Annotated in this window: 56 protein-coding genes (1 of these 56 cut by a window edge); 49 read left to right on the plus strand and 7 right to left on the minus strand. The window is 60.6% G+C overall.

Annotation, left to right across the window (positions count from 1 at the left end; genetic code table 11):
• Positions 1–463: 463 nt before the first annotated feature.
• The gene (locus tag KGB24_RS19475) at positions 464–982 is read right to left on the minus strand and encodes a DUF2062 domain-containing protein (protein ID WP_008031552.1); all 519 of its coding nucleotides are present in this window, start codon (positions 980–982) and stop codon (positions 464–466) included.
• Positions 983–1,117: 135 nt separating this feature from the next.
• Here KGB24_RS19475 and KGB24_RS19480 point away from each other — a divergent pair, with 135 nt between their 5' ends.
• The 12 genes from KGB24_RS19480 to KGB24_RS19535 all read left to right on the plus strand — a co-directional run bounded on the left by KGB24_RS19480 (position 1,118) and on the right by KGB24_RS19535 (position 12,572).
• Entirely contained in the window at positions 1,118–3,340 is a 2,223-nt protein-coding gene (locus KGB24_RS19480; RefSeq protein ID WP_223415236.1) for a DNA internalization-related competence protein ComEC/Rec2, read from the plus strand.
• Positions 3,341–3,438: 98 nt separating this feature from the next.
• A complete protein-coding gene (locus KGB24_RS19485; RefSeq protein WP_008045105.1) occupies positions 3,439–4,077 on the plus strand; it encodes a MotA/TolQ/ExbB proton channel family protein in 639 nt (212 codons plus the stop codon).
• Positions 4,074–4,505 carry an ExbD/TolR family protein gene (locus tag KGB24_RS19490; RefSeq protein WP_008031559.1) on the plus strand — a complete coding sequence of 144 codons (432 nt, stop codon included), beginning with the start codon at positions 4,074–4,076 and terminating at the stop codon, positions 4,503–4,505. The genes KGB24_RS19485 and KGB24_RS19490 overlap by 4 nt, the downstream gene beginning before the upstream one ends.
• Positions 4,505–5,515 (plus strand): tetraacyldisaccharide 4'-kinase, encoded by a 1,011-nt coding sequence (gene lpxK / locus KGB24_RS19495; protein ID WP_008031560.1) that lies wholly within the window; start codon positions 4,505–4,507, stop codon positions 5,513–5,515. The genes KGB24_RS19490 and lpxK overlap by 1 nt, the downstream gene beginning before the upstream one ends.
• Positions 5,516–5,539: 24 nt before the next feature.
• Entirely contained in the window at positions 5,540–5,725 is a 186-nt protein-coding gene (locus tag KGB24_RS19500) for a Trm112 family protein (RefSeq protein WP_007945752.1), read from the plus strand.
• A complete protein-coding gene (kdsB, locus tag KGB24_RS19505; RefSeq protein ID WP_008031563.1) occupies positions 5,722–6,486 on the plus strand; it encodes a 3-deoxy-manno-octulosonate cytidylyltransferase in 765 nt (254 codons plus the stop codon). Before KGB24_RS19500 ends, kdsB begins: the two co-directional genes overlap by 4 nt.
• On the plus strand, positions 6,486–6,950 hold the full coding sequence (locus tag KGB24_RS19510) for a low molecular weight protein-tyrosine-phosphatase (protein ID WP_223415235.1): 465 nt from the start codon (positions 6,486–6,488) through the stop codon (positions 6,948–6,950). Before kdsB ends, KGB24_RS19510 begins: the two co-directional genes overlap by 1 nt.
• Entirely contained in the window at positions 6,947–7,966 is a 1,020-nt protein-coding gene (gene murB, locus KGB24_RS19515; RefSeq protein ID WP_008031565.1) for a UDP-N-acetylmuramate dehydrogenase, read from the plus strand. Before KGB24_RS19510 ends, murB begins: the two co-directional genes overlap by 4 nt.
• A 247-nt stretch (positions 7,967–8,213) precedes the next feature.
• On the plus strand, positions 8,214–8,684 hold the full coding sequence (locus KGB24_RS19520) for a (2Fe-2S)-binding protein (protein ID WP_008031566.1): 471 nt from the start codon (positions 8,214–8,216) through the stop codon (positions 8,682–8,684).
• A complete protein-coding gene (locus tag KGB24_RS19525) occupies positions 8,681–11,002 on the plus strand; it encodes a xanthine dehydrogenase family protein molybdopterin-binding subunit (RefSeq protein WP_223415234.1) in 2,322 nt (773 codons plus the stop codon). The genes KGB24_RS19520 and KGB24_RS19525 overlap by 4 nt, the downstream gene beginning before the upstream one ends.
• Entirely contained in the window at positions 11,002–11,985 is a 984-nt protein-coding gene (locus tag KGB24_RS19530; protein WP_223415233.1) for an XdhC family protein, read from the plus strand. The genes KGB24_RS19525 and KGB24_RS19530 overlap by 1 nt, the downstream gene beginning before the upstream one ends.
• Entirely contained in the window at positions 11,982–12,572 is a 591-nt protein-coding gene (locus KGB24_RS19535; RefSeq protein ID WP_223415232.1) for an NTP transferase domain-containing protein, read from the plus strand. Before KGB24_RS19530 ends, KGB24_RS19535 begins: the two co-directional genes overlap by 4 nt.
• Positions 12,573–12,736: 164 nt before the next feature.
• Here KGB24_RS19535 and rne read toward each other — a convergent pair whose 3' ends face one another.
• On the minus strand, positions 12,737–15,949 hold the full coding sequence (rne, locus tag KGB24_RS19540; RefSeq protein WP_223415231.1) for a ribonuclease E: 3,213 nt from the start codon (positions 15,947–15,949) through the stop codon (positions 12,737–12,739).
• Between the two features lie 701 nt (positions 15,950–16,650).
• Between rne and rluC the strand changes: the two genes are divergently transcribed.
• The 3 genes from rluC to sppA are packed head-to-tail and all read left to right on the plus strand — an operon-like array spanning position 16,651 to position 19,277.
• Entirely contained in the window at positions 16,651–17,613 is a 963-nt protein-coding gene (gene rluC / locus KGB24_RS19545) for a 23S rRNA pseudouridine(955/2504/2580) synthase RluC (protein WP_008031576.1), read from the plus strand.
• Positions 17,600–18,262, plus strand: a complete 663-nt coding sequence (locus KGB24_RS19550; RefSeq protein ID WP_223415230.1) for an HAD-IA family hydrolase — start codon at positions 17,600–17,602, stop codon at positions 18,260–18,262. The genes rluC and KGB24_RS19550 overlap by 14 nt, the downstream gene beginning before the upstream one ends.
• Before the next feature lie 25 nt (positions 18,263–18,287).
• Positions 18,288–19,277, plus strand: coding sequence for a signal peptide peptidase SppA (gene sppA, locus KGB24_RS19555; RefSeq protein ID WP_008031583.1), 990 nt, complete (start codon positions 18,288–18,290; stop codon positions 19,275–19,277).
• A 119-nt stretch (positions 19,278–19,396) separates the two neighbouring features.
• On the opposite strand, the gene KGB24_RS19560 is transcribed toward sppA, so the two are convergent.
• Entirely contained in the window at positions 19,397–19,975 is a 579-nt protein-coding gene (locus KGB24_RS19560) for a Maf family protein (RefSeq protein WP_223415229.1), read from the minus strand.
• 105 nt (positions 19,976–20,080) lie between these two features.
• On the opposite strand from KGB24_RS19560, the gene KGB24_RS19565 reads away from it, so the two are divergent.
• From KGB24_RS19565 to KGB24_RS19695, 27 genes are all read left to right on the plus strand, one after another.
• Complete coding sequence (locus tag KGB24_RS19565) at positions 20,081–20,608, plus strand: YceD family protein (protein WP_008031588.1); 528 nt, start codon at positions 20,081–20,083, stop codon at positions 20,606–20,608.
• Between the two features lie 13 nt (positions 20,609–20,621).
• A complete protein-coding gene (gene rpmF, locus KGB24_RS19570) occupies positions 20,622–20,804 on the plus strand; it encodes a 50S ribosomal protein L32 (RefSeq protein WP_003179396.1) in 183 nt (60 codons plus the stop codon).
• Between the two features lie 4 nt (positions 20,805–20,808).
• Positions 20,809–21,819, plus strand: coding sequence for a phosphate acyltransferase PlsX (gene plsX, locus KGB24_RS19575; RefSeq protein WP_081500214.1), 1,011 nt, complete (start codon positions 20,809–20,811; stop codon positions 21,817–21,819).
• A gap of 125 nt (positions 21,820–21,944) precedes the next feature.
• Positions 21,945–22,883 carry an ACP S-malonyltransferase gene (fabD, locus tag KGB24_RS19580; protein WP_192227907.1) on the plus strand — a complete coding sequence of 313 codons (939 nt, stop codon included), beginning with the start codon at positions 21,945–21,947 and terminating at the stop codon, positions 22,881–22,883.
• Positions 22,884–22,899: 16 nt separating this feature from the next.
• Entirely contained in the window at positions 22,900–23,643 is a 744-nt protein-coding gene (fabG, locus tag KGB24_RS19585) for a 3-oxoacyl-ACP reductase FabG (protein WP_007942004.1), read from the plus strand.
• 191 nt (positions 23,644–23,834) lie between these two features.
• Positions 23,835–24,071, plus strand: coding sequence for an acyl carrier protein (gene acpP / locus KGB24_RS19590; protein WP_003175607.1), 237 nt, complete (start codon positions 23,835–23,837; stop codon positions 24,069–24,071).
• A gap of 108 nt (positions 24,072–24,179) precedes the next feature.
• Entirely contained in the window at positions 24,180–25,424 is a 1,245-nt protein-coding gene (gene fabF, locus KGB24_RS19595) for a beta-ketoacyl-ACP synthase II (protein ID WP_008031595.1), read from the plus strand.
• Complete coding sequence (pabC, locus tag KGB24_RS19600) at positions 25,424–26,239, plus strand: aminodeoxychorismate lyase (protein ID WP_008031597.1); 816 nt, start codon at positions 25,424–25,426, stop codon at positions 26,237–26,239. Before fabF ends, pabC begins: the two co-directional genes overlap by 1 nt.
• 3 nt (positions 26,240–26,242) lie before the next feature.
• The gene (gene mltG / locus KGB24_RS19605) at positions 26,243–27,463 is read left to right on the plus strand and encodes an endolytic transglycosylase MltG (RefSeq protein ID WP_008031601.1); all 1,221 of its coding nucleotides are present in this window, start codon (positions 26,243–26,245) and stop codon (positions 27,461–27,463) included.
• A gap of 19 nt (positions 27,464–27,482) precedes the next feature.
• On the plus strand, positions 27,483–28,115 hold the full coding sequence (tmk, locus tag KGB24_RS19610) for a dTMP kinase (protein ID WP_223415228.1): 633 nt from the start codon (positions 27,483–27,485) through the stop codon (positions 28,113–28,115).
• Positions 28,108–29,094 carry a DNA polymerase III subunit delta' gene (locus KGB24_RS19615; protein WP_008031605.1) on the plus strand — a complete coding sequence of 329 codons (987 nt, stop codon included), beginning with the start codon at positions 28,108–28,110 and terminating at the stop codon, positions 29,092–29,094. Before tmk ends, KGB24_RS19615 begins: the two co-directional genes overlap by 8 nt.
• A 42-nt stretch (positions 29,095–29,136) precedes the next feature.
• The gene (locus KGB24_RS19620; protein WP_008031608.1) at positions 29,137–29,493 is read left to right on the plus strand and encodes a PilZ domain-containing protein; all 357 of its coding nucleotides are present in this window, start codon (positions 29,137–29,139) and stop codon (positions 29,491–29,493) included.
• A gap of 15 nt (positions 29,494–29,508) precedes the next feature.
• On the plus strand, positions 29,509–30,294 hold the full coding sequence (locus KGB24_RS19625; RefSeq protein WP_008040884.1) for a TatD family hydrolase: 786 nt from the start codon (positions 29,509–29,511) through the stop codon (positions 30,292–30,294).
• 342 nt (positions 30,295–30,636) lie between these two features.
• A complete protein-coding gene (locus KGB24_RS19630; RefSeq protein WP_008031613.1) occupies positions 30,637–31,275 on the plus strand; it encodes a TetR/AcrR family transcriptional regulator in 639 nt (212 codons plus the stop codon).
• A gap of 138 nt (positions 31,276–31,413) precedes the next feature.
• Positions 31,414–32,382 (plus strand): GTP 3',8-cyclase MoaA, encoded by a 969-nt coding sequence (locus KGB24_RS19635; protein WP_223415227.1) that lies wholly within the window; start codon positions 31,414–31,416, stop codon positions 32,380–32,382.
• A gap of 170 nt (positions 32,383–32,552) precedes the next feature.
• A complete protein-coding gene (locus KGB24_RS19640) occupies positions 32,553–33,161 on the plus strand; it encodes a DUF4823 domain-containing protein (RefSeq protein ID WP_008031616.1) in 609 nt (202 codons plus the stop codon).
• A 16-nt stretch (positions 33,162–33,177) separates the two neighbouring features.
• Positions 33,178–33,738 (plus strand): DUF1285 domain-containing protein, encoded by a 561-nt coding sequence (locus KGB24_RS19645; protein ID WP_223415226.1) that lies wholly within the window; start codon positions 33,178–33,180, stop codon positions 33,736–33,738.
• A 207-nt stretch (positions 33,739–33,945) separates the two neighbouring features.
• Positions 33,946–34,662, plus strand: a complete 717-nt coding sequence (locus KGB24_RS19650) for a FadR/GntR family transcriptional regulator (RefSeq protein WP_008031621.1) — start codon at positions 33,946–33,948, stop codon at positions 34,660–34,662.
• 138 nt (positions 34,663–34,800) lie between these two features.
• Entirely contained in the window at positions 34,801–35,676 is an 876-nt protein-coding gene (locus KGB24_RS19655; RefSeq protein WP_223415225.1) for an SMP-30/gluconolactonase/LRE family protein, read from the plus strand.
• 199 nt (positions 35,677–35,875) lie between these two features.
• Positions 35,876–36,694: an SDR family oxidoreductase gene (locus KGB24_RS19660; protein WP_008031626.1), complete on the plus strand. Its 819-nt coding sequence runs from the start codon at positions 35,876–35,878 to the stop codon at positions 36,692–36,694.
• A 124-nt stretch (positions 36,695–36,818) separates the two neighbouring features.
• Complete coding sequence (locus tag KGB24_RS19665; RefSeq protein ID WP_008031628.1) at positions 36,819–37,823, plus strand: substrate-binding domain-containing protein; 1,005 nt, start codon at positions 36,819–36,821, stop codon at positions 37,821–37,823.
• Between the two features lie 65 nt (positions 37,824–37,888).
• Positions 37,889–39,433, plus strand: coding sequence for an L-arabinose ABC transporter ATP-binding protein AraG (gene araG / locus KGB24_RS19670; protein ID WP_223415224.1), 1,545 nt, complete (start codon positions 37,889–37,891; stop codon positions 39,431–39,433).
• Positions 39,434–39,445: 12 nt separating this feature from the next.
• Positions 39,446–40,414, plus strand: coding sequence for an L-arabinose ABC transporter permease AraH (gene araH, locus KGB24_RS19675; RefSeq protein WP_032828927.1), 969 nt, complete (start codon positions 39,446–39,448; stop codon positions 40,412–40,414).
• Between the two features lie 212 nt (positions 40,415–40,626).
• On the plus strand, positions 40,627–41,340 hold the full coding sequence (locus KGB24_RS19680; protein ID WP_032828923.1) for a GntR family transcriptional regulator: 714 nt from the start codon (positions 40,627–40,629) through the stop codon (positions 41,338–41,340).
• Entirely contained in the window at positions 41,337–42,335 is a 999-nt protein-coding gene (locus KGB24_RS19685) for an ADP-ribosylglycohydrolase family protein (RefSeq protein ID WP_223415223.1), read from the plus strand. The genes KGB24_RS19680 and KGB24_RS19685 overlap by 4 nt, the downstream gene beginning before the upstream one ends.
• A gap of 221 nt (positions 42,336–42,556) precedes the next feature.
• Entirely contained in the window at positions 42,557–44,023 is a 1,467-nt protein-coding gene (locus KGB24_RS19690; protein WP_008031640.1) for a purine-cytosine permease family protein, read from the plus strand.
• The gene (locus KGB24_RS19695) at positions 44,016–44,945 is read left to right on the plus strand and encodes a PfkB family carbohydrate kinase (RefSeq protein WP_223415222.1); all 930 of its coding nucleotides are present in this window, start codon (positions 44,016–44,018) and stop codon (positions 44,943–44,945) included. The genes KGB24_RS19690 and KGB24_RS19695 overlap by 8 nt, the downstream gene beginning before the upstream one ends.
• A gap of 185 nt (positions 44,946–45,130) precedes the next feature.
• Here the strand turns inward: KGB24_RS19695 and KGB24_RS19700 are convergent, their stop codons facing one another.
• A complete protein-coding gene (locus KGB24_RS19700; protein ID WP_223415221.1) occupies positions 45,131–46,333 on the minus strand; it encodes an MFS transporter in 1,203 nt (400 codons plus the stop codon).
• A 112-nt stretch (positions 46,334–46,445) separates the two neighbouring features.
• Positions 46,446–47,099 carry an HD domain-containing protein gene (locus KGB24_RS19705; RefSeq protein ID WP_008040870.1) on the minus strand — a complete coding sequence of 218 codons (654 nt, stop codon included), beginning with the start codon at positions 47,097–47,099 and terminating at the stop codon, positions 46,446–46,448.
• A gap of 133 nt (positions 47,100–47,232) precedes the next feature.
• On the opposite strand from KGB24_RS19705, the gene KGB24_RS19710 reads away from it, so the two are divergent.
• The 6 genes from KGB24_RS19710 (at position 47,233) to KGB24_RS19735 (ending at position 53,192) form a co-directional block, all read left to right on the plus strand.
• Positions 47,233–47,715: a GNAT family N-acetyltransferase gene (locus tag KGB24_RS19710; RefSeq protein WP_008034765.1), complete on the plus strand. Its 483-nt coding sequence runs from the start codon at positions 47,233–47,235 to the stop codon at positions 47,713–47,715.
• Between the two features lie 310 nt (positions 47,716–48,025).
• A complete protein-coding gene (locus KGB24_RS19715; protein ID WP_223415220.1) occupies positions 48,026–49,018 on the plus strand; it encodes a 2-dehydro-3-deoxygalactonokinase in 993 nt (330 codons plus the stop codon).
• A gap of 19 nt (positions 49,019–49,037) precedes the next feature.
• Positions 49,038–49,658, plus strand: coding sequence for a 2-dehydro-3-deoxy-6-phosphogalactonate aldolase (locus KGB24_RS19720; RefSeq protein WP_008032870.1), 621 nt, complete (start codon positions 49,038–49,040; stop codon positions 49,656–49,658).
• Between the two features lie 47 nt (positions 49,659–49,705).
• The gene (gene dgoD / locus KGB24_RS19725; RefSeq protein WP_007903915.1) at positions 49,706–50,854 is read left to right on the plus strand and encodes a galactonate dehydratase; all 1,149 of its coding nucleotides are present in this window, start codon (positions 49,706–49,708) and stop codon (positions 50,852–50,854) included.
• A 163-nt stretch (positions 50,855–51,017) separates the two neighbouring features.
• Entirely contained in the window at positions 51,018–52,328 is a 1,311-nt protein-coding gene (locus tag KGB24_RS19730) for an MFS transporter (RefSeq protein WP_008032871.1), read from the plus strand.
• A gap of 60 nt (positions 52,329–52,388) precedes the next feature.
• A complete protein-coding gene (locus KGB24_RS19735; protein WP_008032872.1) occupies positions 52,389–53,192 on the plus strand; it encodes an IclR family transcriptional regulator in 804 nt (267 codons plus the stop codon).
• 11 nt (positions 53,193–53,203) lie between these two features.
• Here KGB24_RS19735 and KGB24_RS19740 read toward each other — a convergent pair whose 3' ends face one another.
• Positions 53,204–54,256 carry an NAD(P)-dependent alcohol dehydrogenase gene (locus KGB24_RS19740; RefSeq protein WP_008032874.1) on the minus strand — a complete coding sequence of 351 codons (1,053 nt, stop codon included), beginning with the start codon at positions 54,254–54,256 and terminating at the stop codon, positions 53,204–53,206.
• A gap of 190 nt (positions 54,257–54,446) precedes the next feature.
• On the opposite strand from KGB24_RS19740, the gene KGB24_RS19745 reads away from it, so the two are divergent.
• The gene (locus tag KGB24_RS19745; protein WP_207286294.1) at positions 54,447–55,337 is read left to right on the plus strand and encodes an AraC family transcriptional regulator; all 891 of its coding nucleotides are present in this window, start codon (positions 54,447–54,449) and stop codon (positions 55,335–55,337) included.
• 180 nt (positions 55,338–55,517) lie between these two features.
• On the opposite strand, the gene KGB24_RS19750 is transcribed toward KGB24_RS19745, so the two are convergent.
• Positions 55,518–56,809, minus strand: partial view of an electron transfer flavoprotein-ubiquinone oxidoreductase gene (locus KGB24_RS19750; RefSeq protein WP_223415219.1) — the 3' portion only. It continues 373 nt past the right edge of the window; only the last 1,292 of its 1,665 coding nucleotides appear in the window; the start codon falls outside the window, past its right edge — the gene reads right to left on this strand; its stop codon occupies positions 55,518–55,520.

Here is a 56,809-nt window from a genome sequence, read left to right on the forward strand (position 1 = left end):
GCGGTGGGTCAGTCGACGCATTTATTGACTGGACGGACGCTATCGCCAGCAAGCCGGCTCCTACACGGGATTGGGTTCACACGGTTTGAAATTGTAGGAGCTGGCTTGCCAGCGATGGACGTCAACGATAACGCGGGCTGTCTGAATGAATGCGTTGTCCGGACGTTTTTCGCGGGCAAGCCTCGCTCCTACAGGGAATCGCGTTTGCTTTCGCTTTTCACCACTCATCAGGCCGAGCGTTAGCTCGCCTTCAGCTTTTGATCTGAGCGCCCCCTTGAGAGGCCCACGGAGCAGGACCGGAGCGAGGGCATGGCGAGCATTAGCGAGCCACCGAACGAAAGGGGCAAGAGCCCTTGGTTACTTGGGGCTCTTCCAAGTGACTCGCCGTAAGGGCGAAATCAATAGCCGCCGTCACCGCAGAAATGGATATGCCCCCCGATCAAATCCCGCCCAGCTACCGCATTCACAACATCCGCTTCTTCTTGCGCCGAGCCCACTGCCGACTCACCCACCACCGCCAATACATCATCACCAAACAATACGCGAGGGCCCCCAACACCAGCCCCACCACAACCGACCCCAGCAAAAACGGCTGCCACAGCGTAGACAGCTCCCCGCTGATCCACTCCCAGGTCAACTCATCCGGCAGATGACGAGCCGGGACATCCATCAACCACGCCCCGGTCTGATACGTACAAAAAAACACCGCAGGCATAGTGATCGGATTAGTCAGCCAGACCAGACTGACCGCAATCGGCATATTGCCGCGTACGACAATGGCCAGAACCGCCGCCACCAGCATCTGCAACGGAATCGGCAGGAACGCCGCAAACAAACCCACCGCCATCGCCCGTGCGACCGAGTGACGGTTGAGGTGCCAGAGGTTCGGGTCATGCAACAGCGTGCCGAGAAAGCGTAAGGATTTGTGTTCCCTGATGCTGATCGGGTCTGGCATGTAACGTTTGAATAAGCGCCGGGGCATAGGGCTTCTCGGTCGGTTAAGGCGGCAAGTATGTCTGGATTCTATGAGCCGCCTATTCAGACTTTGTGACAATTAATAACGATGCACGTGCCGCGAGCCGGCTATGCCTAGGAGGGGACTCTCAAGGACGGGCGTATGCGCACAGGGATGATGGCGCTGGCGTTGGGTCTGCTGGCCCTGCGTTTTTTGCCGGTATTACCGCCGGTCTGGTTATGGCTGGTGTTGCCCGTAACGGGTTTGATGGCGCTGCCGTTTCGCACGTACCCATTGGCGTTTTTTCTGTTCGGCTTCAGTTGGGCCGGCGCAAATGCACAGTGGGCGCTGGATGATCGTTTGCCAGCGAATCTCGATGGCGAAACCCGTTGGGTCGAAGGGCGGGTGACCGGTTTGCCGCAGAACAATGACGGGGTTGTGCGTTTCGAACTGACAGACGTCCGGTCGCGACAGGCCAAGGTGCCGCAACGGATGCGCCTGGCCTGGTATGACGGACCGCCGGTCAACAGTGGTGAACGCTGGCGGCTCGCGGTGAAGTTGAAGCGTCCTGCCGGGCTGCTCAATCCTCATGCCTTCGATTACGACGCCTGGCTGCTGGCACAACGCATCGGCGCTACCGGGACGATCAAGGACGGTGAGCGGCTCAGGGAGGCTCAATGGGCCTGGCGCGACAGCATCCGCCAGCGTTTGCAAACCGTGGATGCCCAGGGGCGAACCGGGGCGTTGATTGCGCTGGTGCTGGGGGATGGCGCCGGGCTGAGTCGTGAGGATTGGCAGGTGTTGCAAGACACCGGCACCGTGCATTTGCTGGTGATTTCCGGACAGCACATCGGTTTGCTGGCGGGGGTGGTTTACCTGCTGATTGCCGGACTCGCTCGTTATGGGGTGTGGCCGAACCGCTTGCCGTGGCTGCCATGGGCCTGCGCACTGGCATTCGCCGCCGCCCTTGGTTACGGACTGCTGGCGGGGTTCGAAGTGCCAGTGCGGCGGGCCTGCGTGATGATCGGTCTGGTGCTGTTGTGGCGCCTGCGATTTCGTCACCTTGGCGCCTGGTGGCCGCTGTTGCTGGCACTCAACGCTGTTTTGTTGCTGGATCCGCTGGCGAGTCTGCAACCGGGTTTTTGGCTGTCCTTCGCCGCAGTGGCGGTGTTGATCTTCACCTTCGGCGGTCGCTTGGGGCCGTGGCGATGGTGGCAAACCTGGACCCGCGCTCAATGGCTGATCGCAATTGGCCTGGGCCCGTTGCTCTTGGTGTTGGGATTGCCGATCAGTCTCAGCGGGCCGGTCGCCAATCTGCTGGCGGTGCCCTGGATCAGTTTGCTGGTATTGCCACCGGCCTTGCTGGGAACTCTGTTGTTGCCGCTGCCGTATGTGGGCGAGGGCTTGTTGTGGCTGGCAGGTGGGCTGATCGACTGGCTGTTCAAGGGCCTTGGGTTGATGGCCGGTCAATTGCCCGCGTGGGTGCCCGTGGCGATTCCATTGTGGATATGGGCACTGGGCATGCTCGGCGCGTTTCTGCTGTTAATGCCTCGCGGTGTACCGTTGCGCCCGTTGGGTTGGCCGTTGTTGCTGTTGCTGGTTTTTCCACCACGGCCACTTTTGCCCGAGGGCATCGCCGAAGTCTGGCAACTGGATGTCGGCCAGGGGTTGGCGATTCTGGTGCGAACTCGCCATCACATGCTGTTGTATGACACCGGACCACGCTTCGGCGACTTCGATCTAGGCGAGCGAGTGGTCCTGCCAGCGATGCGCAAACTCGGCGTGAACGAACTCGACCTGATGTTGATCAGCCATGCCGACGCCGATCACGCTGGTGGTGCGCGAGCGGTTGCCAATGGTTTGCCGATAAAGCTGGTGCTCAGCGGTGATCCCTTGGCGCTGCCCGCCGAATTGCACGCCGATGCCTGCGAGAGTGGCCGGCAATGGTCCTGGGACGGCGTGAGGTTTCAGCTCTGGCAATGGCCTTCGGCCACGGACCGCAATCAAAAATCCTGCGTGCTGCAAATCGAAGCCAATGGCGAGCGATTATTGCTGACCGGAGACATCGACAGCGCCGCCGAGCGCGCCCTGCTCGACAGCCCGCTCGCAATGCCCACCGATTGGTTGCAGGCGCCGCACCACGGTAGCCGCAGCTCGTCATCGATGGCATTGCTCACTGCGTTGCAACCCAAAGCCGTGTTGATCTCTCGCGGCAACGGCAATTCGTTCGGTCACCCGCACCCCACGGTCATGGCCCGTTATAAAAAACGCGGTATGGAAATCCATGACAGCGCCGAACAGGGCGCCATCCGTCTGCACCTCGGACGCTTCCATCCGCCGTGGACGATGCGTCAAGAACGGCGTTTCTGGCGTTCCACACAATAACCGCGAGTTATGAAAGCCCGACCGGATGCGACATCACGGTCTTCGGTGCATCGACCCCCTATGTTAGAGTGGCGCACTTTTTCGAGGGGACTGTCACTGTGTGGGAATTGGTCAAATCCGGCGGCTGGATGATGCTGCCGATCATTCTGAGTTCCATCGCGGCCATGGCGATCGTCGCCGAGCGTCTCTGGACCCTGCGCGCCAGTCGTGTGACCCCGGAGCACTTGCTCGGGCAGGTCTGGGTGTGGATCAAGGACAAGCAACTCAATAAAGAAAAACTCAAGGAATTGCGCGCCAATTCGCCATTGGGCGAGATTCTGGCGGCGGGCCTGGCCAACTCCAGACATGGTCGCGAGATCATGAAAGAGTGCATCGAAGAAGCCGCCGCGCGGGTGATTCACGAACTCGAACGCTACATCAATGCGCTGGGCACCATCGCTGCCATGGCGCCGTTGCTGGGTTTGCTCGGCACCGTGCTGGGCATGATCGATATTTTCAGTGCGTTCATGGGGACGGGCATGGGCACCAATGCCGCCGTGTTGGCCGGTGGTATTTCGAAGGCCTTGATCACCACGGCTGCTGGCCTGATGGTCGGTATCCCGGCGGTATTTTTCCACCGTTTCCTGCAACGCCGCATCGATGAGCTGGTGGTGGGCATGGAACAGGAAGCGATCAAGCTGGTCGAGGTGGTGCAGGGTGATCGTGACGTGGACCTGACCGAGGGCAAAAAAGCGTGAAATTCCGCCGCAAACCGCGGGAAACGGTCGACATCAACCTCGCGTCGCTGATCGACGTGGTGTTTATCCTGCTGCTGTTTTTCGTCGTGACCACTACCTTCACCCGTGAAACCCAGTTGCGCGTCGATCTGCCCGAAGCGGTCAGCGGTTCGCCTGCCGAAGACCAGCAGGTCAAACACCTGGACGTGGCGATCAGCGCCGAAGGCGTGTTCTCGGTGAACAATCAGGTCTTGCAGAAGAACGATCTGACCGCGCTCATGGACGCGTTGCAAAAAGAATCCAACGGTGACACCAACCTGCCGCTGTCGATCAGTGCGGATGGCAAGACCCAGCATCAGTCGGTCATCACCGCCATGGACGCCGCCGGCAAACTCGGCTTCAGTCACCTGCGCATGACCACTGTCGAGGCGGCGCAGCCCGCGCCCTGATGGCCATGTCCGATCGCTTGCTCGCCGCGTGGTACCAAGGTCATCCGGCCCTGAAGCTGTTGCAGCCGCTGGAGTGGCTGTACCGGCGCGTGGTCATGAACAAGCGCAAACGCTTTCTGGCGGGTGAGGGCGAGATTTATCAGCCACCGGTGCCGCTGATCGTCGTCGGCAACATCACGGTGGGCGGCACCGGCAAGACGCCGCTGATTCTGTGGATGATCCAGCATTGTCAGCGCAGCGGCTTGCGGGTCGGCGTGGTCAGCCGTGGTTATGGCGCCAAACCGCCGCAACTGCCATGGCGCGTCGAGGCCGATCAAAGCGCCGACATCGCTGGCGATGAACCGCTACTGATCGTCCAGCGTACCGGCGTTCCGTTGATGATCGATCCGGATCGCAGCAGTGCGGTCAAAGCGCTGCTGGCGAGCGAACCTCTGGACCTGATCCTCTCCGATGACGGCATGCAACATTACCGTTTGGCCCGCGACCTTGAGCTGGTGCTGATTGACGCCGCCCGAGGCCTGGGCAACCAGCGCTGCCTGCCGGCGGGACCGTTGCGCGAACCGGTCGAACGACTGCAAAGCGTTGATGCGGTGCTGTACAACGGCGCCACCGATGATCGCGACAACGGTTTTGCCTTCCAGCTGCAACCCACGGAACTGGTCAACCTGCACAGCGGCGAACGCCGTCCCCTCGACCACTTTCCCGCAGGCCAGGCGCTGCATGCCGTGGCCGGGATCGGCAATCCGCAGCGTTTCTTCACGACCCTCGAAACGCTACACTGGCAGCCAGTCCCGCATGCATTTGCCGACCACGCCGAGTACAGCGTGCAGGCCTTGAATTTCACGCCGTCATTGCCGTTGGTGATGACCGAAAAGGACGCGGTGAAGTGCCGTGCCTTCGCCGCCGCCGATTGGTGGTACCTGGCGGTCGATGCTGCGCCATCGCCGGCCTTCGTGGCCTGGTTCGATACGCAGTTGATGCGCCTGTTGCCGGCTCGACTTTTGCCTTAAACCGTTTATATCCAGGGAATGCTCATGGACACCAAATTGCTCGACATCCTCGCTTGCCCGGTCTGCAAAGGCCCGCTCAAGCTCAGCGCCGACAAAACCGAGCTGATCAGCAAGGGCGCCGGCCTGGCGTACCCGATTCGCGACGGCATCCCGGTGATGCTCGAAACCGAAGCTCGCACCCTGACCACCGACGAGCGTCTGGATAAATGACCACAGCCTTTACCGTTGTCATTCCATCGCGTTACGCCTCGACCCGCCTGCCGGGCAAACCGTTGCTGCTGATCGCCGGCAAGCCGATGATCCAGCACGTCTGGGAACAAGCGTGCAAAAGCAGCGCCGAGCGTGTGGTGGTTGCCACTGACGATGCGCGCATTGTCGAGGCGTGCATCGCGTTTGGTGCCGACGTGGTGCTGACCCGCGAAGACCACAATTCAGGCACGGACCGTTTGGCCGAAGTCGCCGCAAAACTCGGTCTGGCGTCCGACGCGATTGTGGTCAACGTGCAGGGTGACGAACCGCTGATCCCGCCAAGCGTGATCGATCAGGTCGCGGCCAACCTCGCAGCCCACACCGAAGCGCGCATGGCCACGCTGGCCGAGCCGATCGAAGATGTCGAAACCCTGTTCAACCCCAACGTGGTCAAGGTGGTCAGCGACCTCAATGGCCTGGCGCTGACGTTCAGTCGTGCGACGTTGCCTTGGGCTCGGGACGCGTTCGCGAAAACTCGCGACGTGTTGCCGGAAGGCGTGCCGTATCGCCGCCACATTGGCATTTACGCCTACCGCGCCGGTTTCCTGCATGACTTCGTCAGCTGGGGTCCGTGCTGGCTGGAAAACACCGAATCCCTGGAACAGTTGCGTGCGCTGTGGCACGGCGTGCGGATTCACGTCGCCGACGCGCTGATCGCACCGCCCACCGGCGTCGATACGGTTGAAGACCTCGAGCGCGTTCGTCGCCTGCTGGAGGCCTGATGCGGGTTTTGTTCGTTTGCCTGGGCAACATCTGCCGTTCACCCACGGCCGAAGGTGTGCTGCGGCACAAATTGCGCGAAGCGGGGCTGGCCGATCAAGTCGAAGTCGCCTCCGCCGGCACCGGTGACTGGCACGTCGGCAGGGCTCCGGACAAACGCAGCCAGGCCGCGGCCAAGCTGCGCGGTTACGACCTGTCGATGCAGCGCGCCCAGCAAGTGAGCCGCGCCGATTTCGCGACTTACGACCTGATCCTCGCGATGGACAACAGCAACCTGCGCAACCTCCAGGACCTGCAACCTGCCAGGTGCAAGGCCGAACTGGACCTGTTCCTGCGCCGCTACCAGTCGCAAGTCGATGAAGTGCCGGACCCTTACTACGATGGCAACCAGGGCTTTGAGCAGGTGCTCGACTTGATCGAAAGTGCCTGTGATCGACTGGTGATCGAATTGAAGGGCCGGTTATGAGTTTGCAGGTTCAGCCACAGGTTTCGCTCAAGCCTTACAACAGCTTTGGCGTGGACGTTCAGGCCCGATTGTTTGCCGAGGCTCACAGCGATGCCGACGTGCGCGAGGCGCTGGCCTATGCGGTGGAGCATGACGTGCCGCTGCTGGTGATCGGTGGTGGCAGCAACCTGCTGCTGACCGCCGACATCCAGTCGCTGGTGCTGCGCATGGCCACCCGCGGGATTCGCATTTTGAGCGACGACGGCAGCAAGGTCGTGATCGAAGCCGAGGCCGGCGAGCCTTGGCATCCGTTTGTGCAACACACCCTGGCGCAGGGGTTGTCGGGTCTGGAAAACCTCAGCCTGATCCCCGGCACCGTCGGCGCGGCACCAATGCAGAACATTGGCGCCTATGGCGTGGAGATCAAGGACGTGTTCGCCGGCCTGACCGCGCTGGACCGCCAGACTGGCGAGCTGCGCGATTTCACGCTGGCCGAATGCAACTTCGCCTACCGCGACAGCCTGTTCAAACAGGAACCGGGGCGCTGGTTGATCCTGAGGGTTCGTTTCGCCCTGGACCGTGCCGAGCACTTGCATCTGGAGTACGGCCCGGTGCGTCAGCGTCTGACCGAGCAAGGCATCGATCACCCGACCGCCACCGACGTCAGCCAGGCGATTTGCAGCATCCGCAACGAAAAGCTTCCGGACCCGGCGGTGCTCGGTAACGCCGGCAGCTTCTTCAAAAATCCCTTGGTCCCGGCTGCACTGGTCGCTCGGCTCAAAGGTGAATACCCGGACCTGGTGGCTTACGCGCAACCCGACGGGCAGATGAAACTGGCTGCGGGCTGGCTGATCGAGCGGGCAGGGTGGAAAGGTTTTCGCGAGGCCGACGCGGGCGTGCATAAGTTGCAGGCGCTGGTGCTGGTCAACTACGGGGCCGCGACCGGTCTGCAGTTGCTGAACCTGGCACAGCGCATCCAAAAAGACATTTCAGAACGCTTCCATGTCGATCTGGAAATGGAGCCCAATCAGTATTGAGGCTACGCTTTCAAGGCTGATCTCAAAGCCCTGCACATCTTCGATTGTGCAGGGCTTTTTTGTTAATGCTGGGTTAACTTAGCCCCCTAACGATGCAAGCATTTGCTCCACCAAGGGCCCGATGCAGACATCTTCGTCCGCATAAGAGAGCCTCATTAGCCTGAGTCGATCTGCGTGATGCCAACCGCTAATCCCCCAGCGGCAGATTGCTCGACCCCATAACCCATACCACTATGCGGGCGTGCCCATGATTACCCTGAAACTCAATGGTCAAGACCATCAACTCGATGTCACCGAGGACATGCCGCTGCTCTGGGCCATCCGCGACGTGGCCGGTTACAACGGCACCAAGTTCGGCTGCGGCATGGGCCTGTGCGGCGCCTGCACCATTCACATCGAAGGCGCCCCGGCGCGCAGTTGCATCACGCCGATCGGTTCGGTAGTCGGCCAGAACGTCAGCACCATCGACAACTTGCACGCCGATCCGGTCGGGCAAATCGTCCAGCAAGCCTGGCTCGACACCGCCGTCGCCCAGTGCGGTTACTGCCAGGGCGGGCAGATCATGTCCGCCACCGCATTGCTCAAGACCAACCCGAACCCGAGCGACGAACAGATCGAAGAGGCGATGGTCGGCAATATTTGCCGTTGCGGCACCTACAACCGCATCAAGACCGCCATCCGCCAGGCATCCACTCACCTGAAGGAAGCCAAGGCATGAGCCAGTTCCCGAATGATTTCGCCCTGAGTAACCTCAGCCGTCGCGGTTTCCTCAAAGGCGTCGGTGCCACCAGTGCGCTGGTGGTCGCCGCGAGTTGGGGCTGGCAGGACGCGTTCGCAGCCGAGAAGGAAAAGAAATTCGGCGCCGACGGCATGCCCAACGGCTGGATCGATGATCCGAAGGTGTACGTCAGCATCGCTGCGGATGGCACCGTGACCGTGGTTTGCAACCGTTCGGAAATGGGCCAGGGCGTACGCACCAGCCTGACCATGGTCGTGGCCGATGAACTTGAAGCCGACTGGGCGCTGGTGAAAGTGCAACAGGCGCCGGGCGATGAAGTGCGCTTCGGCAACCAGGACACCGACGGTTCGCGCAGCATGCGCCACTGGTACGAGCCGATGCGCCGCTGCGGTGCTGCCGCGCGGACCATGCTCGAACAGGCGGCTGCTGAACAGTGGAAAGTCCCGGTCGGCGAGTGCCACGCGCAATTGCACAAAGTCATCCATAAACCGAGCGGTCGTGAGCTGGGTTACGGCGCGCTCGCCGTCGCTGCCGGTGCGCTGGCGGTGCCGGCACGTGACAGCCTGCGGCTCAAGGAACCGTCAGAATTCCGCTACATCGGCAAGGAAGGCACCAAGGCCATCGACGGTGCAGACATCGTCAACGGTCGCGCGATCTATGGTGCCGACGTGCATATCGACGGCATGCTTTACGCCGCAATTGCACGTCCGGCGGTGTACGGCGGCAAGGTTAAATCCGTGGATGACAGCGCGGCGCTGAAAGTCCCCGGGGTGGTCAAAGTCATCCAGATCAAAGGCCGTCCGCTGCCCTCGGAGTTTCAGCCGTTGGGCGGCGTGGCGGTGGTGGCCAGCAATACCTGGGCGGCGATCAAGGGCCGCGACGCGCTGAAAATCGAATGGGACGACGGCCCCAACGCCAGTTACGACTCGATCGCCTACCGCAAGGAAATTGAAGCGGCGTCGCTCAAACCCGGCAAAGTGGTGCGCAATACCGGCAACATCGACCAGGCCATGAGCGGCGCCGACAGCACCCTCGAAGCCTCTTACTATCTGCCGCACCTGACGCAAGCGCCGATGGAACCAATGGTCGCCATCGCCCGTTTCAAGGATGGCGTGTGCGAAGCCTGGGCGCCAAGCCAGGCGCCGCAGGTCACCCGTGAACGAATCGGCGAACGCCTGGGCATTCCGTTCGATAACGTCACCTTCCACGTCACCCTGCTCGGCGGCGGTTTCGGCCGCAAGTCCAAGCCGGACTTCATCATCGAAGCGGCGATCCTCGCCAAGGAATTCCCCGGTAAGGCGGTGCGGGTGCAATGGACTCGTGAAGACGACATCCACTGTTCGTATTTCCATACCGTCTCGGCTGAATACCTGAAGGCCAGCCTGAACAAGGACGGCCTGCCGTCGGGTTGGTTGCACCGCACGGTAGCGCCGAGTATCACCGCGCTGTTCGCGCCGGGCATGAACCATGAGGCCGCTTTCGAGCTGGGCATGGGCTTCACCAACATGGCTTACGCGATCCCCAACGTGCGCCTGGAGAACCCGGAAGCGGCGATTCATACGCGGGTCGGCTGGTATCGCTCGGTGTCGAACATTCCTCACGGCTTTGCGATCCAGTGCTTTGTCGATGAGTTGGCGCACAAGGCCAAACAGGATCCGCTCAAGTACCAGGTCAAATTGCTCGGCCCGGACCGTCAGATCGATCCGCGTACGTTGAGTGAAGAGTGGAACTACGGCGAGTCGCCCGAACGCTATCCGATCGACACCGGGCGCATGCGCACCGTCCTTGAAACCGCCGCGAAAGCTGCGGGTTGGGGGCGAGAGTTGCCGAAGGGCCGAGGCCTGGGACTGGCGGTGCATTACAGCTTTGTCACTTACGTGGCGGCGGTGATCGAAGTCGAAGTCAAAGATGACGGCACGTTGATCGTGCACAAGGCCGATATAGCGGTGGATTGCGGTCCGCAGATCAACCCGGAGCGAATTCGTTCGCAGTTCGAAGGCGCTTGCGTGATGGGGCTGGGCAACGCGGTGTTGGGCGAGATCAGTTTCAAGGACGGCAAGGTCCAGCAAGACAACTTCCATATGTACGAAGTGGCGCGTATGTCCCTGGCGCCGAAGGAAGTCGCCGTGCATCTGGTCACACCGCCGGGCGTGGTGCCGTTGGGCGGTGTCGGTGAACCTGGCGTGCCGCCGATTGCGCCGGCGCTGTGCAATGCAATCTTCGCCGCCACCGGCAAACGCATCCGCGACTTGCCGGTTCGTTATCAACTGCAAGGTTGGCAGAAGGCCGAGGCTTGATGGACAGCGTCGATCTGAATGTCCTGCGCAGCGTGCTGGAATGGCGCCGCGCCGGTCAGCGAGTGGTGTTGTACAGCGTGGTCCAGACCTGGGGCACCGCGCCCCGGGCGCCGGGCGCGATGTTGGCCTTGCGCGAAGACGGGGTGGTGATCGGTTCGGTGTCCGGTGGTTGTGTCGAGGATGACTTGATCGCCCGGCTGCACGACGGCCGGATTCCGGCTGACGGGCCGCCGGTGCAGTTGATCACTTACGGCGTCACTCGCGAGGAAGCCGCACGGTTTGGTTTGCCGTGCGGCGGCACATTGCGCCTGACCGAGGAGCGAGTCGGCGACCCGGCTTGGGTTGCCGGGTTGCTGGCGAGTTGCGAGGCCCATGAAATCACGGCGCGCTCGCTGGATATCGCGAGCGGTGAAGTGACGTTGCAGCCGGCGACCAAGAACGATGCGCTGAGTTTTGACGGCACCACGTTGCGCGCCATTTACGGTCCGCGTTGGCGGTTGTTGCTGATCGGCGCGGGGCAATTGTCCCGTTATGTTGCCGAGATGGCGCGGCTGCTGGATTTCGAAGTGTTGATCTGCGATCCACGCACCGAGTTCGTCTACGGCTGGGAAGAACAGCACGGGCGCTTCGTATCCGGTATGCCGGACGAAGCGGTGCTGAACATCCAGACCGACGAACGCACGGCCATCGTCGCGCTGACCCACGATCCGCGCCTGGATGACATGGCGCTGCTGACGGCACTCGATTCCAGGGCGTTTTACGTCGGTGCGCTGGGTTCGCGGATCAACAGCCTGAAGCGCCGGGAAAACCTCGCTCAGCTAGGCTTGTCCCAAGAGGCCATCGAGCGCTTGCACGGCCCGATCGGTCTACACATCGGCAGCCATTCCCCGGCGGAAATCGCCTTGTCGCTGCTGGCGGAAATTGTCGCGATCAAGAACGGAGTCGAGCTGAAACAGAAGAAGCCGTTGCAGGAGGAGGCATGAGCGGGCCAATCGGCGTCATCGTGTTGGCGGCGGGGCAGGGCACTCGGTTTCGACAGGTGGCGGGGGCCGACAGGGACAAGTTGTTGGCGGACTGTACGGGGCGCGATGGCGCCGTTCGTTCGGTGATCGAGCAGGTGCTGGTGAGTTTGCCGGCCAGTCTTGAGAAGCGCGTTCTGGTGAGGACCGAAGATCGCCCGCAAGTGGCTCGTATGGCTCAGGCGTATGGTTTCGAGATTGTGCTGGTGGAATCCTCCGGTATGGGCGACAGCATTGCGGCTGGGGTGGCTGCGTGTCCGCAACTCGGTGGCTGGTTGATTGTGTTGGGGGATATGCCGTTTATTCTGCCGTCGACGATTGAGCAGGTGTTGGCGGGGATTTCTGATGATGGAATTAGCGTACCGGTGATGAATGGCGAATACGGCCATCCGGTTGGTTTCGGGCGAACGTTTGGACCGGGGTTGATGGCGTTATCGGGTGATCGCGGGGCCAAGCCGTTGTTTGCGTCGGCGCGGGTGGTTGAGGTGGCGGTGGAGGATGCCGGGGTGTTGTGGGATGTGGATGTGCCTGAGGCGTTGGTTTTCGCCTGATACACCGCTTTCGCGGGCAAGCCTCGCTCCTACAGGTTTTCCGCCGATCACTGTAGGAGCGAGGCTTGCCCGCGAAGAACGATAACGCGATCTACCTGATAAATAGCCGGCATAAAAAAGCCCCGCCTGGGTTACCAGGCGGGGCTTTTTAGTGGCCGATGGAATCAGACGAGAGGTTTAGGCTCGTGCTCTTTTTCCTGGGCTTGCTCGTGTTGCTCTACCGCTTCCTGAACGGAGCGTGGAGCTTCGTCGATCACGGAGTCAGCTGGCTCGGCAGCCACTTCAGCAACCGGGGCAGGAGCAGCCTCGACGACTTCAGCAACAACCGGTGCCACTTCGACAGCGGCCGGAGCAGCAGCGGCAGCCAGTTCGGCTTCCTTCTGCAGACGCTCTTCTTCACGCTTGCGACGACGCACTTCACGCGGGTCGTTAGGTGCGCGGCCACTTGGTGTCAGGGCGCTGGCCGGGGCAGCTTCAACCACTGGTGCAGCCACTTCGGCGACAACAGGGGCTTCAACAACCGGAGCCACTTCTGGTTCGGCAGCCACAACAACAGGCTCGACAACCGCAACTTCAGCAACTGGCGCTGGCGTTTCGACCGCTACCGGCTCGGCAACCCAGTTGAAAGCGGTTTGCTCTTCGCGAACTTCACGAACGGTTTCGGTCACGGTTTCAGCGACGGTTTCAACAACCGGCTCTGCAACCACGGCAGGCGTTTCAGCAACGACGGCAGGCTCGGCAGCAGCTTCGACTTCAGGCTGTGCTTCACGAACCGGAGCCACTTCGACTTCCGGAGCGGCAGTTACTTCTACAGGCGTGGTCGCTTCAACGACTGGCGCTTCGACTGGAGCAGTTTCCAGTGTGGCGGCATTGGCGCGTTCGGCCTGCTCGTTGGCTTGTGCTTCAGCCGGAGCGCTGATCACGGTGCTGGCAACGGCTGCGGTAACAGCTAGGCCTGCGGCCAGATCGGCAGCGCTTGGTGCTTCGGCGCCTTCGTTACCTTCGGCGGACTCGGATTCTTCCGAACCTTCGATCACGTTGCCGTTGGCATCGCGTTGACGCTCGCGACGGTTGCTGCGACGGCGCTGGCCACGGGAGCGGCGGCGTGGACGATCGCCTTCGGCGCCTTCCTGACCGTCTTCCTGCAGTTGCTCTTCGTTGCCAGTCAGCTCTTCTTCAGCAACGGCGGCAGCGGCTTGCTCGGCGCGTGGTTGACGCTCTTCACGCGGTGGACGTGGCGCGCGCTCTTCGCGTGGCTGACGAGCTGGACGCTCTTCAGCAGTAGCGGCAGCAGCAGCCGGAGCAGCGGCGTCCAGCGGTTCACGCAGTTCACGAACGCGTTCTTCACGCTCGCCACGTGGCTTGCGATCTTCACGAGGCGCGCGCGGTGCACGTTCTTCGCGAGGGGCGCGTGGTGCGCGCTCTTCACGTGGAGCGCGTTCTTCGCGAGCGACTGCCGGGGTTTCTTCACGGGCTTCGCGTGGCTCACGTGGTGCGCGTTCTTCACGCGGTGCACGTTCCTCGCGAGGCTTGCGCTCTTCATCGCGGCGACCGTTACGGTTGCGGCTCTGCTGACGACCGTTGCGACGCTCTTCGTTGCGAGCAGGACGCTCGGTGGTCGCTGGTTTTTCAACCACAACCGGAGCAGCAGGCTCTTCTTTGGTAGCGAACAGGCTGACCAGCGACTTCACCAGGCCTTTGAACAGGCTTGGCTCTGGCGCGGCGGCCGGTGCAGCAACCGGTGCGGCGACGACTTCGGTCGGAACCGGAGCGTTGGCGCGGGCCGGCGCAGTCTTGACCGCGGCTTCCTGGCGAACCAGGGTGCGGGTCGCAGCGGCTGGCTGGACTTCTTCGACTTCGGCAGCGGCAGCAGCGATTTCGTAGCTGGACTGGTTGATGCTGGCTTCCGGGCTGTCATCACGCAGGCGCTGAACTTCGAAGTGCGGCGTTTCGAGGTGATCGTTCGGCAGAATGACGATGCGGGCACGGGTGCGCAGTTCGATCTTGGTGATCGAGTTGCGTTTTTCGTTAAGCAGGAAGGCTGCGACCGGAATTGGCACTTGTGCGCGAACTTCGGCGGTGCGGTCTTTCAGGGCTTCTTCTTCGATCAGGCGCAGGATCGCCAGCGACAGCGATTCAACATCACGGATGATGCCGGTGCCGTTGCAACGCGGGCAAACGATGCCGCTGCTTTCGCCGAGCGATGGACGCAGGCGCTGACGGGACATTTCCAGCAGGCCGAAGCGCGAGATGCGGCCAACTTGCACGCGAGCGCGGTCGGCTTCCAGGCATTCGCGGACTTTCTCTTCCACGGCGCGCTGGTTCTTGGCAGGGGTCATGTCGATGAAGTCGATGACGATCAGGCCGCCGATGTCGCGCAGGCGCAACTGACGGGCGATTTCTTCGGCGGCTTCAAGGTTGGTCTGCAGGGCGGTTTCTTCGATGTCGCTGCCTTTGGTGGCGCGCGCCGAGTTGATGTCGATGGACACCAGGGCTTCGGTCGGATCGATAACGATGGAACCACCGGAAGGCAGTTCGACGACGCGCTGGAAAGCGGTCTCGATCTGGCTTTCGATCTGGAAGCGGTTGAACAGCGGAACGCTGTCTTCGTACAGCTTGATCTTGCTGGCGTACTGCGGCATCACCTGGCGGATGAAGGTCAGGGCTTCGTCCTGGGCTTCAACGCTGTCGATCAGCACTTCGCCGATGTCCTGGCGCAGGTAATCGCGGATGGCGCGGATGATCACGTTGCTTTCCTGGTAGATCAGGAACGGCGCGGAGCGATCCAGCGAGGCTTCTTTGATGGCGGTCCAGAGTTGCAGCAGGTAATCAAGGTCCCACTGCATTTCTTCGCTGCTGCGGCCCAGGCCGGCAGTGCGCACGATCAGACCCATGTCGGCCGGTGCAACCAGACCGTTCAGGGCTTCACGCAGTTCGTTGCGCTCTTCACCTTCGATGCGACGGGAGATACCGCCGGCACGCGGGTTGTTCGGCATCAGAACCAGGTAACGACCGGCCAGGCTGATGAAGGTGGTCAGGGCTGCGCCCTTGTTGCCACGTTCTTCTTTTTCGACCTGAACGATGACTTCCTGGCCTTCGCTCAGGACGTCTTTGATGTTGACGCGGCCTTCAGGGGCTTTCTTGAAGTATTCGCGGGAGATTTCTTTGAGGGGCAGGAAGCCGTGGCGCTCGGAGCCGAAATCGACAAAGGCAGCCTCAAGGCTTGGTTCGATGCGAGTAATCCGGCCTTTATAGATGTTGGCCTTCTTCTGCTCGCGTGCACCGGATTCGATGTCCAGGTCGTAGAGGCGTTGGCCATCTACCAGTGCAACACGCAACTCTTCGGGTTGAGTTGCGTTAATCAGCATTCTTTTCATGTAGTACCGTCGGTTTCCGGGCTGCCGGAAACGGCGTTCGGCACACACGACTTCTCATGGTCGGTGTCAGGTGCGTCGGGAGTGGTTGGCCATTCCCGTGTCTAGCGAAGTCCGGCCAATGTGGGCCTTCGTCGCGACGTACGCGTCCTGCTTGCTGTGGCTACTTAAGCACTCAGTCAGGAGGAGGAATCAACCGGCGGCTGTGGACGAGATGAAGCGTCTTGATAAAGCCTATTGCTACACAGTCCAGCGGTTGTGCATCTCCACCCTACACGTATCCCTGATAATTCGGGTGCTGCCGCGCGCAGAATCCGCAGCGGGTTGGCATTTACCGTGAGCTCCGAAAGGGGAGGTCACGCATCATGGCTAATTTAGGCGTTGTTTCCGAAGCGTTCGCTCGGGGTCATTCGCAGCTGACTGCACTTTGTGAACTGGCCGTGAATATGGGCTCGCGTAGCGAGTGAAAACTCTGCTTTGCGGCGTGATTCAGGCCTCATGTCACCTGCGCTCGTTACACCTGCAAACTCCACCGTTACGTAGCGAAAGCGCCGTAGGACGGCCTCGCGTCCTGGTGAATTGCATTGGTCAGGGCCGGTTTTTGACCGTTTGTCCGCTGTCCAGGCCGCTTTTGGCGGCGTTCGCGACTATAGCAGTAATGATTAAGTGCTTCAATTCCATAAAAAATTGATATCATCCGCGCCATGACGACTACTGCCCCCTCGACCCCAGGCGTACAACTGCTTGAGGTCTCGCCGGAATATGCCGGCCAACGTATTGATAACTTCCTTCTCGCTCGGCTCAAAGGCGTGCCCAAGACCTTGATTTACCGCATTTTGCGTAAAGGCGAAGTGCGAGTGAACAAAGGCCGGATCAAGCCCGAATACAAGCTGCAGGCGGGCGATATCGTGCGCGTGCCGCCGGTTCGCGTGCCTGAGCGCGACGAACCTGTGCCGCTGGCCCAGGGCTTGCTGCAGCGACTTGAAGCCTCGATTGTCTATGAAGACAAAGCGCTGATCGTGATCAACAAGCCTTGCGGCATTGCGGTTCACGGCGGCAGCGGCCTGACTTACGGCGTGATCGAAGCCTTTCGTCAGCTGCGTCCGGATTGCAAGGAGCTCGAGCTGGTTCACCGCCTTGACCGTGACACCTCCGGTCTGCTGATGATCGCCAAGAAACGCAGCATGCTGCGTCACTTGCACACGGCCTTGCGCGGTGATGGCGTGGACAAGCGCTACATGGCGCTGGTTCGCGGCAACTGGGCGGCTTCGATCAAGCAAGTCCGTGCGTCGCTGGGCAAGAGTAATCTGCGTTCCGGCGAGCGGATGGTCGAGGTCGACGAGGAGGAGGGCAAGGAATCGGTGACCGTGTTCAAGGTCCTGCGCCGATTCGGCGACTTTGCCACCCTGATCGAGGCCAAGCCAATCACTGGCCGGACTCACCAGATCCGTGTTCACACCTTGCACGCCGGGCATTGCATTGCCGGCGACACCAAGTACGGCGATGACGATTTCAGCAAGGAAATCCGCGATCTGGGCGGCAAACGCCTGTTCCTGCATGCGTACATGCTGACCGTGCCGCTGCCGGATGGCGGCGAACTGAAGTTGCAGGCGCCTGTCGACGAGATGTGGGCCAAGACTGTGGAGCGCCTGAGTGCACCCCTCTGATTACAAACTGCTGATTTTCGATTGGGACGGCACGCTGGCTGATTCCATTGGTCGGATTGTCGAGGCGATGCGCGTTGCGTCCGAGCGTTCCGGTTTTCAGTTACGCGATGACTTTGCTGTCAAAGGCATCATCGGTCTGGGCCTGCCGGAGGCAATTCGCACGCTTTACCCCGAGATCAGCGATGCCGAGCTGGTGGCGTTTCGCGAGCATTATGCGGACCACTACATCGCGTCGGAAGCGGTGCCTTCGCCGTTGTTCGAAGGGGTCGTCGAGTCGATGGAGGCGTTCCGCGCCGAGGGCTATCATTTAGCGGTTGCCACCGGCAAGGCGCGTCGCGGACTGGATCGGGTGCTGAAGTCGCACGGCTGGGAAGATTATTTCGACATCACCCGTGCCGCCGACGAAACCGCCAGCAAACCCCATCCACTGATGCTTGAGCAGATCCTCGCCCATTGCGAAGTTCGTCCGGAGCAAGCGTTGATGGTCGGCGATTCGTCATTCGACCTGCAGATGGCGCGCAACGCCGGCATGGATTCGGTGGCGGTCAGCTACGGCGCGCAATCGATTGAAGCGCTGAAATTGTTCGAGCCGGCGCTGGCTATTGATCGTTTTTCAGAATTGCATGCCTGGCTGAGTCAGCGGGCTTAATACGTTTTTGCCGGGGTAGATGGTCATGACCGACGAATGGAAAGCGCCCGCCAAGCCGAGCGCAGAGAGCGGTGACGAAAAAAGCTGGAAGCTGCTGGAAAAGACCCTGCTCGCCAGCGTGCAGGAGCAGCGTCGGTCGCGTCGCTGGGGGATTTTCTTCAAGCTGCTGACCTTTGTGTACCTGTTTGGCGCACTGGTGCTGTTTACGCCGTTGATGGACATGGAAAAAGCCGCCACTCGCAGCGCCAATTACACTGCGCTGATCGAAGTGACGGGCATGATCGCCGACAAGGAGCCCGCCAGCGCTGACAACATCGTTGGTAGCCTGCGTGCTGCCTTCGAAGATAAGAAGGTCAAAGGTGTCATCCTGCGCATCAACAGTCCGGGTGGCAGTCCGGTGCAGTCCGGTTACGTGTATGACGAGATTCGCCGGTTGCGTGGCTTGAACCCGGACACCAAGGTTTACGCGGTAATCTCCGATCTGGGGGCTTCCGGCGCTTATTACATCGCCAGTGCGGCGGATCAGATTTACGCCGACAAGGCGAGCCTGGTGGGTTCCATTGGTGTGACGGCGGCCGGTTACGGGTTTGTCGGCACGATGGAGAAGCTGGGTGTCGAGCGTCGGACCTATACGTCGGGCGAGCACAAGTCGTTCCTCGATCCGTTCCAGCCACAGAAGCCTGAGGAAACCCGGTTCTGGCAGGGCGTGCTCGATACGACGCACCAGCAGTTCATCAACAGCGTCAAGACGGGGCGTGGCGACCGACTCAAGGACAAAGAGCATCCGGAGTTGTTCTCCGGGTTGGTCTGGTCCGGTGAGCAGGCGCTGCCGCTGGGGCTGATCGATGGTCTGGGTAATGCCAGTTCGGTGGCGCGTGATGTGATTGGTGAGAAAGAGCTGGTGGACTTCACCGTTCAGGAATCGCCGTTCGATCGCTTCTCGAAGAAACTGGGCGCCAGCGTGGCTGAGCAGTTGGCGATGTGGATGGGCTTCCAGGGTCCGTCGCTGCGCTGATCTTCCGGCTACATAAAAAAACCGGCCCAAGTGGCCGGTTTTTTGTTGGCGTCCACATCCTGTAGGAGCCGGCTTGCCGGCGATGGCGTCCTCAAGATCAGTGAGGGACTCGACAGCCGTCAGGGGATTTGCACCCCTTCAACCAACAGCATGTCGATCAGGCGAATCAGCGGCAAGCCGATCAGGCTGGTGGCGTCAGGGCCTTCGGTGCGCTGAAACAGGCTCACCCCCAAACCTTCTGCCTTGAAGCTGCCAGCGCAATCGTAGGGCTGTTCGGCGCGCAGGTAGCGTTCGATGCGTGCGGTGTCGAGTGTGCGCATGTGCACGGTGAACGGCACGCAGTCGACCTGGCAGTGTCCCGTCTGGCTATTGAGCAGGGCCAGGCCGGTCAGAAAGGTTACGCTGGCGCCGCTTGAGGCCAGCAACTGCTCGCGAGCCTTTTCGACGGTGTGGGGTTTGCCGATAATGCGCTCGCCGAGCACTGCGACCTGATCGGAGCCGATAATCAGATGGGCGGGGTGGCTGCCGGCAAGAGCCCGGGCTTTTTCTTCGGCGAGGCGCTTTACCAGTTCGACGGCGGCCTCATTCGGCCGATGACTTTCGTCGATGTCCGGCGAGCTGCAGGTGAACGGCAGCTGCAAGCGGGCCAGCAATTCCCGGCGATACACTGAGCTTGAAGCGAGTAATAAAGGCAGCATGTGCATCTCCAGAAGACAGGCGCGAATTCTAGCGAGGCTTCCAGGTGACGGACAGGGCTGAATTTCCTTTGACATGGCTGGGTGCATCCCTATAATGCTGCGCCTATGTTGAATGACCCGATTCCACCTCACGTTGACCCGCGCAAATTGGCTGACCGTGGCACCACCCTTCAAGGTGAACTGCTGCTGGCCGATTTGGAGAGACTCTGCGACCCGCTTTCCGACAATGTCGGTACGGTGCAGGCTAAATTCGTTTTTGAACGAGATGAACGTAAGTCTGTGGTAATCCACAGCTTTATCGACACCGAAGTCAAAATGGTTTGCCAGCGTTGTCTTGAGCTGGTCACCCTGCCGATCCACAGCGAATGCAGTTATGCTGTGGTGAAGGAGGGTGCGAATACCCAGTCGTTGCCGAAAGGTTATGACGTGCTGGAACTGGGCGAAGATCCTTTGGATCTGCAGTCACTGATCGAGGAGGAGCTTCTGCTCGCCTTGCCCATTGTGCCTGCTCATCATCCGGAAGAATGCCAGCAGCCGGCGGGTCTCGATGAGCCCGAACCGAGCGAGGACGAGGTAACGCGGTCCAACCCGTTCAGTGTATTGGCGCAGTTAAAGCGTGACCCAAACGTTTAGGAGTTAATCAATTATGGCTGTTCAGCAGAACAAAAAATCCCGCTCCGCCCGTGACATGCGTCGTTCGCACGACGCTCTCGAGGCTAGCACCCTGTCTGTAGAAAAAACCACCGGTGAAGTTCACCTGCGTCACCACGTATCGCCAGAAGGCGTATACCGTGGCCGTAAAGTGATCGACAAGGGCGCTGACGAGTAATAACTTGTCCGCTCAAGTCATCGCGATTGACGCAATGGGCGGGGACTTCGGTCCCCGCAGCATTGTTCAGGCCAGCCTTGCTTGTCTGATTGCTACGCCCTCGCTGCACCTGACCCTTGTCGGTCAACCCTCCCTCCTTGAAGAATTGATCGCTGGCCAATCGGCTGTGGATCGCTCGCGCCTGTCGATTACCCCGGCATCCGAAGTGATCACCATGGACGAAAAGCCTGCCCAGGCCTTGCGCGGCAAGCCGGACTCGTCGATGCGCGTGGCGCTCGAGTTGTTGCGTGATGGCAAGGTTCAGGCCTGCGTCAGCGCCGGCAATACCGGCGCGCTGATGGCCTTGTCACGGTTCGTGCTCAAGACCTTGCCGGGTATTGACCGGCCGGCCATGGTCGCGGCGATTCCGACGCAGAAGGGCTATTGTCAGTTGCTCGACCTGGGCGCCAACGTCGATTGCAGCGCCGAGCATCTGCTGCAGTTTGCGGTGATGGGCTCGGTTGCGGCACAAACCCTGGGCATCGTTCGTCCACGGGTTGCATTGCTGAACATCGGCACCGAAGACATCAAGGGCAATCAGCAGGTCAAGCTGGCTGCGACCTTGTTGCAGAGCGCTCGCGGCATCAACTATATCGGTTTTGTCGAAGGTGACGGTTTGTACCGTGGCGAGGCGGATGTGGTGGTGTGCGACGGTTTTGTCGGCAATATTTTGCTCAAGTCCAGTGAAGGCCTGGCGACCATGATTGCCGGGCGAATTGAAGCGCTTTTCAAAAAGAATCTCGCATCGAAAATGGTGGGCGCTCTGGCGCTGCCGCTGATGAAGCGTCTTCAGGCTGATCTGGCGCCTGCTCGGCATAACGGCGCAAGCTTCCTCGGGTTGCAGGGGATTGTCGTGAAAAGCCACGGTTCGGCAGGGGTTCAGGGCTTTCAGAGTGCGATTCAGCGAGCCTTGATCGAAATCCAGGAAAACCTGCCGGAGCGCATTCACGGTCGTCTGGAGGATTTGTTGCTTTAGGCGTTTTCGTCGGACAATGCTTAAATGTGACCGCTCAGTTCAATTTGCCATCCAACTGTCAGTTTCTTGCGTCCCCCAAGCGGGACGTCAATTCTCCGACGACAAGATCATTAGGGGCTTGTTACATGTCTGCTTCCCTCGCATTCGTCTTTCCAGGACAGGGTTCGCAGTCCCTCGGCATGCTGGCCGAGTTGGGCGCGCAACATCCGGTGGTCCTCGAAACATTCAAAGAAGCATCCGACGCGCTCGGTTACGACCTGTGGGCACTGACCCAGCAAGGGCCGGAAGAGCAACTCAATCAAACCGATAAAACCCAGCCGGCCATTCTGACCGCCTCGATCGCCTTGTGGCGTCTGTGGCTGGCGGAAGGCGGTGCGCGTCCGGCTTACGTTGCCGGTCACAGCCTGGGCGAGTACAGCGCCCTGGTCGCTGCGGGCAGCCTGAGTCTGGGCGACGCGGTGAAACTGGTGGAGCGTCGCGGTCAGTTGATGCAAGAAGCCGTTCCGGCCGGGCAGGGCGGTATGGCTGCCATTCTCGGTCTGGACGATGCTGACGTACTGGCAGCCTGTGCCGAAGCGGCGCAAGGCGAAGTGGTCAGCGCGGTCAATTTCAACTCTCCGGGTCAAGTCGTGATCGCCGGTGCCAAGGCGGCGGTCGAGCGCGCCATCGAAGGCTGCAAGGCCCGTGGTGCCAAGCGCGCCATGCCATTGCCGGTCAGCGTGCCGTCCCATTGCGAGCTGATGCGTCCAGCCGCCGAGCGTTTCGCCGAGTCGATCGCTGCGATCAACTGGCAGGCACCACAGATTCCTGTGGTACAAAACGTCAGCGCAAACGTGCCGGCCGATCTTGAGACCCTCAAGCGCGATCTGCTTGAGCAGCTCTACAAGCCTGTGCGCTGGGTTGAATCGGTCCAGGCGCTGGCCGCCAAGGGCGCGACCCAGTTGGTCGAATGCGGCCCTGGCAAAGTGCTGGCAGGCTTGAACAAACGCTGCGCCGAAGGCGTATCGACATCCAACCTCAATACCCCAGACGCCTTCGCTGCCGCCCGTGCAGCGTTGGCCTGAATCAGGAGAAGCTTGCATGAGTCTGCAAGGTAAAGTTGCACTGGTCACCGGTGCGAGCCGCGGTATCGGCCAGGCCATCGCCCTGGAACTGGGTCGTCAGGGCGCCATTGTTGTGGGCACCGCGACATCCGCCTCGGGTGCCGAGCGCATCGCCGCTACCCTGAAAGAAAACGGTATTCAAGGCACTGGCCTGGAACTGAATGTCACCAGCGACGAATCCGTTGCCGCTGTGCTGGCGAGCATCCAGGAGCAGTTCGGTGCGCCGGCGATCCTGGTCAACAATGCCGGCATCACCCGCGATAACCTGATGATGCGCATGAAAGACGACGAGTGGCATGACGTTGTCGATACCAACCTGAACAGTCTGTTCCGCCTCTCCAAGGGCGTTTTGCGCGGTATGACCAAAGCCCGTTGGGGACGAATTATCAGTATTGGCTCGGTTGTGGGTGCCATGGGCAACGCAGGCCAAGTAAACTACGCTGCCGCCAAGGCAGGTCTGGAAGGTTTCAGCCGTGCTCTGGCGCGTGAAGTCGGTTCGCGTTCGATTACGGTAAACTCGGTGGCCCCTGGGTTCATCGACACCGATATGACCCGCGAACTGCCCGAGGCACAGCGTGAAGCCTTGCAGACGCAAATTCCGCTGGGTCGTCTGGGGCAAGCTCAAGAGATCGCGTCTGTGGTCGCTTTTCTTGCATCCGACGGTGCGGCTTACGTTACTGGGGCTACAATCCCGGTGAACGGCGGGATGTACATGAGTTAAATGTGACGGATTGCTTCAAAAAAATGTCATACGAGCTGTCTAAAATCCGTTATAAAGCTGCAATCTATTTATAGGCAGAGGGTCACGGGGTTTGAGGAGTGAAGCTTTCAGTTGAAAAACTGAAAAGTCTTTCTATACACTTACCCACTGGCCAGCTGCCTGAATTTGTCCATTAGGAGTGAAAACAAGGTATGAGCACCATCGAAGAGCGCGTCAAGAAAATCGTTGCTGAGCAACTGGGCGTTAAAGAAGAAGAAGTGGTCAACACTGCTTCCTTCGTTGAAGACCTGGGTGCCGACTCCCTTGACACCGTTGAGCTGGTGATGGCTCTGGAAGAGGAATTCGAGACCGAAATCCCTGACGAAGAAGCTGAGAAGATCACTACTGTACAAGCTGCAATCGACTACGTTACTAGCCACCAGGCGTAATAGTTTGTAATCGTTGCTTGCTGTCATGGAAAAACCGCACTGCCATCATGGCGTGCGGTTTTTTCTTTAGGCCTGATGCAAAGTCGTCATTTGAAAAAGGAGAGTGCTGTGTCGCGTAGACGCGTCGTAGTCACCGGTATGGGTATGTTGTCGCCACTGGGCACGGATGTGCCGAGCAGTTGGCAGGGCATTCTGGCTGGCCGTAGTGGCATTGGTCTGATCGAACACACCGACCTTTCTGCCTATTCCACCCGTTTTGGCGGCTCGGTAAAGGGCTTCAATGTCGAGGAATACCTGTCGGTCAAGGAAGCTCGCAAGCTCGACCTGTTCATTCAGTACGGTCTGGCCGCAGGTTTTCAGGCGGTGCGTAACGCCGGTCTTGAAGTTACCGACGCCAACCGTGAGCGCATCGGCGTGGCCATGGGTTCGGGTATTGGCGGTCTGACCAATATCGAAGAAACCAGCCGCACGCTGCATGATTCCGGCCCACGACGGATCTCTCCGTTTTTCGTGCCTGGCTCGATCATCAATATGATTTCCGGTTTCCTGTCGATCCACTTGGGTGCACAGGGACCTAACTACGCCATCGCCACCGCGTGCACCACCGGTACGCACTGCATCGGCATGGCTGCTCGCAACATCATGTACGACGAAGCCGACGTGATGATTGCCGGCGGCGCCGAGATGGCGGCTTGCGGTCTGGGCATGGGCGGCTTCGGTGCCTCCCGCGCGCTGTCGACCCGCAACGACGAGCCGACCCGCGCCAGCCGTCCATGGGACAAGGGCCGTGACGGCTTCGTCCTGTCCGACGGTGCCGGTGCGCTGGTGCTTGAAGAGCTGGAACACGCCAAAGCTCGCGGCGCGACCATCTACGCAGAACTGATCGGCTTTGGCACCAGTGGCGATGCCTACCACATGACGTCGCCGCCGGCTGACGGTGCGGGTGCTGCTCGTTGCATTTCCAACGCCCTGCGCGATGCGAAGATCAATAGCGATCAAGTCCAGTACATCAACGCCCACGGTACGTCGACTTCGGCCGGCGACCTTGCCGAAGCCTGCGCGATCAAGTCGGTGTTCGGCGATCACGCCTACAAGCTGGCGGTCAGCTCGACCAAGTCCATGACCGGTCACCTGTTGGGTGCGGCGGGCGCAGTCGAGGCGATCTTCAGTGTGCTGGCGATCAATAGCCAGGTGGCACCGCCGACCATCAACCTCGACGAGCCGGACGAAGGCTGCGACCTGGACTTCGTGCCGCACACCGCGCGCAACATGGACATCGATGTGGTCCTGTCCAACTCCTTCGGGTTTGGCGGTACCAACGGCTCGCTGGTGTTCCGCCGGTTCGCTGACTGATGGACAGCTGGGTCGACGGTCAGCCGGCTGACGCTCTGTCGCTGAAGGATCGCGGCCTGGCTTACGGTGATGGTCTGTTCGAGACCATTGCCGTGCAGAACGGGCAGCCGCTGTTGCTGGACCGGCATCTGTCGCGTCTGGCGCAAGGCTGTTCACGCCTAGCGATCACGGCCGATCACGCGCTGATCCGCAGCGAGCTGCTGGCCTACGCCGCAGCACTGGGCGAGGGCGTGCTCAAACTCATCCTCACCCGCGGCGACAGCCTGCGCGGTTACGCGCCCGATCCTGCGGCCCAGGCCCGACGCATTCTTCAGGGCAACCCGCCTGCCGCTTACCCTGTCGCACATGCGGAGCAGGGCGTTCGCCTGTTTCCTTGCGCTACACGACTGTCCAGACAACCCTTGCTCGCCGGGCTCAAACACCTGAACCGTCTTGAGCAAGTCATCGCCCGTTCCGAATGGCAAGACACCGAGCATGCCGAAGGCTTGATGCTCGATCAGGGCGGGCGAGTGATTGAGGGTGTGTTCAGCAATCTGTTCCTGGTCCGCGATGGTGTGTTGATCACTGCCGATCTCAAGCGCTGCGGTGTGGCCGGCGTGATGCGCGCCGAATTATTGTTTCAAGCCGAGTCGCTGGGGATTCCCACGCAAATCACCGACATTACCCTCGAACAGCTGCAATGGGCTGATGAGGTCTTTATCTGCAACAGCGTGTATGGCGTTTGGCCGGTGCGCGCCTATGCAGCTCTGAGCTGGCCGGTTGGGCCGCTCACCCGTAAACTCCAAACCATTGCCCGCGCGCTACTGGATGCTTGATACGTGAGACGTAAATTCTTGCTGCTGCTGGAAACCGGACTGGTTCTGGCAGGGCTGTGTCTGGGCGCTTCGGCCTGGAAGATTCATTCGGCGCTGGAACAGCCGCTGAACATTACCCAGGAACAACTCCTGGAAGTGCCCAAAGGCACGACACCCACCCGCACTTTCTATCGACTCGAAGCCGATGGCGTCATCAAGGACGCTTTCTGGTTGCGTGTGTACTGGCGCTTCAACCTGGCCGGGCAACCGTTGCACAAAGGTGAGTACCGCATGCAGCCCGGCATGACGGTGGAAAACCTTATCGACCTGTGGAAACGCGGGGAAATGGTGCAGTACAGCCTGACGCTGGTCGAAGGCTGGAATTTCCATCAAGTGCGTGCCGCGCTGGCCAAGGATGAAAAACTTGAGCAGACGCTGAACGGCTTGAGCGATAGCGAAGTGATGGACAAGCTCGGTCACGCCGGGATCTTTCCGGAAGGTCGATTCTTCCCGGACACCTACCGTTTCGTGCGTGGCATGACGGACGTCGAGCTGCTGAAAAAAGCCTACGACCGCCTCGACGAAGTCCTTGCCAAGGAGTGGGGGCAGCGCGCGGCTGATGTGCCGTACACCGAACCCTACCAGGCGCTGATCATGGCTTCGCTGGTGGAAAAGGAAACCGGCGTACCGCAAGAGCGTGGCCAGATTGCCGGCGTGTTCGTGCGGCGCATGGAAATGGGCATGCTGTTGCAGACCGATCCAACCGTGATCTACGGCCTCGGTGATCGCTACAACGGCAAGTTGACCCGCGCCCACCTCAAGGAAGCGACCCCTTACAACACCTACGTGATTACCGGCCTGCCGCCGACACCGATCGCGATGGTCGGCCGCGAAGCGATCCATGCGGCACTCAACCCGGTGGCCGGCAACAGTCTGTATTTTGTCGCGCGCGGCGATGGCAGCCACGTGTTCTCCGATGATCTGGATGCTCACAACAGCGCGGTGCGTGAATTCCAGCTCAAGCGTCGCGCCGATTACCGCTCCAGCCCGGCGCCGGTCACCGCGCCAGAAGCGACGAATGAGCAGGCTCCGATCCCGGCGGCTTCGCCTGACCCGGCCCCGGAGGCGTTGGCGCCAGTGACGCCGCCAGAGCCGGCTCAAGAAACGACTCAAGAACCTGCTAAAGAGCCCGCTGCTGCACCCGCGCCCGAATCGGATGCAACCGCGCCGCAAAGCCCGCAATGATTCTGACTAAGGACTGCCTGTGACTGGCTTGTTTATTACCCTGGAAGGCCCCGAAGGCGCCGGCAAAAGCACCAATCGCGAATACCTCGCCGAGCGCCTGCGCGCCGCCGGTATCGAAGTGGTGCTGACCCGCGAGCCGGGCGGCACGCCTTTGGCCGAAAAGATCCGCGAGGTGCTGTTGGCGCCAGTCGATGAAACCATGGACCCCGACACCGAGTTGTTGCTGGTGTTTGCCGCGCGCGCCCAGCATCTGGCCGGCGTGATCCGCCCGGCGCTGGCCCGTGGCGCGGTGGTGTTGTGCGATCGCTTTACCGACTCGACCTACGCCTATCAGGGTGGCGGTCGCGGTTTGTCACTGGAACGCATCGCTACGCTGGAAAACTTCGTTCAGGGCGAGCTGCGCCCGGACCTGACGCTGATTTTCGATCTGCCGGTGGAAGTGGGTCTGGCCCGCGCCAGCGCTCGCGGTCGTCTGGATCGCTTCGAGCTCGAAGGCCGGACGTTTTTCGATGCGGTGCGCAGTGCGTTCCTCAAACGCGCTGAAGCCGACCCGGCGCGATATGTGCTGGTCGACGCCGCCCAGCCGCTGGCGCAGGTTCAACAGTCGCTGGACGCCTTGTTGCCGCGTCTGCTGGAGCTGACCCGTGGCTGAAGCCTATCCGTGGCAGGACAGCCTCTGGCAGCAGTTGGCAGGTCGCAAACAACATGCGCACGCCTATCTGCTGCACGGCCCGGCCGGGATCGGCAAGCGAGCGCTGGCTGAGCGCCTGATGGCCAGCCTGCTGTGCCAGCGCCCGACCGCACAGGATGCTTGCGGCGAATGCAAATCCTGCCTGCTGCTCAAAGCCGGCAGCCACCCTGACAACTACATCCTCGAGCCGGAAGAAGCCGACAAGGCGATCAAGGTCGATCAGGTCCGCGAACTGGTCAGCTTCGTGGTCCAGACCGCGCAGATGGGCGGGCGCAAAGTGGTGTTGATCGAGCCAGTCGAGTCGATGAACATCAACGCCGCCAACGCCTTGCTCAAAAGCCTTGAAGAGCCGTCCGGCGATACGGTGCTGTTACTGGTCAGTCACCAGACCAGTCGGTTGTTGCCCACCATCAAAAGCCGCTGCGTGCAGCAAGCCTGTCCACTGCCAAGCGAGGCCATGAGTCTTGCGTGGCTGGCCAAGGCGTTACCGGACAGCTCGGAAGAAGAGCGCGTCGAATTGCTGACCCTGGCCGCCGGCTCACCGCTGGCGGCGGTGAATTTGCAGGCTCAGGGCGTGCGCGAGCAGCGGGCATTGGTGGTCGACGGTGTGAAGAAGTTGCTCAAGCAGCAGCAATCGCCGACTCAACTGGCCGAAGGCTGGAACGCGATTCCGCTGTTATTGCTGTTTGACTGGTTCTGCGACTGGTCGAGCCTGATCCTGCGGTATCAGCTGACTCAGGATGAAGACGGGCTGGGATTGGCCGATATGCGCAAGGTGATTCAATACCTGGCGCAGAAAAGCGCTCAGGACAAAGTCCTGAACATTCAGGACTGGATCCTCGCCCAGCGCCAAAAAGTCATGAGCAAGGCCAACCTCAATCGGGTGCTGTTGCTTGAAGCGCTGCTGGTGCAATGGGCGTCATTGCCTACCCAGAAGTGACCGACTGGGCCTATCCTCTGAACATCAGCAGCGGAGGTCAGCATGAATGAAGCCGTCAATCCGGGGCCGCGCAACGGTATTTTGTCCCTGACCATCAAGGACAACTCCGTGCTCTACGCGGCCTACATGCCCTTCATCAAGAACGGTGGCCTGTTTATCCCGACCAACAAGAGCTACAAGTTGGGCGATGAGGTATTCATGCTGCTGAACCTGATGGACGAGCCGGAGAAAATTCCGGTCGCCGGCAAGGTTGCCTGGATCACCCCCAAAGGCGCGCAAGGCAACCGGGCCGCTGGCGTCGGCGTGCAGTTCAACGACGGTGACGACACCGCGCGCAGTCGAATCGAAACCCACCTGGCCGGAGCCCTGAAGTCCGACCGTCCCACTCATACGATGTAAGTTGCAGCCCTTTTTATGCTCGTAGATTCCCATTGTCACCTTGATCGCCTTGACCTCGCCGCCCATGACGGCTCGCTGGATGCCGCACTCGACGCGGCCCGCCAGCGCGGGGTAGGGCACTTTCTGTGTATCGGCGTCAGTGTCGACAACGCCGCAGACGTCAAAGCCCTGGCCGAACGTTATGACGATGTCGACTGTTCGGTCGGCGTGCACCCGTTGGACGTGCAACCGGGCGCTGCGCCAGCGCTGGACTGGCTGCTGCAGGAGCTCAATCACCCGCGTGTGGTCGCGATTGGTGAAACCGGCCTGGATTATCACTACGAGCCCGAAGCGGCGGAGTTGCAGCAGGAGTCGTTTCGCCTGCACCTGCAAGCCGCGCAGCAGACCGGCAAACCGGTGATCATTCACACACGTGGTGCCCGGGCGGACACGCTGAACCTGTTGCGCGAGGCCGCGTTGCCCCAGGCTGGCGTTTTGCATTGCTTTACCGAAGATTGGGACATGGCCAAAGCGGCGCTGGACATGGGTTATTACATTTCCCTGTCTGGCATCGTCACTTTCCGCAATGCCGATGCGCTGCGTGACGTGGCCAGTAAAGTGCCTGCCGACCGATTGCTGGTGGAAACCGACTCGCCGTACCTGGCGCCGATCCCTTATCGCGGCAAGCCGAACCTGCCGCAATATGTGCGGGAAGTGGCAGAGTTTCTGGCAATGCTACGCGGTGAATCCTACGAGCGATTTGCCGCGCAGACGACCGAGAACTTCAAGCGACTGTTCCCGCTGGCGCATGTGAAAGGTTAAATCGCAGGCAAAAAAAACCCGGGTTCTGGGGGGTGAATCCGGGTTAAGACCATTAGGAGTAAAACAATGGTACGCGGTCCGTTGGTACCAATATCGACGCGGCACTTGGGGGAGATGCCCCGCCGACAGTTGAAGTATTGATCAGTATTGCGCTGAGTCCAGTTTACCGGCCCAGGTTTTTAAACAATTTTGGAATACAGGCGCTTCGGAAGAGTTCTCATTAAAAGCTGGTGCTGACAGAATTCATCTAGAAACACAGATATGGAAGGATGATCCGTGCATTTTGCCGCAAGTTAGGCATAATACGCGGCTTCGAATTTTGACCCCGACAGACCTTTTCTTATGCATAAAGAACCTCGTAAGGTCCGTGAATTTCGTCGCCGCGAGCAAGAAATTCTCGATACCGCGCTCAAGCTGTTCCTCGACCAAGGTGAAGACAGTGTCACCGTCGAGATGATTGCTGATGCCGTCGGTATCGGCAAAGGCACAATCTACAAGCACTTCAAATCCAAGGCGGAGATCTACCTGCGCCTGATGCTCGATTACGAGCGCGATTTGAACGAGCTGTTGCATTCGGCCGATGTCGACAAGGACAAGGAAGCGCTGTCCCGGGCCTACTTCGAATTCCGCATGCGCGATCCGCAACGTTACCGCTTGTTCGATCGCCTGGAAGAAAAGGTGGTCAAGGGCAATCAGGTGCCGGAGATGATCGAGGAGCTGCACAAGATTCGCGCCTCGAACTTCGAACGCCTGACCCTGCTGATCAAGGGCCGGATCAGTGAAGGCAAGCTCGAAGACGTGCCGCCTTACTTCCATTACTGCGCATCCTGGGCGCTGGTGCACGGTGCCGTGGCGCTGTATCACTCGCCGTTCTGGAGCAATGTGCTGGAAGATCAGGAAGGCTTCTTCCAGTTCCTGATGGACATAGGCGTGCGCATGGGCAACAAACGCAAGCGCGACACCGACACGCCGAGTAGCTGAGTCATTCAGTTGCCTAATTGCGCCATGATTTCGCTATATGGCGCAGTACCTCAGTAATATACTCAGGCATGGGACTTGCTAAAACTTGATTTGTGAGTCAAGTTTTACGTCGTCCGAATTCCTTGTGCCGGAGTGACCATGATCGTTGACCGTCAAGGCAGGCGTTTTCGTAATCTGCGAATCAGCCTGACCTCCGCCTGCAATTACGCGTGTACCTATTGCGTGCCTAACGGCAAGCGGCTGGTCGCTGCGCAGGATGAACTGTCGGCCGAAGCCATGGCACGCGGCGTTGCCTACCTGATTGAGGCGGCGGGGATAGAGAGACTGCGCATCACCGGCGGTGAGCCGTTGGTCAGCCCCAAGCTCGAAGCCTTCATGACCGCTGTCGGGCAGATGGGCCTGCAAGACATCAGCCTGACCACCAATGGTCAATTGCTGGCGAAAAAACTGCCCCTGCTGGTCGATGCCGGCATTCGTCGCATCAATGTTTCCCTCGATACCCTGGATGCCTGCGCATTCCGCAGCATTGCTCGCGGCGGCGATCTGGCGACTGTGCTCGATGGCATGGACCAGGCCAGCGCTGCCGGCATGAAGATCAAGGTCAACATGGTGCCGCTGCGCGGGCAGAACCTCGATCAAGTCATGCCGCTGCTCGATTACTGCCTGGAGCGTGGCTATGAATTGCGCTTCATCGAACTGATGCGCATGGGCCACCTGGCCAACGACAACAACGCATTCCTGCAACAATTCGTCAGCCTGCAACAGCTGCTGAGCCTGATCGGTGATCGCTATGAGTATCTCCAGGCCGATGCGCCGGTTGACGCCACGGCGGTGCGCTATGAAATTCCGGGGCAGGGCTATTTCGGCGTAATCGCCAACGAAAGTGTTCCGTTCTGTCGGACCTGCTCGCGGCTGCGCCTGTCTTCAACCGGGTGGCTGCATGGCTGCCTGTCGTCGAGCAACCGTCACTATGTCGGCGATCTGTTGGACAAACCTCGCCATCAGGCATTGCCGGCTTTGCAGCGACTCTTGGTGAAGGCCTTGGGTGACAAGCAGGAAGTGGCGTTTTCCGGTGGTGCGACCGTCATGAAGATTATCGGTGGCTGATCTACCGTCTTCGCGGGCAAGCCTCGCTCCTACAGGGATCGTGTACAACCTGTAGGAGCGAGGCTTGCCCGCGAATGCGTTCGAACAGGCAACGACGTTCTGGAGCTGGCGCGGAAGCTGCATCCCATGGCCATTCGCCGGTTTTCCGTCACCGGCCTCTGGAGGGTAGGATGCGTAGCCTGGTTTTGCTGCTGGCCGTTTTGGCGCTTGGTGGCTGCATGAATGTCAGCGATCTGGCTGAAGGGACTCGCTACCACATGAGCGACGCGGGTCTGCTTGACCACAGCGACAGCCGCCGCGTGAACAACCTGCGCATTCAGCCGGATTCGTTCGTCTATATCGCCCAAGGCGCCTTTGTGCCGCCGGGCAGTGCGGTCTACCCGCGACCTAACGTGATCGCCGAAGTCGCCTTCGACGGTTTTATCGAATACTTCCCGATGGTCCGCCGCGCACACACGCCGGAAGGCCTCGAGCAGGCGATGGGCGAAGCCCGTGCGGTCGGTGCGCATTACCTGCTCTACACCCGTTTCGCCAAGTCTGACGACCGTATCGGCAACACGGACGAATGGCTCGACCAGGAAGCCGTGGATCGTCTCGGTATCGACTCCGGCGTGATTCAGATCATGTTGATCGAGACCAGCACCCAGTATTTGATTGATACTGCACGTATCAAGAGTCGTGGCGGTTTACTGACGTTCTACGACAAAAAGCCAGAAGACCTGATGGGCCCGCCGCTGCGGCAATACGCGCGCAGCCTGCTGGGGCTCAGCGACCAGTAATTCCAAGGAGAACGCCATGAGTGGTCCGCAAAAAGCCAACGACCTGTTGGGGCAAATCCCCAAGACCCAAGGCTTGCCACCGGTCCACTTGTGGAACCCCGACTTCTGCGGCGACATCGACATGCGCATCGCCCGCGACGGCACCTGGTATTACCTGGGCACGCCGATCGGGCGCAAGCCGATGGTCAAACTGTTCTCCACCATCATTCGCCGCGACGGCGATGATTACTTCCTCATTACCCCGGTCGAGAAAGTCGGCATCAAGGTTGACGATGCTCCGTTCGTGGCGATTGCCGTGGATGTTGAAGGCGAGGGTGAAGCCCAGGTCTTGCGCTTCACTACCAATGTGGATGAAACCGCCGAGGCCGGTGCCGACCATGCGATCCGCGTGGTGATTGACCCGGTGACACAAGAGCCTGCGCCTTACGTGCATGTGCGCACCAATCTCGAAGCGCTGATTCATCGCAATGTGTTTTACCAATTGGTGGAGCTGGCGGTGACTCGTGAAATCGATGGGCAGCGTTGGCTGGGCGTATGGAGTGGCGGCATCTTCTTCCCCATCGGCCTCGAGCCGTAACACATATCCCTGTGGGAGCGGGCTTGCTCGCGAAAGCGGTGTGTCATTCAGCAGAGATGTTGACTGAGATACCGCATTCGCGAGCAAGCCCGCTCCCACATTGGGTTTATGTGCTTTTCAAAAAATCAAATTGACACCCAATCATATGATGATTAGCGTGGACAACCATCGCGAACGGCATTGTGCCGTCCCTGCATCGAGGTGCCCATGTCCAGCAGTTTTCACGCATCGACGGTCGATTGGCTGGGTTGCTGGATTGCGGCGGGCCAGGTAAAACCCGGCGAAACCCTCAAGGTTGAGGCCGACCTGGGCGAGCAGCTCGGCGTCAGTCGCACCGTCATCCGCGAAGCCATCAAAACCCTGGTCGCCAAAGGCATGCTCGAAGTCGGGCCGAAGGTTGGCACTCGGGTATTGCCGGTGCGGCGCTGGAACCTCTTCGACCCGCAAGTCGTCGGCTGGCTGTCCCGCAGCGGCCTGCCGGAAAACTTCGTCGACGACCTCCTCGATTTACGCCGCACCATCGAACCGATGGCCGTGCGCTGGGCCTGTGAGCGGGCGACCGTCGAGCAGGTGCAAGCGGTGCTTCAGGCCTATAACGCGCTGGAGCGAGCGGTGCACAGCGGCATCGATTACAACCGTGCCGACCAGTTCTTCCACGAGTGCATCCTCGCGGCCAGCCACAATCAATTCATCGAACAAATGGTCCCGGCCCTCGGCGCGTTGCTGGCGGTGTCTTTTGAAGTCTCCGCCGCCGATCCGGACGAACTGCGCCGCACGCTGCCGATTCACAAAGACATGGCCGACGCCATCGCCGCCCGCGACGCGGCACGCGGTGTGTGGGCCTGCATGACCCTGATCGACAACGCCGACCTGGCCATCAAACGCTTCTACCCAAAAGTCATGGCCGACAAAAAAGCCGGCTGACAACGAATAACCCCTGTAGGAGCGAGCCTGCTCGCGAAAAACTTCAAGGCAGCGCGTTTATGCAGCGGACACGCGTTACCGTTGACGTCCATCGTGAGCAAGCTCGCTCCTACAAACAAGAACAACGCAGGAGGTTTCATGGAATGGACCGCAGTCACCGGACACCGGGCACGCCTCGGCGAAGGCCCGTTCTGGGATGCGCCGACGCAGGCCCTCTATTGGGTGGATATCGCCGGCAAACAGGCACTGCGCCTGATCGGCGCCAACGTGCAGATCTGGCAGATGCCCGAGCACGTGTCGGCTTTCATTCCCTGCGAAAGCGGCGATGCGCTGGTGACGTTGAGCAGTGGCGTGTATCGGCTCGACCTGGATTCACCAGGCCTTGAGCCACGGCTGACCTTGTTCTGCGTCGCCGACCCGCAGCCGGGCAATCGCGGCAACGAAGCCCGTTGCGATGCCCAAGGGCGACTCTGGCTCGGCACCATGCAAAACAACATCGGCGAAAATGGCGAAGACCTGCCCGTTGTGCGGCGTTCCGGCGGCTTGTTTCGTATCGACCGCGATGCCCGGGTCACGCCGCTGCTGCGCGGTTTGGGCATTCCCAACACGTTGTTGTGGAGCGATGACGCCACCACGCTTTATTTCGCCGACAGTCTGGATGGCACGCTCTACCAGCATTTCATCCGCACCGACGGCGGCCTCGATCCCGCGCTGGTCTGGTTCGGCCCGCATCAACGTGGCGGCCCCGACGGCTCGGCGATGGATGCCAGAGGTTATATCTGGAACGCGCGCTGGGACGGCAGCTGCCTGATCCGGCTGACACCGGATGGGTATGTCGATCGCATAATCGAATTGCCAATCAGTCGCCCGACCAGTTGTGTCTTCGGTGGCGCCGACCTGAAAACCCTCTACATCACCAGCGCTGCGAGCCCGCTCAACCATCCGCTGGACGGCGCGGTGTTGTCGATCCGAGTCGATATACCAGGAAAGGCCTGTACGAGATTTTCCGGTTAAATCCCAAAATATGGGATGTAAAATTATATATTGAGATTATTTGGTGGTCGGGTTTATAGTCGGCTCCAATCAGTTACACGCACTCACACTTAAAAAAACAAAACAGGTGAAGTGATGCAGCGATTTTCCAACACGTTTTTTGGCCGGACATCGACAGATGCCCGGTTTTTGTCGTGCCCGCGAAAGGGAGTGCTGATCCATGGCTGAAGCGCTCTCCCTGCCTCCAGTGCCCGAGCCGCCGAAGGGCGAGCGCCTGAAAAACAAGGTCGTGCTGCTGACCGGCGCCGCTCAGGGCATCGGCGAGGCGATTGTTGCGGCCTTCGCCTGCCAGCAAGCCAGGCTGATCATCAGCGACATCCAGGGCGAGAAAGTCGAAAGCGTCGCAGCGCATTGGCGCGCCCAAGGCTTCGATGTTCAGGCGATCAAGGTTGACGTATCCAATCAACAAGACCTGCACGCGATGGCAAAAAGGGCCGTCGAGTTGCATGGCCGCATCGACGTGCTGGTCAACTGCGCCGGCGTCAACGTGTTCCGCGATCCGCTGGAAATGACCGAAGAAGACTGGCGCCGCTGCTTTGCCATCGACCTCGATGGCGCCTGGTTCGGCTGCAAGGCGGTGTTGCCGCAAATGATCGAGCAGGGCATCGGCAGCATCATCAACATCGCCTCGACCCATTCCACGCACATCATTCCCGGCTGCTTCCCGTACCCGGTGGCCAAGCACGGTCTGCTCGGCCTGACCCGCGCCCTGGGCATCGAATACGCGCCGAAAGGCATTCGCGTCAACGCCATTGCACCGGGTTACATCGAAACCCAATTGAACGTCGATTACTGGAACGGTTTTGCCGACCCGCAGGCTGAGCGTCAGCGCGCTTTCGATCTGCATCCGCCGCGGCGCATTGGCCAGCCGATTGAAGTGGCGATGACGGCAGTCTTCCTGGCCAGCGATGAAGCGCCGTTCATCAACGCCTCGTGCATCACCATCGATGGTGGGCGCTCGGTGATGTACCACGACTGAATAACCGGGTTTCAGGCGCGGAATTACGCCTGAAATCCAATCATCATACGATATGACTATTTGCTACAACGTTTGCACCGGCTTTGAAAAATAACGCTCAAAAAAAATAACAAGGAGTCAGCTTATGAATCGTCGTCGTGGGATCCGTTCCCTGTGCTGTGCCGCTTTGGCGGTCACCGCGGTCAGCCTCAGCAGCAGCTTGCTGGCGGCCGAGGAAGTGAAGATCGGTTTTCTGGTCAAGCAGGCGGAAGAGCCCTGGTTCCAGACCGAATGGGCCTTCGCCGAAAAGGCCGGCAAAGAGAAAGGCTTCAAGGTCATCAAAATCGCCGTGCCGGACGGCGAGAAAACCCTTTCCGCCATCGACAGCCTGGCTGCCAACGGCGCCAAGGGCTTCGTGATTTGCCCGCCGGACGTGTCCCTAGGCCCGGCGATCATGGCCAAAGCCAAACTCAACGGTTTGAAAGTGATTGCCGTGGATGACCGCTTTGTCGATGCCAGCGGCAAGTTCATGGAAGACGTTCCGTACCTCGGCATGGCGGCGTTCGAAGTCGGCCAGAAGCAGGGCGCGGCGATGGCCGCCGAAGCGAAAAAACGCAACTGGGACTGGAAAGACACCTACGCGGTGATCAACACCTACAACGAACTCGACACCGGCAAGAAGCGCACCGACGGTTCAGTCAAAGCGCTGGAAGACGCCGGTATGCCAAAAGACCACATCCTGTTCTCGGCCCTGAAAACCCTCGACGTGCCGGGCAGCATGGACGCCACCAACTCGGCGCTGGTGAAACTGCCGGGCGCGGCGAAAAACCTGATCATCGGCGGCATGAACGACAACACCGTACTGGGCGGCGTACGCGCCACCGAGAGCGCCGGGTTTGCCGCCGCTAATGTGATCGGCATCGGCATCAACGGCACCGACGCCATCGGCGAACTGAAAAAGCCCAACAGCGGCTTCTTCGGCTCGATGCTGCCAAGCCCGCACATCGAGGGTTACAACACCGCCAGCATGATGTTCGAGTGGGTCACCACCGGCAAAGAGCCGGCGAAGTACACGGCGATGGACGACGTGACCCTGATCACGCGCGACAACTTCAAGCAGGAACTGGAAAAGATCGGCCTCTGGAACTGAGGCGCGGTTGATTTCATCGGCGGCCCTGGCGACGGGGCTGCCTGATCTGTGTGATGAGGTGTTTTATGCACGCGCAAGTACAGACACAACACGACAGCGTCGGCGGCAGCCTGCGCTTCAACGGGATCGGCAAGACCTTTCCCGGGGTGAAGGCACTGGACGGCATCAGCTTCGTCGCCCATCCGGGTCAGGTTCATGCCTTGATGGGCGAGAACGGCGCCGGCAAATCGACCCTGCTGAAAATCCTCGGCGGCGCCTACACGCCGAACAGCGGCGACCTGCAGATCGGCGAGCGAACGATGGTCTTCAAATCCACCGCCGACAGCATCGGCAACAAGGTCGCGGTGATCCATCAGGAGCTGCACCTGGTCCCGGAAATGACCGTGGCAGAAAACCTGTTCCTCGGTCATCTGCCCGCCAGTTTCGGCCTGATCAATCGCAACGCACTGCGACAACAAGCGCTGGCCTGCCTCAAGGGCCTGGCCGATGAAATCGATCCGCAGGAGAAAGTCGGGCGCCTGTCTCTCGGGCAGCGGCAACTGGTGGAAATCGCCAAGGCGTTGTCCCGTGGCGCGCATGTGATCGCGTTCGACGAACCGACCAGCAGCCTCTCGGCGCGGGAGATCGATCGCTTGATGGCGATCATCGGGCGCCTGCGCGACGAAGGCAAAGTGGTGCTTTACGTCTCCCATCGCATGGAAGAAGTGTTCCGCATCTGCAACGCGGTGACAGTGTTCAAGGACGGCCGCTACGTGCGCACCTTCGAGGACATGAGCGAGCTGACCCATGATCAATTGGTCACGTGCATGGTCGGGCGCGACATTCAGGACATCTACGATTACCGCCCGCGCAAGCGTGGCGCGGTGGCGTTGAGGGTCGACGGTCTGCTCGGGCCGGGCTTGCGTGAGCCGGTGAGTTTCGATGCGCACAAAGGCGAAATTCTCGGGCTGTTCGGGCTGGTGGGGGCAGGGCGAACCGAGCTGTTTCGCATGCTCAGCGGCCTTGAGCGCAACACCGCCGGGCGCCTGGAATTGCGCGGGCATGAACTGAAATTGCGTTCACCCCGCGATGCGATTGCCGCCGGCATTCTGCTGTGTCCCGAGGACCGCAAGAAGGAGGGCATCATGCCGCTCTCCAGCGTCGCCGAGAACATCAATATCAGCGCGCGCGGCGCCCATTCCACCTTCGGTTGCCTGTTGCGCGGCCTGTGGGAGAAGGACAACGCCGACAAGCAGATCAAGGCGCTGAAAGTGAAGACGCCCAGCGCGGCGCAGAAAATCATGTACCTGTCCGGCGGTAATCAACAGAAGGCGATTCTCGGCCGCTGGCTGTCGATGCCGATGAAAGTCCTGCTGCTCGACGAGCCGACTCGCGGCATCGACATCGGCGCCAAGGCCGAGATTTACCAGATCATCCATAACCTGGCTGAAAGCGGCATCTCGGTGATCGTGGTGTCCAGCGACCTGATGGAAGTGATGGGTATTTCCGACCGCATCCTGGTGCTCTGCGAAGGCGCGATGCGCGGCGAACTGTCCCGTGACGAGGCCAATGAATCCAACCTGCTGCAACTGGCTTTGCCGCGCCACCGCGCTGACGGCGTGGCGAACTGAGAGGTGACTATGATGACAACCCAAAACAACGCTCTGCCCACCCAGCGCAAACCTCTGGACCTGCGGCGCTTTCTCGATGACTGGGTGATGCTGCTCGCGGCCGTCGGGATCTTTGTGCTCTGCACCTTGCTGATCGATAACTTCCTTTCGCCGCTGAACATGCGCGGTCTGGGCCTGGCGATTTCCACCACCGGGATAGCCGCGTGCACCATGTTGTATTGCCTGGCGTCGGGGCATTTCGACTTGTCGGTGGGCTCGGTGATTGCCTGTGCCGGCGTGGTCGCGGCGGTGGTGATGCGCGACACCGACAGCGTGTTTCTCGGTGTGGTGGCGGCGCTGTTCATGGGCTTGATCGTCGGGCTGATCAACGGGATCGTGATCGCCAAGCTGCGGGTCAATGCATTGATCACTACGTTGGCGACCATGCAGATCGTTCGCGGTCTGGCCTACATTTTTGCCAATGGCAAAGCGGTGGGCGTGTCGCAAGAGTCGTTCTTCGTCTTCGGTAACGGCCAGTTGTTTGGCGTGCCGGTGCCGATTCTGATCACCATTGCCTGTTTCCTGTTTTTCGGCTGGCTGCTGAATTACACCACCTACGGGCGCAACACCATGGCCATCGGCGGCAACCAGGAAGCGGCGCTGCTGGCCGGGGTCAACGTTGACCGGACCAAGATCATCATCTTCGCCGTGCACGGTGTGATCGGGGCGTTGGCCGGGGTGATTCTGGCGTCGCGGATGACTTCCGGCCAGCCGATGATCGGCCAGGGTTTCGAGCTGACGGTGATCTCGGCGTGTGTGCTTGGCGGGGTTTCGCTCAGTGGCGGGATCGGCATGATCCGGCATGTGATTGCCGGGGTGTTGATTCTGGCGATCATCGAGAATGCGATGAACCTGAAGAACATCGATACGTTTTATCAGTACGTGATTCGCGGTTCGATTTTGCTGCTGGCTGTGGTTATCGACCGCCTGAAACAACGCTGAGATTTTTGTTGTCTGTGCTGGCCCCTTCGCGGGCAAGCCTCGCTCCTACAGGTTATGTGTCGTGCACGGATTACGCGACTGACATATAACCTGTAGGAGCGAGGCTTGCCCGCGAAGGCGATGTACCTGATTCACCTCGCGACCGCATCCTTCCGTCACTCCCCCTAAATATGTCTTGCCTGTTACAAGTCGTTTCGGGTATCAATTTGTACATGATTAGACAGGTACGATTTGACAAGAAACAACGGGTGGTCGACGAACTCATCCGGCGCATTGAAAGCGGCCTCATGGAGGACGGCTTTCAGTTGCCGGGCGAGCATCAGTTGGCTCAAGAATTCAAAGTCAGCCGAGGTACGCTGCGTGAAGCCCTGGCCGAATTGAAACGGCGCAACTACATCGCGACGCAAAGCGGTGTCGGTTCCATCGTCACGTTCGACGGGGTGGTGCTCGATCAGCGCAGCGGTTGGGCGCAGGCGCTGGCCGACAGCGGGGCGCTGATCAATACCGAAGTGCTGCGGCTCGAGGCGGTGACTCGCCCCGACCTGCTGCCGCGTTTCGGCACTGACCAATTCATCACCCTTGACCGCCGCCGTCGTTCCACCGACGGCAAGCTGGTTTCCCTCGAACGCTCATTGATGCCGGCTACCGGGGGCCTGGAAAGCCTGCCGCGTGTCGGCCTGATCGACAATTCCCTGACCATCACCCTGGCCGCCTACGGCTACATCGGCGAGCGCGGCGATCAATGGATCGGTGCCGAACCCTTGAACGCCGAAGACGCCGAGCTGCTCGGTCGTCCGGTCGGCACGGTGTTCCTCAAAGCCTTGCGCACCACCTACGACCGGCAGAACCGCTTCATGGAGCAGGTTGAAAGCCTGCTCGATCCCGTGCACTTTCGCCTGCACCTGCAATTTGGAAACCCACAATGACCGCGCTCAATCGTGCACTGGGCGCGTTTTACGGACTGGCCCTGGGCGATGCGCTGGGCATGCCGACGCAATCGCTGAGCCGCGCCGTCATCAAGGCGCGTTTCGGTGAAATCACCGATCTGCAAGACGCCGGCCCCAATCAACCGATTGCGGCCAACATGCCTAAAGGCTCGATCACCGACGACACCGAACAGGCGATTCTGGTCGGTCAGTTGTTGATCGACGGCAAGGGCAGGATCGAACCGTCGGTATTGGCGCAACGGCTGATCGAATGGGAAGCCGCGATGCAGGCCAAGGGCTCGCAGGATTTGCTCGGGCCGTCGACCAAACGGGCGATCGAGATGATCCTCGCCGGTCATTCGCCGGAAGAAGCGGGGCGCTACGGCACCACCAACGGCGCGGCGATGCGCATCACGCCCGTCGGCATTTCGGCGGATGTCCGCGATCCCGAGCGTTTCATCAACGCCGTGGTGCAGGCCTGCCAGGTCACCCACAACACCACGCTGGGCATCTCCAGCGCGGCGGCGGTGGCGGCGGTGGTCTCGGCCGGCATCAACGGCATGGACCTCGGCGAGGCATTGAACCTCGGCCAGCAAATCGCCCAGCAAGCGGAAAGCCACGGTCACTGGGTCGCGGGCGGACGCATTGCCTCGCGCATCAGTTGGGCGCGGACGATCAGCGTCGACAGCGACAAGGCGATGCTGGCGGATTTGATGTACGACGTGATCGGCACGTCGGTGGCTTCGCAGGAGTCGGTGGTGGTTTCGTTTGCCCTGGCGCAGCAAGTGGCCATCGGTGAAATAAATGCCTTCGACGCGCTGTGCATGGCCGCAGGTCTGGGTGGCGACACCGACACCATCGCGGCGATTCTGGGGGCCATGCTCGGGGCTTGTCTGGGGCTTGAGAGTTGGCCGGTGGCGATGATCGACAAGGTCAAAGCCGTTAATGCGTTGGAGTTGGAACCGTTGGTGCAGGGCCTGTTGGCTTTGCGTTGACTGGGCTGACGCCATCGCGAGCAGGCTCACTCCCACAGGTACGGCGTGTACCGTGAGGTTTGCACTATCCCTGTGGGAGCGAGCCTGCTCGCGATAGGCGCACCGCATATTTGAAAAATTCACCCGCAATGGATCGCACAACTACGGCCAGGATCGCCGGGATGTTATGTCGACTTCCGCAATTGCCCATAACCACAACAAAGGCAACAGGAGCATTTCACATGAGTTCATCGAACGCCGGGCAAAGCGCCGGGCAACTGGAAACCCGTGGCATCGAGCCGGTGCCGGAAGCCGAATGCAACGGGCATCCGCTGCAGCTGTTCTGGGTCTGGTTCGCCGCCAACATTTCCATCCTCGGCCTGCCGCTCGGCGCTACGCTGGTGGCGTTTCGCGGGTTGGCGATCTGGCAGGCGATCATCGTCGCGATCCTCGGCGCTGCCGGTTCCTTTGCCGTCGTCGGGATCATTTCCATCGCCGGCCGCCGTGGCCGTGCACCGAGCCTGACGCTGTCGCGGGCGATCTTCGGCGTACGTGGCAACATCGGCCCGACCCTGGTTTCGCTGATGTCGCGGCTGGGTTGGGAAACCGTCAACACCACCACCGCCGCGTTCGTGTTGCTGTCGCTTTGCTCGATCCTGTTCGGCTCGCCGGTGGAAGCCAAAAGCGCGCCGGTGCTGACCCTGATCTTCATCGCGATTTTCGTGCTGCTGACCTTGTCGGTGTCCGGCCTCGGTCACGCGACGTTGCTGGTGATTCAGAAGTGGGCGACTTATGTGTTCGGCGCGCTGAACATTCTGGTCGGCGGTTTCCTCTGCGCCACCATCGACTGGAGCGCCGTGTTCAACGCCACGCCTGCACCGCTTAGCGCAATGATCATCGGCGTCGGCACCATGGCCGCCGGCACCGGGATCGGTTGGGCCAACGCCGGCGCGGACATGTCGCGTTATCAGCATCGCAGCGTCAAGGCGGCACGTCTGGTGGCTTCCGCCGCGTTTGGTGCCGGGATCCCGCTGGTGTTGCTGATCACCCTCGGCGGCCTGCTGTCGGTGGGCAACAATGACCTGGCCTCGGCCACTGACCCGATCATCGCGATCCGCGACATGCTGCCGACCTGGATGGCCGTGCCGTACCTGATCACTGCGTTCGGCGGCTTGCTGCTGTCGAACAACCTGTCGGTGTATTCCGCAGGCTTGACCACGCTGACCCTCGGCCTGAAGGTCAAGCGCGTCTACGCCGTGGTGGTCGACATCGTGGCGATTTTCGCCGGTTCGATTTACTTCATGCTGATCGCCGACAGTTTCTACGGCCCGTTCATCACCTTCATTTCGCTGCTGGCCGTGCCGATCACGGCGTGGGTCGGGATCTTCGTCGTTGACCTGATTCATCGTCATTACTACAGCCCCAAAGACTTGCTGGACGTCAGCCCGAGCAGCGCCTACTGGTATCGCGGCGGCGTCGAGTGGCGTGCTTTCGGTGCGTGGGCCCTGGCGATCGTGCTGGGTTTCAGCTTCACCACCATTGGCACCACCGAACAAACCGTCTGGTTCCGTGGGTTCCTCTCCGACTCGTGGCTGGGGCATAACGGCCTTGGCTGGATCGTGACGTTCCTGGTCGCCGGCGGGATTTATTTTGTACTCGGCGGGGCCAGGGATCGCCGCGCCGCGTCGCTCGAGAATGCTCATGCCTAAAATGTTGCACACCGGCCAGGTCATCATCGACCTGGTCATGGCCGTGGATAAACTGCCTCAGCCCGGCGGCGACGTACTGGCGCAATCCGCCAGTTTCGAAGCCGGCGGCGGGTTCAATGTGATGGCCGCCGCTCAGCGTAATGGCTTGTCGGTGGTTTACCTGGGGCGTCATGGCACGGGTCGTTTCGGCGATCTGGCGCGTGAGGCGATGAAGGCTGAAGGCATTCGCATCGGCATTGCTCACAGTGCTGAACGAGACACGGGGTTGTGCGTGGCGATCACGGACGCCTCGGCTGAACGTAGTTTTGTTTCCTACATCGGTGCCGAAGGTGAAGTGTCCGCAGAGGATTTGAACAGCGTAGCGGCGCAGGCGGGCGACTATGTCTACGTCAGCGGCTACAGCCTGCTGCATGTCGGCAAGGCTCAGGCGCTGGTGGATTGGGTGTTGGCGTTGCCGAGTGCAGTCAACGTGGTGTTCGACCCGGGCCCGCTGGTGGAGTCACCCGATGCGCCGTTGATGCAGGCGTTGTTGCCGCGCATCGATGTGTGGACCAGCAACAGCGTCGAGGCGCTGCGGTTTACCGGGGCGTCGGACATTGCCGAGGCGCTGGATCGACTGACCGATCATCTGCCGTCGAAGGTGTTGATGGTGGTTCGCGACGGTCCGCAGGGGTGCTGGATCCATCAGCATGGCGAGCGTCAGCATGTGCCGGGTTTCAAGGTTGAGGCGGTGGACAGCAACGGCGCCGGGGATGCCCATGCCGGGGTGTTTGTGGCCGGGTTGGCGCGCGGGTTGTCGGCGGGTGAAGCGGCGCGGCGGGCGAATGCGGCAGCGGCGCTGGCGGCGACTCGGTGGGGGCCGGCGACTTCGCCTGGGGCGGATGAGGTGGATGCGTTGATCAGTAAAACTTTCGGCGCCTGATCTGACGTCTTCGCGAGCAAGCCTCGCTCCTACAAGGATCGCGTAGTTCCTGTAGGAGCGAGGCTTGCCCGCGAAGGGGCCCTCAAACGTTTACACGTCCAGCTTGCGCGCCACCTCAACCCCAGCCGCACCAAGCTTGATCGGCTTTCATCGACGTTCATGGATACTGATGAACGACGAACCGTTCAGGCCTGTTGCAACGTTTTGACCGTGTAGCGGCGCCAGATCAGGCGGCCCACGGTGATCAGCCAGTTCAACAGCGCCACGGCGAGAACGGTGAGCAACAGTGTCGCCATCCCGTGTTCGACTATGATCTTCCCGGCCAGCAACGGAAAGCCGAACACACCAATGAAGTACGACAGGCTGAACAGCAGCAACGCTTGCGCGGTGGTGCCGTGCGGCGCTTCATTCGCCGCCAGGCCGTTGATCACCGAATACGTCAGCCCGTAACCGACCCCAAGCATCATCGCCGCGAGCACGTAGCTCAAGCCGCTGTCGACCACGAAACCGAACATCACAATCGAAACCATCATCAGCCCCGACAACAGGCAGGATGCGCGGAACGGATCGCGCTTGACCACGAATCCGGCAATCACCATCCGGCTGCTGATTGCCGCGCCCATGAAGCCGAAAAAGAACAGCGAGTAATCCAGCGAACGAGACGCCGCGTAGCTGGTCTGGAAACTCGACAGACCACCGAAGACGCAGCCGCCGAGGCCGACCATGAGGATCGGGAACACTGCGCGGGACGATAAAATCTGCCGGGTTGCACGCCAGGAAATGCGTGCGACCGCAGCGGCCGGCGAGGGCGCTTTTTTCAGCTGCGCATCCAGTCGCCAGAACAGCAACACGCCGATCAGGCTGGCCAGCGCCGCGAGGTAAAACGCCGCCGTTACGGGATAGCCCAGCGCACTGGCCGCGCGGCCCAGCAACGGGCCGCTGCCGATCCCGGTCATCATGCTGCCCGACAGCAGCGCGAAATATCTGGCCCGTTGTGCAGGCGTCACAAGGCTCGCGACGATGATCGGCCCGAGCGTATAGAAAACGCCCCAGCCCAAACCCAGCAACAAGCCGAAAAACAGCAGCAGATGGCCGAAGCCCGGCGTCAGTGCAAAGCCCAGGCTGGCCGCCACCAGCAGCACGCCGAACAGCGCAATCGAACGCGCCGCGCCAAGCCAGTCGGACAAGTGCCCGGAAACGATCACCGCCGCAAACGTACTGAGCATCGCCGCCGAAATCACGCTCCCGGCATCGTGTTCATTACCGCCGCGCGAGCCGATCAACAGCGACAGCAAAAACGTCGAGCCGTAGGACAGCGACAGCAAATAACTGGCGAGGCAAAACAGGCCGAACAGTTTGCTGGAGACCTGAGGTGGAGCAGTAGACATGACGCGCTTCCTTGACCCGATAACGGAGAGTGTCATCTATCTATCATGCAAGGCGCCGATGTTAGGTCTGAGGTTATCGATTCCAGGGTTAGTGGTGGGCGGAGTAATGCACTCAGCCGATGCCGATTTCTTCCTTGAACAGCTCCATGAAATTTTTCAAACGTTCATGCCGGATGCGGGCCAGGCGTTGACCGGTGAGGGTCTGGAAGCCGTCTGCCAAGTGCAGCAGCTTGGTCTGGAAATGATCGAGGCAAAAGCGCTTGTCATCGTATTCCCGCGCATTCGCTTCCGGGTCTTGTGGGTCATACAGAGCGCTGCCCATGCGACCGGCAATGTAAAAAGTGCGCGCAACGCCGAGCATCCCGAGGGAATCGAGACGGTCGGCGTCCTGCATGATTTTCGCTTCGAGGGAACTCGGGGTGATGTTGGCAGAAAAGCTGTGGGCCTCTATGGCGTGTACAACGGCGCTGATTTTTGCGCTGGGCCAGTGCATGTCGGTCAACACTGCAGAGGCCTTCTCGGCTGCCAGCCGCGATGCTTGCGAACGCAACGGCGAGTTCTTCTCCACCGACACGCAATCATGCAAAAGCACCGCTGCCAGCAGCACTTCAATATCGCCACCTTCCTCGGCATGAAGAGTGCGCACGTTGTGCCAGACCCGCTGCAGGTGCGACAGATCGTGGGCGCCGTCTTCCGAGGGTTCCAGTGCGTGGGGCAGCAACCTGGCGGCGAGGATTGGCAGCGGCGCGAAAGCATCAGTCGTCATAAACGTCCTGTTAAGTGAAAACGGTTGGGGCAGCGGCTCCACATCCTCCATAGATCAGCTTTGAATTTCCAGTGTGACGAGCGTTGCGCGCCGACTTAGTATGGCGTTTTCCACTTTTGACGAAGGCACGTCCATGACGATCGAAATCCGCCCGGCGACCCCCAGCGATGCACCGCAAATCCTCGCGTTCATCACTGAATTGGCCGATTACGAACGTGCCCGCCACGAAGTCATCGCCAGCGTCGCCGACATCGAGCGCAGCCTGTTCAGCGAAGGCGCCACCGCCCACGGCCTGATCTGCCTGCGCGACGGTTTGCCGATCGGCTTTGCGGTGTTCTTCTTCAGCTATTCCACTTGGCTGGGCAGCAACTGCCTGTACCTCGAAGACCTCTACATCACTCCCGAGCAGCGCGGTGGCGGGGCCGGTAAAACCCTGCTGCGCCACTTGGCGAAAATCGCCTGTGCCAATGATTGCGGGCGTTTTGAGTGGAGCGTGCTGGACTGGAACAAGCCGGCTATCGAGTTCTATAAATCCTTGGGTGCGCAGCCACAGGAAGAGTGGGTGCGGTATCGGATGGATGGCGCGGTGCTAAGGGATTTTGCTGCGGGCAATTGACCCCCTTAAAAGATCGCAGCTTCGCTGGCTCCACACTGAAAATGGTTGTAAACCCAACCTGTAGGAGCCGGCTTGCTGGCGATGGCAAACTCAAGAGCAACCCAATACTTTGAGAGTGGATCGCCAGCAAGCCGGCTCCTACAGGGTTGAATTCGATGGTTGATGCATCGCAGAAATTGAAGCTGCGATTTTTTTTGCCTGCAGCAATCAGATCCCATTATATGGGATGTGTATTTATATATTGAGATATCGCCGCGTCAGGGTTTATAGTCCAGCTCACTCACTGCCAATAAACAAAACAGGTGAAGCGATGCTGGCGCAATTGATCGCGCTCGATTGGGGGACAACCTCATTACGTGCTTACAAACTCGCGGCAGGTGGCCAGGTGCTCGAACAGCGTTCGCTGTCATCGGGAATCATGCAGCTGCCCCGGACGCCGCGAATCATTAACGGTCTGGCATGCACCGACGGTTTCGAACTGGCCTTTGACGAGGCCTGCGGTGACTGGCTCGATGAGCAACCCGGTTTGCCGGTGATTGCCTGCGGCATGGTCGGCAGCGCGCAAGGCTGGCGCGAAGCGGCCTACCGTGACACGCCGGCAAACGTTGCCAATCTCGGAACTTCCCTACAAACCATTCGCAGTCTTCGCGGTATCGATGTGCACATCGTGCCGGGCGTGATTCAGCGTTCGCGCCTGCCGAACGTGATGCGCGGTGAAGAAACCCAGGTCCTCGGCGTGCTGCAAAACCTGGCGGGCGAGGCGGGCAGCGATCTGTTGATCGGCCTGCCGGGCAGCCATTCGAAATGGGTGGAAGTGGCCGACGGCTGCATCGTGCATTTCGACACCTTCATGACCGGCGAAGTCTTCGCGGTGCTCAGCGAACACAGCATTCTCGGGCGCACCCAGCAACGCGGTGGGTCTTTCGATGGCGACGCGTTTGACCGTGGCGTGCAAGTGGCGCTGTCGGCGGACGGCGAAATCGGCCCGCTGTCGACGCTGTTCAGTGCCCGCAGCCTCGGGCTGACCGGCGAGCTGAGCGGCAGTGCGCAACCGGATTACTTGTCCGGCCTGTTGATCGGCCATGAGCTGTCGGCGCTGGCCACGGTTCAGCGGCGTCGGCGCAACAGCGTTCATCTGCCGTCGATCATTCTCATCGGTAATTCCCAACTCTGTGCCCGTTACAGCCGGGCGCTCGACGCCTGCGGTTTTGCCCGAGTGACGCTGGCCGAACAGGCCACCGAACGCGGGTTGTGGCAACTGGCGCTCGCCGCCGGGCTGATCACTCCAAACCCATCCCGTTAAACCTGACTGGAGGTCTGACATGCTCAAACAAGCATTGGCGCAAAACGGTCTGATCGCAATCCTGCGTGGCCTGCGCCCGCAGGAAGCGGCAGCTATCGGAGAAGTCCTTTACGCAGCCGGATTTCGCGTCATCGAAGTGCCGCTCAATTCCCCCGAGCCGTACGAAAGTATCCGCATCCTGCGCAGTACCTTGCCTGCCGATTGCCTGATCGGTGCCGGCACGGTGTTGACGCCGGAGCAGGTCGAGCAAGTGAAAGCCGCCGGCGGGCAGGTCATCGTCATGCCCCACAGCGATCCCAAAGTGCTGCGCGCCGCGAAGGCCGCCGGGTTGTTCCTGTCGCCTGGCGTGGCGACACCGACCGAAGCGTTCGCTGCACTGGCTGAAGGCGCGGACGTGCTGAAGATGTTCCCCGCCGAGCAAATGGGCCCGGCGGTTGTAAAAGCCTGGCTGGCGGTGTTGCCCGCCGGGACGATTCTGGCGCCGGTGGGCGGGATCACCCCGGAGAACATGCAGGTGTTTATCGACGCGGGCGTGAAGGGCTTCGGCCTCGGGTCCGGGTTGTTCAAACCGGGCATGACTGCGGCGCAAGTGGCGTCCAACGCCAAGGCCTACGTCGCTGCATGGAACGCTCTGCGTTAAGACTTTTTTGGCGCCGAGCGCGCTGCATCTAATAAGAGAGAGAAGAGATGAAAATCACCAAACTGACCACCTTCATCGTTCCGCCGCGCTGGTGCTTCCTGAAAGTGGAAACCGACGAGGGCGTGACCGGTTGGGGCGAGCCCGTGGTCGAAGGCCGTGCCCACACGGTGGCGGCTGCCGTTGAAGAATTGTCCGACTACCTGATCGGCAAAGACCCACGCAACATCGAAGACATCTGGACCGTGCTGTATCGCGGCGGCTTCTACCGGGGCGGTGCGATCCACATGAGTGCGCTGGCCGGTATCGACCAGGCATTGTGGGACATCAAGGGCAAGGCCCTGGGTGTGTCGGTCAGCGACCTGCTCGGCGGTCAGGTGCGCGACAAGATTCGTGTCTATTCGTGGATTGGCGGTGATCGTCCGGCAGACACCGCGCGCGCCGCGAAAGAAGCGGTCAGCCGTGGTTTCACTGCGGTGAAAATGAACGGCACCGAAGAGCTGCAATTCCTCGATTCCTTCGAGAAAGTCGACCTGGCCCTGGCCAACGTTGCCGCCGTGCGTGATGCGGTCGGCCCGAACGTCGGTATCGGTGTGGACTTCCATGGCCGGGTGCACAAGCCCATGGCCAAGGTGCTGATGAAGGAACTCGATCCGTACAAACTGATGTTCATCGAAGAGCCGGTGCTCAGCGAAAACTACGAAGCGCTGAAGGAGCTGGCGCCGCTGACCAGTACACCGATTGCCCTCGGCGAGCGTCTGTTCTCGCGTTGGGACTTCAAGCGCGTACTCAGCGAAGGTTACGTCGACATCATCCAGCCGGATGCTTCTCATGCCGGTGGCATCACCGAGACTCGCAAGATCGCCAACATGGCCGAAGCCTACGACGTAGCGCTGGCGCTGCATTGCCCGTTGGGGCCGATTGCACTGGCGGCGTGTCTGCAACTGGATGCGGTTTGCTACAACGCGTTCATCCAGGAACAGAGCCTGGGTATCCACTACAACGAGAGCAACGACCTGCTGGATTACGTCAAGGATCCACGGGTGTTCGATTACGACAAAGGCTTCGTGAAAATTCCGAACGGCCCGGGCCTGGGGATCGAGATCAACGAGGAATACGTGATCGAACGCGCGGCGGTCGGGCATCGCTGGCGCAACCCGATCTGGCGCCATGCCGACGGCAGTTTTGCTGAGTGGTGATTTAACGCCGTCCTTGTAGGAGCGAGGCTTGCCCGCGAAGGCGTCAGTAATGGCGCCCTCGCCAGTGCGGCAGACCGAGGTGCAGCATTCGCGGGCAAGCCTCGCTCCTACAGTTTTTCGATTCGTCCTTTGACCTCAATAAACATAAGAAGAGGCATTCCCCATGCAACCGCAAACCCTCACGGGGCAGGCGTCGTTGGTGGCGCCCAGCCGCAAGCGTTTTTTCATCATGGTCCTGCTGTTTATCACCGTGGTGATCAACTATCTGGACCGCAGCAACCTGTCCATCGCCGCCCCGGCGCTGACCAGTGACCTGGGCATCGACCCGATCCACGTCGGACTGATCTTCTCCGCGTTCGGCTGGACCTACGCCGCCATGCAGATCCCCGGCGGCTGGCTGGTGGATCGCGTTCCGCCGCGCATCCTTTATAGCCTCGCCTTGCTGCTGTGGTCGATCGCCACGGTGATGCTCGGTTTCGCCGCCAGCTTCATTGCGCTGTTCGTCTTGCGCATGGCGGTCGGTGCGCTGGAAGCACCGGCGTATCCGATCAACAGCCGCGTAGTCACCACCTGGTTCCCGGAGCGCGAGCGCGCCACGGCCATTGGTTTCTACACCTCCGGCCAGTTCGTCGGCCTGGCGTTCCTGACGCCGGTACTCGCCTGGTTGCAGCATGAATTTGGCTGGCACATGGTGTTCGTCAGCACCGGTGCGGTGGGCATTCTCTGGGCGGTGATCTGGTACGCGGTGTATCGCGAACCGCGGGATTTCAAAGGCGCCAATGACGCTGAAATCGACCTGATCCGCGAAGGCGGCGGGCTGGTGGATATTCAGGCCGAGCAAGCGAAGGTCAAGGCCAAATTCAGCTGGACCGACCTCGGCATCGTCCTGACCAAGCGCAAGTTGTGGGGCATTTACCTTGGCCAGTTCTGCCTCAACTCGACGTTGTGGTTTTTCCTGACGTGGTTCCCGACCTACCTGGTGAAGTACCGCGGCATGGATTTCATCAAGTCCGGCCTGCTGGCATCGTTGCCGTTTCTCGCCGCTTTCGTCGGCGTACTCTGTTCCGGGTTCTTCTCCGACTTCCTGATCCGTCGCGGCTACACGGTGGGTTTCGCCCGCAAGTTGCCGATCATTGGCGGCTTGCTGATTTCCACCTCGATCATCGGCGCCAATTTCGTCGAATCGACGCCGCTGGTGATTGCCTTCCTCGCCTTGGCGTTCTTCGGCAACGGTCTGGCTTCGATCACCTGGTCACTGGTTTCAACGCTGGCACCGGCACGCTTGTTGGGGCTGACCGGCGGGGTGTTTAACTTCATCGGCAACCTGTCGGCGATTGCCACGCCGATTGTCATCGGTTTCCTCGCCAGCGGTGATTCGTTCGCTCCGGCGATCACCTACATTTCGGTTCTGGCGTTGTTGGGGGCGCTTTCCTACATTCTGCTGGTCGGGAAGGTCGAGCGTATCAAGTTGTAGTCGTAGCCGTCGGGCGACCATAATGCCGCCCGTTCACTCGCTCAACGGTAAAGGCTGGATATGCAGGAAGACGCCCCAAAAATCGCCAAGGACGCCGCGCCGACCGGCACTCAGACCCTGCTTCGCGGTCTGGGTGTGGTTCAGGCCGTGGCCAGTGGCGCCCGCGATCTCAAGGAAATCGCCCGGCTGATCGGCACGACGCGCAGCACCACCCATCGTCTGGCCAGTTGCCTGGTGGACGAGCGTTATCTGCGCGTGGTGCCGCAAGTCGGTTATTTGCTGGGGCCGAAGCTGATCGAGCTGGGCTTTCAGGCGCGTGAGGAATTGCCGCTGGTCACGTTGGCCGGTCCGTATCTGGATGAGTTGTCGGCGTTGACCGGCGACACCATTCACCTGGCGATTCGCGAGGGCGACGAAGTGCTGTACCTGCACAAGAATCCGGGGCGCAATGGTCCGGAAATGCGTTCGCGGGTTGGCCACCGCATGCCGTTGGCGCGCACCGGGATCGGCAAGGCGCTGATGCTCGATGACACGCAGGAAGAATGGCAACGGCTGTACGAAGTCAGCCTGCCGGCGGGTGGGAAAAATCAGTTCTGGCCGCAGCACCCGGAGCAATCCTGGGAGCAGTTTCAGCAGCGCATGATTGAGTACGTGGCGGGCGGTTACGCCTTCGACCTGGAAGACAACGAACCGTCGATCCGCTGCGTGGCGGCGCCAATCCGTGACGCGAGCAAGCGCATCGTCGCCGGCATCAGCATCGCCAGCACCGTGCCGTACATGCCGCTGGAAAAAATGGCCGAGCTGATTCCCCTGATCAAAGGGGTCACGGCCCGGCTCTCGGCGGAACTTGGCTTGAAGGTATAAACCGCTAAGGTTTAGACCTTCAGCGTCGCCATGTCGATGACGAAGCGGTACTTCACGTCACCGGCGATCATGCGGGCGTAAGCCTCGTTGATCTGGCGGATGTCGAGCATTTCGATGTCGCAGGTGATGTTGTGCTCGGCGCAGAAATCCAGCACTTCCTGGGTTTCGGCGATACCGCCGATCAGCGAGCCGGCCAGTACACGGCGGCCCAGCACCAATTTGGCCGCGTGGACCGGTGGATCAATCGGTTCAATCAACCCCACCAGAATGTGCACGCCGTCGAAACGCAGCGTGTCGAGGTAGGGATTGAGGTCGTGCTGCACCGGAATGGTGTCCAGCAGAAAGTCGAAATGGCCGGCAGCGGCTTTCATCTGCTCGGCATCGGTGGACACGATCACATGGTCCGCGCCCTGACGACGACCTTCTTCAGCCTTGCTTGCCGAGCGGGTGAACAGCGTGACTTCCGCGCCCATTGCCTTGGCGAACTTGATGCCCATGTGGCCGAGGCCGCCCATGCCGAGAATCCCGACCTTGTCGCCCGCTTTCACGCCGTAGTGCTTGAGCGGCGAGTAGGTGGTGATGCCCGCGCAGAGGATCGGCGCGGCGCTGGCCAGGTCAAGTTTTTCCGGGATGCGCACCACGAAGTGCTCGCTGACCACGATGCTGTCGGAGTAACCGCCCATGGTGTTGCTGCCATCGACCCGGTCGGGTGTGGCGTAGGTCATGGTCGGGCCTTCGAGGCAATATTGTTCGAGGTTGGCCTGGCAGGCTTCGCAGCTGCGGCACGAATCGACCATGCAGCCGACGCCGACCAGATCGCCGACTTTATGTTGGGTGACATTCGCACCGATGGCGGTCACTTTGCCTACGATCTCGTGGCCGGGCATTAGCGGGTAAACGGCAATGCCCCACTCATTGCGCGCCTGATGGATGTCGGAATGGCAGACGCCGCAGTAGAGAATCTCGATCGCCACGTCGTCGGCACGCGGGCTGCGGCGTTCGAATTTCACGGGGGCAAGGGGAGTGGTGGCCGACTGGGCGGCGTATCCGATGGCGGTGTACATGGTGGACCTCGCAAAAAGCATGACAGGTGAGGCGGCGCATTCTGGGCGCCGTACCTTTGCGCGGCCATGGCGATTCCTCCGGGTGTCATGCCTATTCCTCCGGCATCTGCGTTCGTTGGGTCCAATGGGCAATCAGACCTGCGATGATGCTTTCATCCCTTTTTCCGTGATTATTTTGTGAAGAGCTCCCATGTTGTTGACCCGTCATCTCGATGCCAATGCCACGCTGGTTTCGCTGATTGAGCCACTGGCGACCCGCGACGGTTTCACCCAGACCGGGTTGCCCGGTGTGCAAGTTCTGCGCGCCAGTTGTGACGTCGCCCGTGGCCCGCATATTTATGAACCGAGCCTGATGATCATCGCCCAGGGCAGCAAACTGGCGTATCTGGGGCCGCGAACCCTGGAGTACGGCGCCGGGCATTACTTGATTCAAGCGTTGCCGGTGCCGTTCGAGTGCGAAACCTTTGCCTTGCCGAATGCGCCGCTGCTCGGGGTTTCCGTGGCGATTGACCGGGTGCTGCTGGGGGAATTGGTGCTGGCGATGGGACTGGCGCCGGGGCGGCACATTGCGGCGCAGACGCCGGAGTCGATGACCTCGGTAGTGCTCGACGACGGCATGCGCGGCTGTGTGGAGCGGTTGTTGCGTTGTCTGCACGATCCTCTGGAGGCGCGGATCATGGGGCCGTCACACCTGCGCGAGTTGTTGTTCGTCGCGTTGCGCGGGCCGCAGGCGGATGTGTTGCGCGCGCTGGTGGAACAGCAGGGGCAGTTCGCCCGTGTCGCGGCGTCGATCAGCCATTTGCATGCGCACTACGCCGAACCCTTGAACGTCGAGACCCTGGCCAGTTGCGCGAACATGAGTGCGTCAACTTTTCATGAGCATTTCAAGCGCAGCACGTTGTTGTCGCCGGTGCAGTATTTGAAGCGTTTGCGCTTGCTCAAGGCGCAGACGTTGCTGGTGGCGGAGGGCTTGGGCGTGGCGCAGGTGGCGCATCGGGTCGGGTATCAGAGCACGTCGCAGTTCAGTCGGGAGTACAAGCGTTACTTTGAGCGTAATCCGGGAGATGAGCGCGCTGCCTGAACCGTTGCGAACCCCTGTAGGAGCCGGCTTGCCGGCGATAGCAGTGTGCCAGACACCGATAATGCCGAATGACACACCGCCATCGCCGGCAAGCCGGCTCCTACAAGGACTGTGTGGGGCATGAATTGCGGGCAACAAAAAGGCCCCCATTTAGGGAGCCTTGATGTTCAGCGATTCAACTTACATGTTCGGGTAAGTCGGGCCGCCAGCGCCTTCCGGCGCCACCCAGGTGATGTTCTGTGCAGGGTCCTTGATGTCGCAGGTCTTGCAGTGAACGCAGTTCTGGGCGTTGATCTGGAAGCGCTTCTCGCCGTCTTCCTTGGTGACCACCTCATACACGCCGGCCGGGCAGTAACGCTGGGCAGGTTCATCGTACATCGGCAGGTTCTTGGCGATCGGGATGCTCAGGTCGGCCAGCTTCAGGTGGCAAGGCTGTTCTTCTTCATGGTTGGTACCGGAGATGAACACCGAGCTGAGTTTGTCGAAACTGATTTTGCCATCAGGTTTCGGGTAGTCGATCTTCTTGCAGTCGGCCGCGAGTTTCAGGCAAGCGTAATCCGGCTTGGTGTCGTGCAGGGTGAACGGCAGTTTGCCGCCGAAGATGTTCTGGTCCAGCCAGTTGAAACCACCGCCGACGATGGCGCCGAACTTGTGGATCGCCGGGCCGAAGTTGCGGCTGGCGAACAGCTCGTCGTAGAGCCAGCTCTTCTTGAACGCGTCGACGTAAGTGGTCAGTTCTTCGGTGCCGTCCTTTTCAGCGAACAGCGCCTCGGCCACGGATTCAGCGGCGAGCATGCCGGACTTCATCGCGGTGTGGCTGCCTTTGATCTTGGCGAAGTTCAGGGTGCCGAGGTCGCAACCGATCAGCGCGCCGCCCTTGAAGACCATTTTCGGCAGCGAGTTCAGGCCGCCCTTGCAGATGGCGCGTGCGCCGTAGCTGATGCGCTTGCCGCCTTCCAGGTACTGCTTGAGTACCGGGTGATGCTTGAGGCGCTGGAACTCGTCGAACGGCGACAGGTAGGTGTTGCTGTAGGACAGATCAACGATCAGGCCGACCACCACCTGGTTGTTTTCCAGGTGATAGAGGAACGAGCCGCCAGTGTTCTCGGTGCCCATGATGTCCAGCGGCCAGCCGGCGGTATGCACCACCAGGCCTGGCTGATGTTGGGCCGGGTCGATTTCCCAGATTTCTTTCAGGCCGATGCCGTAGTGCTGTGCGTCGGCTTCGCTGTCGAGGTTGAAGCGCTTGATCAACTGCTTGCCGATGTGGCCACGGCAGCCTTCGGCGAACAGCGTGTACTTGCCGCGCAATTCCATGCCTGGGGTGTACAGGCCTTCTTTCGGGTTGCCTTCGCGGTCAACGCCCAGATCACCGGTGATGATCCCGCGCACCACGCCGTTTTCGTCGAACAGTGCTTCCTGCGCGGCGAAGCCCGGGTAGATTTCTACGCCCAGGTTTTCGGCCTGCTGAG

The organism is Pseudomonas sp. BF-RE-25, assembly GCF_019956105.1.
Lineage (GTDB): Bacteria > Pseudomonadota > Gammaproteobacteria > Pseudomonadales > Pseudomonadaceae > Aquipseudomonas > Aquipseudomonas migulae.

Excerpts from the sequence above, each read along its gene's own strand:
- KGB24_RS19655 (WP_223415225.1), top strand. The coding sequence starts at position 34,801 with ATGGAATGGACCGCAGTCACCGGACACCGGGCACGCCTCGGCGAAGGC.
- KGB24_RS19645 (WP_223415226.1), top strand. The coding sequence starts at position 33,178 with ATGAGTGGTCCGCAAAAAGCCAACGACCTGTTGGGGCAAATCCCCAAG.
- KGB24_RS19620 (WP_008031608.1), top strand. The coding sequence starts at position 29,137 with ATGAATGAAGCCGTCAATCCGGGGCCGCGCAACGGTATTTTGTCCCTG.
- acpP (WP_003175607.1), top strand. The coding sequence starts at position 23,835 with ATGAGCACCATCGAAGAGCGCGTCAAGAAAATCGTTGCTGAGCAACTG.
- KGB24_RS19660 (WP_008031626.1), top strand. The coding sequence starts at position 35,876 with ATGGCTGAAGCGCTCTCCCTGCCTCCAGTGCCCGAGCCGCCGAAGGGC.
- dgoD (WP_007903915.1), top strand. The coding sequence starts at position 49,706 with ATGAAAATCACCAAACTGACCACCTTCATCGTTCCGCCGCGCTGGTGC.
- KGB24_RS19525 (WP_223415234.1), top strand. The coding sequence starts at position 8,681 with ATGAGCCAGTTCCCGAATGATTTCGCCCTGAGTAACCTCAGCCGTCGC.
- KGB24_RS19695 (WP_223415222.1), top strand. The coding sequence starts at position 44,016 with ATGCCTAAAATGTTGCACACCGGCCAGGTCATCATCGACCTGGTCATG.
- araH (WP_032828927.1), top strand. The coding sequence starts at position 39,446 with ATGACAACCCAAAACAACGCTCTGCCCACCCAGCGCAAACCTCTGGAC.
- KGB24_RS19535 (WP_223415232.1), top strand. The coding sequence starts at position 11,982 with ATGAGCGGGCCAATCGGCGTCATCGTGTTGGCGGCGGGGCAGGGCACT.
- KGB24_RS19625 (WP_008040884.1), top strand. The coding sequence starts at position 29,509 with ATGCTCGTAGATTCCCATTGTCACCTTGATCGCCTTGACCTCGCCGCC.
- KGB24_RS19690 (WP_008031640.1), top strand. The coding sequence starts at position 42,557 with ATGAGTTCATCGAACGCCGGGCAAAGCGCCGGGCAACTGGAAACCCGT.
- KGB24_RS19740 (WP_008032874.1), bottom strand. The coding sequence starts at position 54,256 with ATGTACACCGCCATCGGATACGCCGCCCAGTCGGCCACCACTCCCCTT.
- KGB24_RS19650 (WP_008031621.1), top strand. The coding sequence starts at position 33,946 with ATGTCCAGCAGTTTTCACGCATCGACGGTCGATTGGCTGGGTTGCTGG.
- KGB24_RS19510 (WP_223415235.1), top strand. The coding sequence starts at position 6,486 with ATGCGGGTTTTGTTCGTTTGCCTGGGCAACATCTGCCGTTCACCCACG.
- KGB24_RS19715 (WP_223415220.1), top strand. The coding sequence starts at position 48,026 with ATGCTGGCGCAATTGATCGCGCTCGATTGGGGGACAACCTCATTACGT.
- KGB24_RS19680 (WP_032828923.1), top strand. The coding sequence starts at position 40,627 with ATGATTAGACAGGTACGATTTGACAAGAAACAACGGGTGGTCGACGAA.
- KGB24_RS19700 (WP_223415221.1), bottom strand. The coding sequence starts at position 46,333 with ATGTCTACTGCTCCACCTCAGGTCTCCAGCAAACTGTTCGGCCTGTTT.
- fabG (WP_007942004.1), top strand. The coding sequence starts at position 22,900 with ATGAGTCTGCAAGGTAAAGTTGCACTGGTCACCGGTGCGAGCCGCGGT.
- KGB24_RS19560 (WP_223415229.1), bottom strand. The coding sequence starts at position 19,975 with ATGCTGCCTTTATTACTCGCTTCAAGCTCAGTGTATCGCCGGGAATTG.
- pabC (WP_008031597.1), top strand. The coding sequence starts at position 25,424 with ATGGACAGCTGGGTCGACGGTCAGCCGGCTGACGCTCTGTCGCTGAAG.
- KGB24_RS19710 (WP_008034765.1), top strand. The coding sequence starts at position 47,233 with ATGACGATCGAAATCCGCCCGGCGACCCCCAGCGATGCACCGCAAATC.
- KGB24_RS19720 (WP_008032870.1), top strand. The coding sequence starts at position 49,038 with ATGCTCAAACAAGCATTGGCGCAAAACGGTCTGATCGCAATCCTGCGT.
- KGB24_RS19745 (WP_207286294.1), top strand. The coding sequence starts at position 54,447 with ATGTTGTTGACCCGTCATCTCGATGCCAATGCCACGCTGGTTTCGCTG.
- KGB24_RS19500 (WP_007945752.1), top strand. The coding sequence starts at position 5,540 with ATGGACACCAAATTGCTCGACATCCTCGCTTGCCCGGTCTGCAAAGGC.
- KGB24_RS19705 (WP_008040870.1), bottom strand. The coding sequence starts at position 47,099 with ATGACGACTGATGCTTTCGCGCCGCTGCCAATCCTCGCCGCCAGGTTG.
- KGB24_RS19520 (WP_008031566.1), top strand. The coding sequence starts at position 8,214 with ATGATTACCCTGAAACTCAATGGTCAAGACCATCAACTCGATGTCACC.
- KGB24_RS19735 (WP_008032872.1), top strand. The coding sequence starts at position 52,389 with ATGCAGGAAGACGCCCCAAAAATCGCCAAGGACGCCGCGCCGACCGGC.
- rluC (WP_008031576.1), top strand. The coding sequence starts at position 16,651 with ATGACGACTACTGCCCCCTCGACCCCAGGCGTACAACTGCTTGAGGTC.
- KGB24_RS19630 (WP_008031613.1), top strand. The coding sequence starts at position 30,637 with ATGCATAAAGAACCTCGTAAGGTCCGTGAATTTCGTCGCCGCGAGCAA.
- araG (WP_223415224.1), top strand. The coding sequence starts at position 37,889 with ATGCACGCGCAAGTACAGACACAACACGACAGCGTCGGCGGCAGCCTG.
- KGB24_RS19475 (WP_008031552.1), bottom strand. The coding sequence starts at position 982 with ATGCCCCGGCGCTTATTCAAACGTTACATGCCAGACCCGATCAGCATC.
- fabD (WP_192227907.1), top strand. The coding sequence starts at position 21,945 with ATGTCTGCTTCCCTCGCATTCGTCTTTCCAGGACAGGGTTCGCAGTCC.
- KGB24_RS19565 (WP_008031588.1), top strand. The coding sequence starts at position 20,081 with ATGTTGAATGACCCGATTCCACCTCACGTTGACCCGCGCAAATTGGCT.
- KGB24_RS19640 (WP_008031616.1), top strand. The coding sequence starts at position 32,553 with ATGCGTAGCCTGGTTTTGCTGCTGGCCGTTTTGGCGCTTGGTGGCTGC.
- murB (WP_008031565.1), top strand. The coding sequence starts at position 6,947 with ATGAGTTTGCAGGTTCAGCCACAGGTTTCGCTCAAGCCTTACAACAGC.
- kdsB (WP_008031563.1), top strand. The coding sequence starts at position 5,722 with ATGACCACAGCCTTTACCGTTGTCATTCCATCGCGTTACGCCTCGACC.
- KGB24_RS19635 (WP_223415227.1), top strand. The coding sequence starts at position 31,414 with ATGATCGTTGACCGTCAAGGCAGGCGTTTTCGTAATCTGCGAATCAGC.
- KGB24_RS19685 (WP_223415223.1), top strand. The coding sequence starts at position 41,337 with ATGACCGCGCTCAATCGTGCACTGGGCGCGTTTTACGGACTGGCCCTG.
- KGB24_RS19730 (WP_008032871.1), top strand. The coding sequence starts at position 51,018 with ATGCAACCGCAAACCCTCACGGGGCAGGCGTCGTTGGTGGCGCCCAGC.
- KGB24_RS19480 (WP_223415236.1), top strand. The coding sequence starts at position 1,118 with ATGCGCACAGGGATGATGGCGCTGGCGTTGGGTCTGCTGGCCCTGCGT.
- lpxK (WP_008031560.1), top strand. The coding sequence starts at position 4,505 with ATGGCCATGTCCGATCGCTTGCTCGCCGCGTGGTACCAAGGTCATCCG.
- rpmF (WP_003179396.1), top strand. The coding sequence starts at position 20,622 with ATGGCTGTTCAGCAGAACAAAAAATCCCGCTCCGCCCGTGACATGCGT.
- sppA (WP_008031583.1), top strand. The coding sequence starts at position 18,288 with ATGACCGACGAATGGAAAGCGCCCGCCAAGCCGAGCGCAGAGAGCGGT.
- KGB24_RS19530 (WP_223415233.1), top strand. The coding sequence starts at position 11,002 with ATGGACAGCGTCGATCTGAATGTCCTGCGCAGCGTGCTGGAATGGCGC.
- rne (WP_223415231.1), bottom strand. The coding sequence starts at position 15,949 with ATGAAAAGAATGCTGATTAACGCAACTCAACCCGAAGAGTTGCGTGTT.
- KGB24_RS19665 (WP_008031628.1), top strand. The coding sequence starts at position 36,819 with ATGAATCGTCGTCGTGGGATCCGTTCCCTGTGCTGTGCCGCTTTGGCG.